Raw genomic sequence first — 57,671 nt, forward strand, 5'->3', positions numbered from 1 at the left:
TCCATCATCGGCATTATGTTTGGCATTGGGTTGTTTTCCATCATCGGCATTATGTTTGGCATTGGGTTGTTTTCCATCATCGGCATTATGTTTGGCATTGGGTTGTTTTCCATCATCGGCATTATGTTTGGCATTGGGTTGTTTTCCATCATCGGCATCGTAATATTCGGTGGCAAGACTTGTGGAATGATAAGATTTTCTTTTGTTACATTTGGTGCAACTATGTTGCCCACATTTTCCTTTTGTACTTGTGGCGCAACTACATTTCCTATATTTTCTTTTTGTACTTGCGGCGATACTATGTTGCTTACATTTTCTTTTTTCGTTTGTGGTGACACCATGTTACCTACATTTTCTTTTTGTACTTGTGGTGACACCATGTTGCTTATATTTTCTTTTTGTACTTGTGGCGACACTATATTGCTTACATTTTCTTTTTGTACTTGTGGCGACACTATATTGCTTACATTTTCTTTTTTCGTTTTCGGAGCAATTATGTTATTTGGCTTCATTTTATTAATTTGAGGAGCAATTAACTCGCTTCCCTTTTTTATTACATCTGAAATTTTATATTCTTTTGCAGGTTTAATAGGCGGCTGCGGTGGTTGCGGCAATATATTTACTGAAAACTTTGTACTTTCTTTTACTGCAGGCTTTTCTACCTTTTCAACAATTGGTGGTTTTTCAATCACAGCTGGCTTTTCAACAGCAGGTAGCTTCTCTACAGGTTTTTCTTTTTGAATTGGCACTTCCTTCTGAATCGGTTTTTCTTTTTGGATTGGTACTTCCTTTTGAATCGGTTTTTCTTTTTGGATTGGCATTTCCTTTTGAATTGGTACTTCTTTTTGCGGCTTCACCTGTACTTCTTTTTGAGTTTGCTGCATGGCTGGCTGCTGCGTAATTGGTGCGGATTGATACGTCATTTCTTCTTCCTCTTCTATCCCAAGTGGCTTAGGTGTGCCTGCAAATTCTTTTTGTTGTACTTCCTTCACATATTCTTTCGGAGGGGCTGAACCAGCACCCACATTTTTTTTCACATGAACACTGCCTGATGGTACTTTAATTTTCATGCCAGGCATAATAAGATCTGGATTACTGAGCTGTGTATTCGCCGTTTTCAGCGTTTCAAAATCCACTCCGTACTTTTTCGCAATTTTCCAAAGGGTATCCCCTTTTTGCACGATATGAATTTTCAAATTTTCCCCCTCCTGTATAACTTATCTATAAATAAAAACACTTTGAAGGAATACTTTCTTTAAAAACCAAACTTTATCAATACTGCTTTTACAAACAATTCACTTTTTAGCACTTCTTACATTTTCACTATTGTTCAAAGTGGAATAAGCATATAAAAATTACAATGATTTCCTCAACACAATGTATGCCTATTTCTTCCTAGTTATGATTATATGCAATAAAAAAGCAACGGGAACCCCGCTGCTTTTAAGCACGCTCTAACATACGATTTAATGCTAGAACTGCTTCTTTTGTGACTTGTTTGTCTACTTGAATGACATTGACTTGTTCTCCCCGCTCTATCGTTTCTAACGCCCAAAGCAGATGTGGTAAATCAATACGATTCATTGTTAAACAAGGACACATAAAAGGATTTAATGAAATAATTTCCTTATCGGGATGCTGATGAATAATCCGGTTCACTAAATTCATCTCGGTACCAATCGCCCATTTACTTCCAGATGGCGCCTGTTCAATCCTATCGATAATATATTTTGTTGATCCAGCATAATCAGAAGCTTCAACAACTTCATAGCAGCATTCTGGATGAACAATGATATTCATATCAGGATGATTTTTTCTTACGCTTTCAATATTTTTCACAGTAAAATTTTGGTGAACAGAACAATGTCCTTTCCACAAAATTACTTTTACATCCTCAATATCTCCGTCGTACTCTAATGAATCTGTATGCGGATCCCAAACCGCCATTTTATCGAGTGGAATCCCTAAATCATATGCTGTATTCCTTCCTAAATGTTGATCTGGTAAAAAGACTAGACGCTCTTTTTGCGTAAATGCCCAAGACACCATTTTTTTTGCATTTGAAGACGTTACTGTTGCGCCACCATTACGGCCACAAAATGCTTTAATAGCTGCAGTAGAGTTCACATATGTTAATGGAATCATCGTATTCCCAAATAACTTTGTAAGTTCTTCCCATGCCCTTTCTGTTTGTTCAATATCTGCCATATCCGCCATAGAACAACCTGCACGCATATCTGGTAAAATAACTACTTGCTCATCTGTCGTTAACATATCAGCTGTTTCTGCCATAAAATGCACACCACAAAACACAATATATTTGGCATCCTTATTACTCGCTGCCACTTGTGCAAGTTGCAATGAATCTCCAGCAGCATCTGAAAACTGAACAACTTCATCTTTTTGATAATGATGTCCCGGAATAAATAACTCTTTACCTAATTTTTCTTTAATTTCATGAACACGTTCTTCCATCTCTTGCACAGACATTGTCTGGTATCGCTCTGGTAACAGCATTTCAATTGGCTGAACTTTCTCTAAAATACTCATCAGTAATCTCCCCCTCTAATCCACTTTCTCCTTACGCTTCTATATTGAAACTGATATCTAAAGCTTTCACTGAATGTGTTAACAATCCAAGCGAAATATAATCTACCCCTGTTTTTCCGTATTTTGATAAATCTTCAATTGTTATACCACCTGATGCTTCCGTTACAATTGCACTAGGTACAATCATAGAAAATTCTCGAATTTCTTCTGGTGTACGGTTATCAAACATAATAACGTCCGCACCTGCCGATACAGCTTCTCGCACTTGTTCTTCTGTCTCTGTTTCCACTTCTACTTTCACCATATGTCCAAGCTTTTCTTTCACAGATGCGACTGCTTTTGTAATAGATCCTGCAAAAGCGATATGGTTATCTTTAATCATGACACCGTCGTATAATCCAAAGCGGTGATTAAATCCACCTCCGCATACAACCGCATATTTATCAAACATACGAAGTCCTGGCATTGTTTTTCTTGTATCACAAATACGCGTATGATTACTGTCTAATGTAAGAATAGCCCTGCGCGTCATCGTTGCTATACCACTCATGCGTTGAACTACATTTAATATTACGCGCTCTGCTGTTAATAAAGAGGCAATTGGTCCTTGCGCAGTTGCTAAAATTTCACCTTTCTCTACGAGATCTCCATTTTTTTTATGAAGTTCGACTTGAATTCTTTCATCTATTAGTCGAAATCCTTGTTCAATGACCGCTGTACCTGCAAATACACCTGTATCCTTCACAAGAAATGTTCCTTTTGCCTCTAAATTATCCGGAAAAATAAGTTGCGACGTTATATCTCTTTCCCCTATATCTTCTAGAAAAAATCGATTTAATGCTTCTCTAACTTTTAACGTGTTCATAAAACCCCTCTTTCCCCTCGTTACACAAGTTGTGATTTTCTTTTTGCAAGAATAATTTCTTCCATCACTTTATTTCTTTCTGGATAATCACTGCGATAATGACCACCTATACTCTCTTTTCTTCGCATTGCTGCCTCTGTCATCAACTCACAGACTGTTAGCATGTTTATAATGGTTATTTCTTTATTTGTAAGGCCATCGTATTGTAATTGCATGTGTTGCATACCATACTGATTAAGCCATTTCTTCGCATGCAATAAACTCTGCTTTGTCCGAACAATTCCAACGTACTTCATCATATGTTCTTGTATTTCTTTTTTCGTTGGTAACTGAGAGATTGCAGAACTTGTTTGTATCCCTTTACTATCACTTATGTTCCTTTGTGCTGGATGAGCTAAAATATGTTGCCCAATCCGTCTACCAAATACAAGTCCTTCTAGCAATGAATTACTCGCTAATCGGTTTGCACCATGGACACCGTTGCAAGCTACTTCACCCACGGCATATAAATGAGCAATTGATGTTTCTCCGTCACAATTCGTTTTCACACCGCCCATGTGAAAATGAGCACCTGGTACAACTGGAATCTTACTTTGATCTACATCTACACCATTCTTTTTACATAATGACGACACAGTAGGAAAACGCTGCTTAAAGTTTCGAATCGAAGAAATATCTAAGTACACACTTTCGCCAGCAAGAATCTGTTCATGAATAGCACGTGCTACTACATCGCGCGGTGCAAGATCACGCTGCGGATGTACATCCATCATAAAATGCTGTCCTTTTCTATTTATAAGGACAGCCCCTTCGCCGCGCACCGCTTCAGACACAAGCCCACAGCAACGCCCGTCTACATATAACATTGTTGGATGGAATTGTACGAACTCTAAATCGACAAGCTCTCCACCGGCCCGGTATACAATTGCGAGTCCATCACCTGTAATCGTTTCATCGTTAGAGGTAAAAGTGTATACACCGCCAATACCACCTGTAGCTAATACAGTATGGTCAGCATAATAACGCTGCAAGTTCCCTTCACAATCGCGAGTCAAAACACCTATACATGTATCATTTTCTATTATTAAATCGAGCACCATTTCTTGCTCCACGACTGTAACGTACGGAGCTACTTCTTGAATCAAATGCTCTAATAAATTTTTTCCTGTTGCATCTCCTCCCGCATGTAAAATGCGTCGTTTTCGATGTGCACCTTCCTTACCAAGATGAGGCCTCTTTTCACCTCCATCAAATTTCATACCATTTGCAATCAGTTTACGAATCTCTTTCGGACCTTCATCAACTAAATAACGAACTGCCTCTTTATTGTTATAATTACAACCTGCCACTAACGTATCCTCATAATGATTATCCGCATTGTCATATGTAGCTACAGCTGCTGCAATTCCTCCCTGAGCTAAATGCGTATTATTATTGTGCCGCGTTTTTTTTGTGATAATTATCACATTCTTTTCGTGACAAATCTCTTTCGCCACACTAAATGCTGCAACACCACTTCCAATGATTAAAACATCTGTACTTGGCATGATAATTGCCTCCTAATTTACACTTTCCAACTGTCTTGACACCTATATTTACATAGATTTAAAATAATGACAAGAGTTTTTTATTAAGTCATTCATTGCGAAACTTACAGAAACTCTCACACTACTAAATACTACTAAAAAATAAAAAATCCATGTAACTCTACTATAGAGAGGACTACACATTATGATATATCTGGACTATGCGGCAACAACACCAATGAGCAAAGACGCAATCGAAACATATACAAAGGCAGCAGAACAATATTTTGGTAATGAACAAAGTTTACATGATATAGGTGGATCAGCTGCATCTTTACTACAAGTTTGCAGAGAAATGTTTGCAGAGATGATTGGCGGGAAGGAACAGGGTGTCTTTTTTACAAGTGGTGGTTCAGAATCTAATTATCTAGCGATCCAATCACTCTTAAATGCTAGAAGCGGTAAACACATTATTACGACCCCTGTGGAGCATGCATCCATTCACAGCTACTTTCACTCTTTAGCGCAGCAAGGATATACAATTACTGAAATTCCCGTTGATACATACGGACTTATTAATCTAGATGCTTTAGAAGCAGCCATTACAGACGATACTGTTCTAGCAAGTATTCAACATGGAAATTCTGAAATTGGAACCGTTCAGCCCATCTCAGAAATTGGGGCACTCTTAAAAAAACACCATATTTTATTTCATACAGATTGTGTTCAAACATTTGGTAAACTTCCAATCGATGTGACAACGATGCAAATTGATAGTCTTTCTGTTTCAGCACATAAAATTTATGGACCAAAAGGTGTAGGAGCTTGCTATATCAATCCGCAAGTTCGCTGGGGACAAGTGTTCCCAGGAGCGTCTCATGAAAGAGGCTTTCGTCCTGGTACAGTCAACGTCCCGGGCATCGCTTCTTTTCTGACAGCAGCAGAGCATACATTAGATAATCGCGATAAGGAATACGCTCGTTTCAAACAATTACGCTCTTACTTTATTGATAGATTGCAATCACTTTCTTTAGAAATTCAAGTAGAAGGACATTCTACTGCTTGTTTACCACACATTATTGGGGTTACAATAAAAGGAATAGAAGGACAGTACACGATGTTAGAATGTAACCGTCACGGCATTGCCATTTCAACGGGAAGTGCTTGTCAGATTGGTAAACAAGAACCTTCAAAAACAATGCTTGCAGTTGGGAAAACGTATGAAGAGGCAAAACAGTATGTTCGTTTTTCATTTGGACATCACACAACAAAAGAACAAATTGATATGACCATTCATGCACTACAAACAATTAGAAATCCATTTTATAGAGGTGGTAAATCATAATGAAACAAAATGATCAAAAGAAGATTTTAGGTGAAGAAAGAAGGCAACTCATCCTGCAATGGCTCCTTGCGGCTAATGAGCCTTTATCCGGGGGGGAATTATCTAAGAAGACAAATGTCAGCAGACAAGTCATTGTACAAGATATCTCCTTACTAAAAGCGCGAAACGAGCCAATTATCGCAACTGCACAAGGGTACTTATATTTAAAGCCACAGACAAAACAGCAAGCTTTTGAACGCGTCATCGTCTGCCAACATAAGCCAGAAGAAGTCCGCCAAGAACTAATCATGCTTGTCGATCACGGAGTTACAATTAAAGACGTAAAAGTAGAGCATCCTGTATACGGTGACTTAACAGCCTCTATTATGGTAAGCAACCGCTTTGATGTTGAACAATATTTACAAAAGATTGAGGATACAAATGCTTCCTATCTCTCACAGTTAACAGGTGGTATTCACTTACATACAATTGAAGCAGATTCTAAAGAAAAATTAAATGCTGCTTGCGACGCGCTAGATCGAGCTGGATTTCTCGTTTATTAATATAAAGCACAGAGGTTTTCATCATTCTCTGTGCTTTTATTTATAAGGTGGTATAATATTGAAAACAATTGTAAAGGAGACTACATATGGGAATTGAACTCGTTCACTTTAGCATCGGTAAACCAAAACAAATGCAGTATAACGAAGATAAAGAAATGATAACAGGCATATGTAAAGAGCCTATAGAAGAAGCCTTCCTCTCTAAAGACGGATTCCTCGGTGATGATGTAGCTGACTTAAAGCATCACGGTGGCCCGGATCGTGCTGTTTGCGTCTATCCACATGAACATTACGCATTATGGGAACAAGAATTTCAAACAACGCTTCCTTCTTCTACATTTGGTGAAAACATTACTGTTACCGATATGTTAGAACGTGATGTTTTCATCGGTGATACATATCAATTAGGCGAAGCAATCATTCAAGTGACACAAGCTAGAATACCATGTAGTACCATTTCAAAACGCCTCGGTATCCCTGGCATCTTACCGCGCATTGTGGCAACTGGATATACCGGTTATTTATGCCGTGTTCTTCAAGAAGGTATTGTACGTAAAGACTCACAAATTAAACTGCTAGAGCGTCATCCAAATCAAGTTTCTGTTCTATTTTCTAACGAAATATATTTTCATAGACGAAAAGATATAGAGGCAATGGAAAAGATTCTTGCTGTTCCAGAACTAGCAGAAGTTTGGCATGAACAATTCACAGATCGTCTCGCAAAATTGAAATAATATAAAAGATCCCACCTTTTATCTGGCGGGATCTTTTTATAATTACAACCAATATGATGAATAACTCCCAAGCACTGTAACAGAAAAACCAAGCGCCTCAAGCTCCATCGTCACGCCTGGCAACAAAACGTCATCGTATGCCTTATCAACATCAATTAAGAAGAAGTAGTTGCCAAGTCCCGTTTTCATCGGACGGGATTCGATTTTTGATAAATTTAATTTTCTCCATGCAAAAGCTGATAATACTTGATAAAGCGCCCCTGCATAATCAGCAGGTAACGTTATCATAAGCGTTGTTTTCTCTCCACGATTCTCTCCATTTTTCTTGAGCAATGCTCTTTGTTTTTTATGTAACACAAGAAAACGCGTATGATTATTTTTATGCGTATGAATATCACGCTGCACAATTGTTAAGCCATACTTTTCCGCTGCCGTTTCATTTGCAATTGCAGCGATTTTTTCTTCCGGATGTTCTTTCACGAATTGTGCGGCTGCGCTTGTGGAAGTCATATCACGAACTGTTACACCCTTTAATTCTTCATTTAAAAACTTATGACATTGTGCAATTGCATGTGGATGAGAATGTACAGCATACACTTCTTTCCACGCTTTTTCATGATCTGGATACACAAGTAAATGTTGCTGAATCGGCACTGTAATTTCTCCTACGATGAAAAGCGGCTGCTCATGCACAAGATAATCAACCGTAATATTAACAGAACCTTCTATCGCATTTTCTAACGGTACAACTGCAAAATCTACATTTCCATTTGCTGCTGCATCCATACAATCTGGAATCGTTCGATACGGTACATGCTCTGCTTCCGGAAAAAAACGACTCACCGCCATATTTGTAAATGTTGCTTCTGGTCCTAAATATCCAACTCGAATCATCGTCTTTTCCCTCCTTTTTCATTTTCTTACTGTTATACCATGAATATTTATATTTTTCTACGTAATTTTCGAATATTTCAAAAAGACTAGCATTTGCTAGTCTATATGTTTCATATATTCTTTTTGGGCGAAGAAGAAATAAATAGCACATGCCAAAAGATAAAACATAATTACAACACATACTTTTTGAAATGAGCCTTCCATAAAAACTGTCCTATGGAACGTATATAACGCAACCGCACTATGCATACTCCCTACTACAATAGGCGAAAAGAATAACATGCTTAATTGCCAACGAGAAATTTTCCACACTTCTTGCTTCGTCATTCCAATTTTAGAGAGGGCTTGATATTGCTTACGGTCCGATGAAATATTATGAAACCATTTAAAATATACAATGCTACATGATGCGAGAAAGAATAATATGCTAATAAACGAACCAACAAATATAGTAAATTCTCCAACTTCCTTCATATTCACATACAATTCCATATTATTTCGGAATGCACCATCCTGATTGTGTTTCATATGTTTACGTAAATCTTCGTTTAAGTTCTTTGTATTTTCAATATTATTTAATGTGTAACCTCGATATATAATTTTTTCAGAATCAGGAATTGTGTTTGCTATACTATTAAAATCTTGGTCATTCATGACGAAAAATATTCCATTCATTTGAGTGATATGATTGTTAAATAGCATTCCTTCTTTTTGGCCGTTAAATGTATACTCTAACGTTTGTCCAAACACATTTAATTGAATCTTTTTCTTATTATATAAAACTGGTCCATTATACTTATTATAATAAACAAGGGTAACGGTTCCTCTTTGTGGATGATAACTCTTCTGTCCTTGCTCTTTTGCCTCTTTACTATAATCACTCGCTCTTATTATAGTTGCCTCTGTATTTTCCCTATTATTAGACTGAAATGTTGTTTGTAATCCTACAAAATTCGTATAGCGGAATTTATGAAACCTATGTTTATGTAATAAATTTTCAATGGTACCTTTATCAAAAATCTCATGAGATTTAACCCCTTTTTCTATATATGAAAACGATTGTGCTCCTCCTCCGCGCCACATCTCTTCCATACTTGAAAAATATAAGAACACCGTACCCGTTACTGTAACAACAACCGTCGTTGCCATAGATAAAAGAAAGAAGAACTGTCCATTTTCCTTCATTCGATGTGATAGTTGATTTACTATAAACAAATACGGATACGTATACATTATTTTTTTATTTCGTTTTATCATTTCTAATATTTGTGTAGCACCGTGTGTAAATGAAAAGTATGTTCCAACAGAGATTAATATAACAACTGGAATAAAGTATAATCCCATCGTTAACATTGTCGTTTGGAGAGCTAAACTATACCCAAGCACTAAACAGAAAAATCCAAATAAACAAAGCCATTTTGAACTTTTCGCTTCACTTTTATCCATTCGAAATTCTTTTAATAAACGAATCACTTTTATATTCCATATACGCAAAGCACTTAAGAATGATAAAACAAAAAAGACGCTTGTATATGTAATAAACGTTATAAAAATAGCTTTTATATCAAAAATAAGAGTTAATTCTTTTGGAAGTCTAAGTAGCATACTAAATACCATGAAAAAGAGCTTTAAAAATATCATGCCAATTCCAATACCGAAAACGTTAGCAAAAAACCCGATCAACATTTGTTCGGTCATTATCATGCCAATTAAATTAGACTTCGTCGCCCCCATTAACATATATAATCCTAATTCTTTTTTACGTGCCTCTATGAAAATAGAAGTGGAATACAAAATAAATACAATAAAGAAGCAAATAATAATGACATTACATATAGTGAGTCCCCATCGTACGTTTTGATACCACATCGTTTCTTGCATATAAGGATGTACAATTACTGACATATACGCATAAGAAGCAAATATAGCAAAGCAACTGCTCAAGAAAAATACTTTATAACTACGCCAATTTCCTCTTATATTTTGTATTGCTAATTGCCGAACATTCATCTGCATGCCCCCTTTGCACACGTAAAAAGCTAGAGGTTCCCCTAGCTTTTTACGTGTTTTAAATATCCTCTTTGTGCAATTGCAAAGTAAATTGCCGAAGCTAACATATATGCTCCAATCACAATCGCACCTGATTTCCATAAATCTATATAAAGCATTTTCCCTAATGTATGAAGAGCAAATCCGCTATGAATAGCACCAATCACAATTGGGATAAAGAATATAACTCCCATTTGACGAATTGCAATTTTACGAATTTCTTTATCTGTCATTCCAATTCGCTTTAATGATTTAAATTGAATACGATCTTGTTCTTTATCGTTAAACCATTTAAAGTATGTCAGGCTGCAAGCGAAGAAGAAAAACAGTACCGCTACGAAGAAACCGATGAACATTGTGATTGCACCTTGTTCCTTTATCGCCTTATACATAAGAACGGAATTATGGAAATTCTCTTGTTGTTCTGGTGCAATTTCCTTTTTCAAATCTAGCACAAGATTTTCTGTACTTTTCCAATCTTCAATATAATAACCATAATATTTCATCTTTTTTTCATCCGGTATGAGCTTTGCGTATTTCTCAAAATCTTGATCATTCACAATAAGATATTCGTCATCATTAAAAATAGAATATGAAGTTGGTTCATTTAACTGAACAGACTGTTTTTGTCCATTAATTGTAATTTCATAGGGTTTCGTACGATCTATCTTCACCATATCATTTGTCATATCACTCATGACCATCGTCGCACTACCTGATGTGTTATGAACTTCTCTAACTTCTTCCTTCTTTTGTTTGCGTACTTCCGCATTATATTCTTTTTCTGAAATAATCGTCGTTGGTACTTCATGTTCACTGTTAAAAAACGTTACTTTCTGCGTTGCAGGCAGTTTTACGTAGGCTACTTTTCGCGCATCTTCAAATCCATGCTTTTTTAATAATCCTTGTACTTTTTCTTCACTAATAATGTTATGCGTATTTACTCCCTTTTCCTCATATGAAATAGCATGTGGCATTTGAGCTACCGTTTTATAACTCATATCTTCAAAGAATACATATAGCGTACCAATTGCCGAAGAAACAATCGCTGTAATAATTGAAATAACAAAGAGAAAGCGAGCATTATCTTTCATTTTATAAATAAGATTGCTGAGTACAAACATATTTGGATATGTATAATATGATTTTTTTCGTTTCTGTAACGCCTTTAATATGACAGTGCTACCTTGTGTAAATAGTAAGTACGTTCCCCCAATTGTAAGTCCTACAATCGGTAAAAATAACATAAGGAAATTCATAATTGTAACTTGGAAACAAAGTACATATGCAGCAATGATACATCCTACACCAACTACACATAACCATGTAAATGCAAAAGGCTCTACTTTTTGTTTTCTTGCCTCTCTTAATAAATCAATAATTTGTAAACGTGCAATCGTCCAAAGACCAAATAATGATAGGATGAAAAAGAGAACGAAATATACACCAGCTGTAATGAAAACTGCTTTTCCATTCCATACGAGCGGAAGTGTTTTATCAATGCCAAGTAATACACTTAACGCTTGGAAGAAAAGTTTTGAGCCAAGCATACCAAGTGCAATCCCTATTATAATTGCGATTACCCCTAGGATCATTTGCTCTAAAACAATCATGCGGCCAATCTGAGCTTTCGTACCACCAATTAACGTCAATAAACCAAATTCTTTTTTTCGTGCTCGTAAAAATGTTGCATTAGCATATAAAATAAACAGTGCCGAAAAGATGACAATGATATAGTTCATTGATTCCAGCCCTTTTGTAACCATAGCCCTCATGCTAATATTTCCGCTCACTACATCTGGATGATAAATGAAGGAAGCATACATGAAAAATACGACAATCGATAAACAACTACTAATAAGAAAGGCTTTATAATTACGCCAATTTCCTTTTACATTATTAAGCGCGAGCTGGCGAAAGTTCATGATATTCTCCTCCTAGCATCGCAAGTACGTCCAAAATTTCTTGGAAAAAGGCTTGCTTTGTTTTTCCTTTATGAATTTCCGAGAAAATTTCTCCATCACGGATAAAGAGAATACGTTCACAGTAACTAGCCGCTACTGGATCATGTGTTACCATTGCAATCGTTACTTTCTTCTGCTCATGTAAATCTTGCAATGCGCCCATTAATGATTTTGCTGATTTAGAATCTAAGTTTCCTGTCGGCTCATCTGCTAAAATTAATGTAGGTTCATGAATAATGGCACGCGCAGCTGCGGCACGTTGTTGCTGCCCACCTGATACTTCATACACTTTTTTGTTTAAAATACCTTCGATGTTTAAAAACTTCGCAATTTCTAGTACTTTCGTATCAATTTCATTTACAGATTTCTTCGCCATAACGAGTGGTAAAATAATATTTTCTTTAATAGATAGCGTATCAAGTAAGTTAAAGTCTTGGAAAATGAATCCTAAATGCGTACGGCGAAATTCTGCTAGTTTGGCAGCACGCATTTGACTAATTTCTTCACCATTTACATACACATGTCCTGATGTTTGTTTATCAATTGTTGCTAATAAATTTAAAAGCGTTGTTTTCCCGCTTCCTGACGGACCCATAATTCCTACAAATTCGCCTTCGTCAATTTTAAAGTTTATATCGTTTAAAGCGGTCGTTGCCACTGAACCTTTTGATTGATACACCTTCGTTAACCCTTTTACTTCAAGAACACTCATTTCTAATCCCCCTATGCGTTTTCTTCTTACATTTACTATAAAAAAAATGAGAAAAAGAAACGAGTGATTTCCCTTACAAAACCATTTGTTATCTTACAATTTTGTCATTTTTCTCGTCAAAGCATGATATTCTTCGTCTTTTGCAAATTGGAATGTAAATGTTGTGCCTTCCCCTTCAGTCGATTGCACCTGAATTCCGTGATGAAGATTATCACAAATCTCCTTTGTAATATATAATCCCATTCCTGTCGCTTCCCTCGTTTTTCGGCCATTTATCCCGGTAAAGAACGGATCAAATACACGCTTTACATCTTGCTTCGGGATACCAATTCCATTATCACGAATATGTAATAAAATTTTCTGATTCTTCTCTTCTATTTGAAACTGAATTTCTTTTTTATCTGCTTGAGAGATTTTTGTATACTTTATTGCATTCACAACAATTTGACTAATTGCGATACTAATCCACTTTCTGTCAGATGCAACCATACAAGCATCTTCTTCAAACATTAATTTCGGATATACAGAAGATTGAATAAAAGACTTTCGATTTTGATTAATAATATCTCGAACGACATCTATGACATTTACTACTTCTACTTTATAATCTTTGGCAAACTGCTCTAACCTTGCCATATGTAATGCTAAATCTAAACCATTTAAAATACGGTTATTTTCTTCTCGTATACTTTCAACCGTTTCTCTTGCTTCACGGTGCGCTTTTCCAAATTTCTGCAACAATAATTCAATAACTGATACCGGTGTTTTCATTTGATGAATCCATTGGTTCATAAAGATCATTTGCTGCTGTTCTTTCGCATGCTGCTTATGAACTTCATTCATATATTGCTGTCTCAGCAAAGTGAATGCTTCTACAATCATTTCTTGTTCCGATGTATAAGAAGCATCAATGAGTAAAGAGTCATGTAACGTATGTCCGCCAGTGATATATTGTTCTATTCTCTTTAAAAACACGCTTCGTTTTCGATAATCATACACGAGGTATGAAATAAACACGACCGTCCCTAATAAAAGTCCATATAGCCACGTACTCCAATCAAGTGGACGCTTTTCTAAAAGACTTTGTAACTGTAATACGAGTCCAAATAAGCAAAGGCTTACAACATAAGAAAGGATTAAAGGAAAACGATCCACGAGGTAACTTTTAGGCTTCATGTCCTTCTCCCCACTCTGTAAGAAGGGCATAACCGTACCCACGTTTTGTAACGATTGCATTTTTAATTCCAAGTTCCTCTAGTTTCTTCCTCACGCGTTTTACGTTCACAGTTAATGTATTATCATCAACAAAAGCTACTTCATCCCATAACGCCTCTAAGAGTTCTTCACGTGTTACATATTGATTCGCCTGCTTCATTAAACACTCTAGTAAATAAAACTCATTTTTTGTAAGCTCTATTTGCTGCCCTTGCCACTCTACTGTATGCTGTGATGGGAATAGTAATAATCCACTCACGCCCAAGCAATCACTTTCTGTCGATGAAGCATATTCACCATATCCACGGCGCAGGGCACTTTTTACTTTTGCCATTACAATATCTAAATGGAATGGCTTTGTAATATAATCGTCCCCACCATTTTCAATTGCCATAACTTGATCCATTTCTCCTGTTCGTGCAGAGACGAAAATAATCGGTGCGTTAGATACTGTTCGAATTTGACGACACCAATAAAAACCATCAAAGTACGGTAAATTAATATCGAGTAAAACTAAATGCGGATTCACTTTCACAAACTCATCTTTTATATGGCGTAAATCCGTCGCTCGAAATGATTGATAGCCATACTTCCCTAAATGCTCTTCTAATATTTCTGCAATTTTTTCGTCATCTTCTACAATTAATATTTTATACATGCTCTCTTTCTCCCCTTGTATCTTACTGCGGAGTGACTATTTCTTTGATTCTTCTGACATCTAAAATCAATATACCCTTCTTACAAATTACACTCCTTTCTCCATTATAAAAAAGACTGCCGTATTTTGGCAGTCTTAATCGATAAATTCGAATTGATATTCAAGAATTTTTACAATGTCACCATCTTTTGCACCGCGTGCACGAAGAGCTTCATCAATACCCATTCCGCGCATTTGACGAGCGAAACGACGTACAGATTCATCACGTGAGAAGTCTGTCATCTTGAATGTTTTCTCAATATCATAACCAGAAATGACAAATGTACCGTCACTTTCGCGTGTAATTTCAAACTTAGATCCTTCAGATTCAAATTTGTACATTACATTTGCTTCAGATTCGTCTACAACATCATGTACTGGGAATTCTGGTGTTGTTTCCACTAAGTTTGCTACTTCAAATAATAGATCACGAACACCTTGTTTTGTTACGGCAGAGATTGGGAAGATTTGAACTTCGTCTCCTACTTTCTCTTTAAATGCTTGTAAGTTTTCCTCTGCATCTGGCATATCCATTTTGTTTGCAACAACAACTTGTGGACGCTCTGTTAAACGCAGATTGTACTCTTTTAATTCAGCATTGATTGTAACATAATCCTCATATGGATCACGGCCTTCTAAACCAGACATATCAATCACATGCACGATAACACGTGTACGTTCGATATGACGTAAGAATTGGTGTCCAAGTCCAACGCCCGCATGTGCTCCTTCGATTAATCCAGGAAGGTCAGCCATAACGAAGCTGCGGTTATCACCAGTTTCAACAACACCAAGGTTTGGAACGATTGTTGTAAAGTGATATTCTGCAATTTTCGGACGTGCTGATGATACAACGGATAATAATGTTGATTTACCTACGCTTGGGAATCCAACAAGTCCAACATCCGCTAATACTTTTAATTCTAAGATTACATCACGTTCTTGACCTGGTTCCCCGTTCTCAGCGATTTCTGGTGCTGGGTTCGTCGGTGTTGCAAAACGTGAGTTACCACGGCCACCACGACCACCTCTTGCAATAACAGCTGATTGCTCATGCGTTACTAAATCCGCAAGAATTTGACCAGTTTCTTCATCTTTTACAACTGTTCCTGGTGGAACCTTTACGATTAAATCGTCAGCTTTACGGCCATGTTGTCCTTTGCTCATTCCATGTTGACCGCGATCAGCTTTGAAATGACGTTGGTAGCGGAAGTCCATTAATGTACGTAAGCCTTCGTCAACAACGAAAACAACATCTGCACCTTTACCACCATCACCACCTGCTGGGCCACCCTTTGGAACATACTTCTCACGACGATACGCAACCATTCCGTTTCCACCGTCGCCGCCTTTTACATATATCTTGACCTGATCTACAAACATTATTTCACCACACTTTTTTCGATTGGTTGTAATATAACCGAGACTTCGTCGTCTCGCACTGTATAAGAAATGGAATACCATTCATTATTTTGGTTTGTAAGCCACGTTTGCAGTTCTTCTACATTCGTTAGCTTGCCACGAAAATCAAAAAAGAAACGAGCATTCTCCGCGTCACATTCAATTGTGATACAAACATAATTTTCAACATAAACGTCTAAACTATGCTGAAGCATTGAGAAAAATTCATTCGTCCACGTACACACTTCTTCATCGTAATGAGATAAGTTATGTAATTTCCCCAATACTTCGTACTCCAATAAGCACGGCTGCTGTTTCCAATTATATGTTAAAATCCATTCTGAAAATAAAGGCATCGATAGCCCCATCAGATTGGATTCTTGTCTCGCTTCTTGGACAAAACAATCGATGAGCCCATGAATCTCTTCCACTCTTCCGAGGGAGAGGTTTCCTTTAATCATCTGCATACGATTGAGCCAATCATGCCTAGAATGGCTCAACGCATCTATAATTGTCCATTTTTTATTCATCCAGATACCCCTTAATATAGAAAAACTCTAACCTGCACTCAGGTTAGAGTTTTCCGTGAGTTTCTTATGCTTCTTGAGCAACAGGATATACGCTCACTTGTTTGCGGTCACGGCCAAGACGCTCGAAGCGTACTACGCCGTCAACTTTCGCGTATAAAGTGTCATCGCCACCACGACCAACGTTAACACCTGGATAAATTTTTGTACCGCGTTGACGGTAAAGAATTGAACCACCTGAAACCGTTTGACCATCTGCGCGTTTAGCACCAAGACGTTTTGACTGAGAGTCACGACCGTTCTTTGTACTACCTACACCTTTCTTAGATGCGAAAAACTGAAGATCTAATCTTAACATACGTTACACCTCCTGCATTTTTTCTATTAAACGGATATACTTTCCGTAATCAAGTTCGATCGTCTTAAGCGAAACAACCAATCCTTCTAAAAGCGTTTGTGCTTTTTCCATCGTATGAGCGTCTAAATCATTAGGCAATTCATACGTTAAAAATCCGCCATCACTTCCGAGTTCAATAGTTGCCTGTACATTACAAAGTACTTCCACTGCATTTATAGATCCGAACACAACCGCTGTTGTTCCAGCACAGACAAGGTCTTGTCCATGCGGTGCATAATCGGCATGTCCAGTCATTTTAAATGATTGGATACTTCCTAATTTCGTGCGACTTATCGTAAATTTAATCATCTTAACCAGAATTAAGCGTTGATTGCTTCAATCACTAGCTTAGTGTAAGGTTGACGATGACCTTGTTTCTTACGATTGTTCTTTTTCGCTTTGTATTTGAAAACGATGATTTTCTTAGCGCGACCTTGTTTTTCAACTTTCGCAGTAACTGTTGCACCTTCTACAACTGGGCTACCAACTTTCACGTTTTCGCCACCAACGAAAAGAACTTTGTCAAAAGTAACAGTTTCACCAGCTTCAACATCTAATTTTTCAATGTAGATTTCTTGACCAGCTTCAACTTTGATTTGTTTTCCACCTGTTTCGATAATTGCGTACATACTTGCACCTCCTCATAATTACTAAGACTCGCCAACACGAGGTAGACATGAACTGTCTTTTGGGAACCTGTCTTGTGCGGTTGTAGCATATAGCCATTTAGGTGCTATAAACTATAACATAGAGATGTTACCATGAAACATAGACGATTGTCAATAAATGTTCTGCTAACTATTTTTTTCGATTCATCATTTCTTGCTTCGTTCCAAATCGAATAATCGCATACTTCTCAGCTTCTTCATCTGTAAAATAAATTTGAAACGGTATATTTTTTTGTAATTCTTTTTGTAAAAATGCTTTTTGTACTTCTTTCGGTGCTGCGATTAGTACCGCTTCATCTTCTACATGACTATATGTAATAAGCTCTCTTTCTAGCTCATATGCGATTGTTTCATTAGAAATGATATACCCTGTCGTTTTGCACTGTGAACAATCTTCTAGTAATACATCACGCAGCGAGTGTTTTTTGCGCTTACGTGTCATTTCTAAAATACCTAGTTCGGTAAATCCAAGTACTCTCGTATAGGTACGGTCCCCTTGTAAAGTCGTAATTAAGCTCTCTCTTATTTTCTCCTTATCCGCCTGTTTTTTCATATTAATGAAATCAATTAATATCATGCCCCCAATATCACGAAGCCTTAACTGGCGAGCAATTTCTTCGGCAGCCATTTCATTTGTTCGCACTACTGTATCCTGTAAGTTTTGTTTCCCGGTAAATTTCCCAGTGTTCACATCGATTATTGTCATCGTCTCCATTTGTTCGATGATTAAATATGAACCGTTCTGTAACCATACGATTTTTTGCAGTGCTTTTTCAATTTCTCGCTCTACACCAAAATGACTAAACATAGAAGACTTTTCACTGTAGAATGACACCTTTTCTTTTCCTACTTTATCTTCCAATTCCTTTACGATACTTCTTGTATCTACAATTACTTTTTCTACCGATTCAATAGGATTCTCTTGAAATACACGATCTAAAAAAGTTGCTGGGCGATGAAGTAGTATCGGTGCCTTTCCTTGCCCTTCTTTTCTTTTTAATTCTTCAAATAGCTCTTGAAAATGTTGCATTTCAGCTTGTATTTCATCAATTGTACCTTTTTCACATGCTGAACGAAAAATATATCCTCCCGTTCCTTCTACTTGAATTTCAAGTAATTGTTGTCTCCTCTTATGACTTTTTATTTTCCGGGAAACAGCACGCATTTCATCGTATGGCATATAAACGACATATTTCCCGGTAAATTCTACATTCGCTGTTAGCTTCGGTCCTTTTGTATCAATCGCTTCTTTTACCACTTGCACGAGCAATGCTTGTCCTTCATGTACTCGATATGACGCTGGCACATCATCATATGAAAGGTAAGCGTGTTTTTCTAAACCGATGTTTACAAATGCTGCATTCATCCCAGCAATCGTTCGCACAACACGTCCAACATAAATATGCCCAACAATTTCTTGCTCCTCATTCCGTTGCCATAAAAGCTCAACAATCTTTTGTTTTTCTTCTATAGCCACTCTCTTTTCCGAACCCGTATAATTGATGTATAACGTCTTCAAAATACCTTCCTCACTTTTCAGTTTCTTTTCTTCCTACAATATAAAAGGTTAGTGTCATCGTCAACACTAACCAATTAACTCTTCCACAGATGAGGTTGTTCGCTTTTCAGTAAAATATGCGTATAGCAATTCATTTTCATCTAATGTATAGTGCTCTTTATATTTACCATGAACAATAATGGAATGTTTATACCCCCTGCGGAACTTGGTGAAAATCGTATATAACCGATCATCTGTTTTTACCTCAATGGGAGCAATCTTTTCAATACCTCGCTTGTTTCCATAATAACGTTCTAGTAAAAAACGCATAAATGCATAACGCCGCTGCTTCCATTCTTGATATAACGAAATGGCTAAAAAAAGAAGAAGCACCCACATCATAATATTATTACTATTCCAAAGTAGCTGCCATCCCAATATCACACTAAAAAAAACACATGATATTTTCATCATTTTCTCATGTGCTTGTAAATAAGGAAATCGATGTGATAACACATTAAATAAAACTTTCCCGCCATCCAGTGGCCAAATCGGCAACAAATTAAACCCTAAAATGATGAAATTGTTCCACACAAAAAAATGATACAGGTCATCATTAACCCATCCTGCTCGATATAAAATATATGCCATTCCAATCATCCATACATGTTGAATCGGCCCTGCCATCACAACGACTAATTCTTCTTTTAACGGCTTATTCCCATGTTCCTCAAGCTCCGCCACACCACCAAATGGCAAGAGTTGTATTTGCTTGATGCGCCAGTTATAATGGGCCGCTGCGAATGCATGCCCAAGTTCATGAATCAATACAATGGAAAATAAAAGTAATAATTCTTTAAAACGTGCTGTAAAAATCCCAATGGTTATAATCCCCCAGAACAATGGATGTATCGTAATTTTTGACAGTACTTCGCTATATTTAGTCAAATGAAATCACCTGAATCGGGTCGATAAATTTTTCATTCTTTTTGATTGCAAAATAAAATTTACCATTCTTATGATCCGTATCACTACCGACCGTTCCAACTTTTTGCTTCTTTGAAACGTAATCATATAACTTCACTGATGTTTCATTTAAATTTCCATACCATGATTCCGTACCATCCGCATGTTGAATTTCAACTGTATTTCCAAGCCCATCTTTCTTGCCAGCAAAAATAACAACTCCCTCATTCACTGATTCAACAGTTGCATCCGCAGCTGTTTGTACAAATACGCCTTGCCCATTTTTCTGAAAGCCCTGCATGACTTTCCCAGAGGCTGGAACTGCATAATCTTTTTGTTCTACTCCTTGCTTCTTTTTACTCGTAGATAAAAATACAAGTGGCTTTCCAAATTGATCCTCATACCATTTTGACACTGCCGCAAACTGAAATTCTTCCTGCATCACTTTCGTTACAGCAGTTCGTGCTCCATTAAGAGGGGCGGGCGCATTTTTAAATAAAATGGCTACTGAAAGAACCAGTATGGCGGATAATAAAACCTTAAATAAAAAGACTTCCTTACGAAAAAGGGGATGAATCTCCTTTTCACCTTCTTCAATGAATATCGTTTCTCCATCAAAATTTTCTCCAGAGAAATATTGTTCTTCCTCTAGCTTCTCTTGTTCTTCTTTTCTCTTCGCAATCCGTTTTCGAATTTCCTCTACCCGTCTATTCTTCATCCTGTCCCCTTCCTTTTTCCACCTTTTATTCAATTAGCAAATCAAGTGAAACTTCAAAGTAGACACCGTTATCTATTTGCGTAACTTTATACAGTTTGTACATATGTATGAGCCCTAACAGGAAGATATTCATGAGAAGAAAAAAGAAAGCACTCCGCATATATGCGAAGTGCTTCTAACGAATTCCAAAGAAATTTTTCATCTTTGTAAATACGGATACTTTCTCTCGTTCAAACGCTTGTAATGGTACATTTTCACCTAACAAGCGTCTTGCAATATTTCGATAAGCTAACGCTGCTTTTCCAGTCGGCTGCAATGCTACAGGCTCCCCTGTGTTTGTAGCACGAATAACTTCATCATCATCTTCGACAATTCCAAGTAATTCAATCGAAAGTGTACGTACAATCTCATCTACATCAAGCATATCTTGCTCATGTAACATATGACTACGCACACGGTTAATGACAAGTTTTGGTGGTTCAATATCTTCTTTTTCTAAAAGCCCGATAATACGATCCGCATCGCGCATAGAAGATACTTCAGGTGTCGTTACAACAATAGCTTTATCCGCACCTGCTACTGCATTTTTAAATCCCTGCTCAATACCTGCAGGACAATCAATTAATATGTAATCATAATCTTGACGTAATAGTTGTATTAACTCATCCATTTGTTCAGGTGTTACCGCGGATTTATCACTCGTTTGTGCTGCAGGTAATAAATAAAGCTCATCAAAGCGCTTATCTTTAATGAGAGCCTGAGGTAAACGACAACGACCTTCGACGACATCAACAAGATCAAATACAATACGATTTTCTAGCCCCATTACTACGTCTAAATTTCTTAGACCAATATCCGTGTCAATTAAACATACCTTTTTCCCGGATAATGCCAAGGCTGTACCAATGTTTGCAGACGTTGTAGTTTTGCCTACCCCGCCTTTTCCAGATGTAATTACTATTGCCTCTCCCACAGCTATACAATTCCCCTTTCTAACTTTGTTAAATTAGGTCTAAGATGAGTGAGAAGTTGCAGGCGATCGACAACAATGTGATTGTTCTCATTAATATACGCACATTCTGCCGTCTCTGCTCCGTCTTCTTTCTCTTCCGGAGCCCGCATTGTCACATCACTAATTCGAAGTTGCATTGGATTCATAACAGATGCCGCAATTACAGCATCTGTATCTCCATAATATCCAGCATGTGCAATTCCTCGTAATGTTCCAATGACAAAAATATTCCCCCCAGCGATAACCGTTCCACCTGGATTAACATCTCCAATTAATAATAGATTCCCTTTTACATGCAAAACTTGACCCGAGCGAACAATTTTGGAAATAGGGACAATTTCTGTTTCTTCTTTCCAAGCTATAGCCTCAGCTTTTGTTATAACATCACTCTCAATAGAATCCACAACAAGATTTTTCTTATTGCGAATTAAGGTACGAATTTCTTCTTGTTGCACCTCTGTCAAATAGCGATTTCCTACTTTAACATACACTTCAATTAATGAGCGCTCATCACCATCGTAATAATGGGTTGAAAGTTTCTCATCCAGTTCTTGCAACAATTCAGTAAATAAACAGCAATCATCTAAATGAAGTGTTAGTCCATCTTTTGTCCCCTTTATTGTTACATTCTGTTGCTTTTTTTCTTCCACTAAAGTTCACCCCACCGATTCAATTCGACATAAAATCAGAAAATCCTTTTTTCTTTTTCTTCCATCGCTTTTGAAAGACGCACAAGATATCGTCTCAGTGGGAAACAAACTATCAATAAGAAAATTCCATTTAGCAATAAAGTAGCGAGGAGACGATCTGTGAAAAAGATATGCGCTGGTACGTGAATACGTCCTAATAACGTTAAGAATCCATATACATAATACTCTAATGCTGCAATACCCGTTAATACGATAAAAGAAACAATAAATAAGTTCAATTGCAAGACTCTCATCGCACTATAAACAAGATACGCTAAAATTGGATAAGCAAATATATATACACCAACAAGTTCTGTGTATACCGCATCAAATAGAAAACCGAACAATAGTCCATAGTAAATACCTTGAAGAGGACTGTAATACACGGCAATGAAACATAGGACAATGATAAAGAAATGCGGCGTTGCTATGCTGTTCTTCCAAAATAATTCTGTCGGAACTACAGTCGAAAACATATTTTCAAATAAAAAAACAAAAAGGAGCAGAAGAGGAAGAACCGCCCTTTTTAAAATAGTCGTCATTTCTTCTCCCCCTTATTGTTCTAGCGGTGCTGAAGGCTTATCTCGTTTTGCAACCATAATATGATTTACATCATTTAAATCCGCAGCAGGTTCTACGTAAGCTGTTTGTGTTAATCCGTATGCATCTGGTTGAACATCTACAATTTTCCCAATCACTAAACCTTTCGGGAAAATATCACCAAGTCCAGACGTTACAACCATCTGACCTTTTTCTACTTGTACATTAGATGAAATCTTTGTGAAAAGAAGTAATTGTTTTTCTTTATCATAGCCTTCAATTAATCCAAAGATGCTATCTTCTTTTCCTTGTACAACAGCAGAAATACGGTTTGTACGATTCATGGAGCTTAACAGCTCTACTGTTGATGTAAATTGAGATACACTTTTCACACGCCCAATTAAGCCTTTTGGAGTCATAACAGCCATATCTTTCTTAATACCTTGTTGTGCTCCCTTATCAATTCCAACTAAATCGTACCATTTATCTGGATTACGAGAGACAACAGTAGCTTGAATTGCTTGGTGATCATCAAGTGAATCTTTTATACCAACTATCCCTTGTAATTCCTTTTTCTCTTTTTTTAATGTGTTTACTTCTGCTGATAACGTCGCATAATTATCTAATTTTTCTTTTAACTGTTTATTTTCTTCATACGTGCGCTTTACATCTTCTACATTCTCAAAGAACCCGGCAACATAATCCGCTGGCTTTTGGAATACACGTTCTACAACACCGACAGTATCTTTTACAAACTGCTCTGGCCATGTTAGACTCTTCCGTTCTTTCAATGAGATTCCAATCAATGCCACGAGAAGAATAATACTAACTAACAAAACAATTAATCTTTTGTTTAAGAAAAACTGTGGCACGTTCACACCCTCTTAATTTCATTGTTTTTTATTTTGGAATATTAACGAGCAGTTTTGAAAAGGTCAATATTATCTAACGCTTTACCTGTTCCAATTGCTACGCAATCCAATGGATTTTCTGCAACAAGAACTGGCATTTTTGTTTCATCACTAATTACTTTGTCCAAGTTGCGAAGTAATGCACCGCCACCTGTTAATACAATACCACGGTCCATAATGTCTGCTGCTAACTCAGGTGGAGTTTTTTCTAATGTGTTTTTAACAGATTCTACGATTGCATCTACTGTATCTTTTAACGCATCTGCAATCTCTTCTGGTTTAATTAATACTGTTTTTGGTAAACCACTTACTAAATCACGGCCACGAATTTCCATTGGCTCAATACCTTCTGGCTCGCCTGCAGAACCGATTTCTAATTTTAATGCTTCTGCTGTTCTTTCACCGATCATCAAGTTGTAGTTTTTCTTAATGTATTGAATGATTGAATCATCCATATCATCACCAGCAACACGAACAGATTGACTTGTTACAATCCCACCTAATGAAATGATTGCAACTTCTGTTGTACCACCGCCAATATCAACAACCATACTACCAGTTGGCTCCCAAACCGGTAAGTTTGCACCAATTGCTGCTGCAAATGGCTCTTCAATTGGATATGCATCACGTGCGCCAGCTTGACGAGTTGCATCAATTACTGCACGTCTTTCTACAGCTGTAATACCAGATGGAACACATACCATTACATAAGGCTTACGAGAGAAAAATCCATTTGATTTTTGCGCCTGTTGAATATAATATTTCATCATTGTTGCTGTTGTTTCATAATCAGCGATTACACCGTCTTTCATAGGGCGAAGAGCCACTACGTTTCCTGGTGTACGACCAATCATTTGTTTCGCATCGCTACCAACTGCAACGATTTGTTTTGAATCAGTTTGCAGTGCTACAACTGAAGGTTCGCGTAAAACAACACCTTTTCCTTTCACATATACAAGCGTATTCGCTGTTCCTAAGTCTATTCCAAGATCACGAGTAAAACCACCAATTCCAAACATATCATCTATCTTCCTTTCTCATTTTCACGGACTCATTTTCTTACTTTATATTTATAATAAAACAGTACGTTTTTATATTTTTTTATCCTTTATTGTAGATGGTTGTCTACAAAAAACTCATAAATCACATTATAAAACAAAATAAGTAAAAAGAATAGTCTTAAATATGACCTTTTTCTTTCAAACTCACGAATTTATGGTCGCCTATAATGATATGATCAAGAACTTCAATTCCAATAATCTTACCGCATTCCACTAATCGTTTTGTTACTTCAATATCTTCGCGGCTTGGCGTAGGATCTCCTGAAGGGTGGTTGTGCAGACATATAATAGAGGCTGCTGCGCGGCGAAAGGCTTCCTTGAATACCTCGCGAGGATGTACAATTGAGGCATTTAAGCTTCCAATAAAAACTGTATGCCGATGCATCACTTGATTCTTCGTATTTAGATATAAACAAACGAAATGCTCCTGTTGCAAAAAGCGCATCTCTTCCATCATATACCTTGCACAATCTTCTGGACTTCGAATGCTATATCTATTTTGATACTCTAGGCGCACCATTCTTCGTCCTAATTCGAAAGCAGCAATAAGCTGAGATGCTTTTGCGATCCCCACACCATGGATACTTGTCATCTCCTCTATTGTAGCATCTTTTAACATTCGTAATCCGTCAAAATGGCACAAAATTTTCCCTGCTAATGTTAGAACTGATTCTTCCTTAGAACCAGTTCTCAGCAACACTGCAAGAAGTTCCCGATTCGATAAATTGCTTGCTCCTTCTAATAATAAACGCTCCCGTGGCTGTTCCTCTTTCAAAACATCACGAATACCGTTCATATCTTCACTCCTTTTTCAATTTGTCGCAAAGAAAACCCCATGCAATTTCACGCATGGGATGCATCGCTATCAAACTGTTTCAATTCACGAACAAGACGCGCAATTGGTAAACCCACTACACTGTAATAATCTCCTTGAATATGTTGAACAAAAATGGAACCTTTCCCTTGAATACCATAACTTCCAGCCTTATCAAGTGGTTCTTTCGTTGCAATATACGTATCAATCTCTTCTTCCGTTAACTCCCAAAACGTAACTTCTGTACGCTCATAAAATGTGACCGTTTTTTCTTTTGAAATGAGTGCAACACCTGTATATACTTCATGTGTTTTTCCTGATAAGAACTGCAACATTCTCTTCGCTTCCGCTTCATCGTTAGGCTTTCCAAGAATACGCGATTCATATGTAACGATTGTATCTGCCCCTAATACCACACTATCTTCGTGATTTTCTGCTACAGCAGACGCTTTTTGCAAAGCAAGTGACATCACAATATCAGAAGGTGACGAATATGCACCGATTGTTTCTTCTATTTCACTTACGACAATTTCAAACGGGACGTTTGCTAGTTCAAGTAGTTCCTTACGGCGTGGTGAGCCAGAAGCTAAAATAAGTTTTTTCATGTTTTCTCCTTTCTTTCTTACATGTAACAGAATCATATAACTTAATCGTATCAAATGAATATTTTCCCCACAAATTGTAAAAATATCATTTTCTTTTTAGGAAATGATATTTTTCGCTTTTATCCCGCTATTTGCAGTCAGTAATACTCCCACCTCAAAATTCGGCGAAAGCAAAGAAGTTAGACGTGAGATAAACGCCTGTAAAAGCCCGATTGGTGAGGGCTAATAATCAGTGGAGGCTGAAGCCCCCCACTGATTAAAGTTTCACTTTATACAACTATATTCTGTACATAAAGAAAGCACTTTGATCTAGTATAAAACCGAAAAGAAGGGAAAGAAGTTTACACACTTCGTCCCTCTTCATTTTATTATCCTATTATTTCGCTTTTTGTGAAACTATTTTTTCATATGAAAGTAAACTATCAATAACAACTTGATTTAATTTTGCTACTGCCTCCTTATCATCCTTCCCTTCTTTAATCGTTTGTACCGCTATGGACGCATACGTATATAATTTTTTCACGTCCTCACGCTTCGTTGCTTTTCCTTCTGTTTCAATTGTCTTCCATTCCTTTTCTATCGCATCTATTTCTTTTTGATCACCTTTTCCCCCTGCCTGTACACTGGATGCATATTTTACAAAATGAGTACATAAGGACTGTAACTTGTTTAAAAAGGAGCCAAATTCCTTATCATTTTTTAGCAATGCTTTATCTGTAATCTCCCAGCTCTTTTTCAAAACAGAGACGCCATCTTTCTTATACTGCTCCATTAATTTATCTACAGATTGTTCATCACTAGCAATAGCCACAACAAGTGAATACTTATCACCATTCGGTTTTAAAGCTGCTGCGCCACCATTCTCTTTCCACTCTTGAATGGCAGCCTGTCCTTTTTCTTCAGAGGAATATAGACCTCCTTGAACAAAAAATAGTGTGATTGGTGCTAAAGCTGCCGCATTTCCTGTCTTTGGCTTCTCTTTCTTCTTCTCCTCAGTTCCTGCTTCCTTCGTTTCTGTTCCACTCGGCTGCGGAGAAACTGTTACCGTCGCTTCTTCAGTTTTCCCTTGCCCCGTTAATAAATGAAGCATGCTCATTCCTAGCATCGTGCCAATAATAATCGCAGCTGCAACTGCAAAGATAAGGACATTGCTCCATTTTTTTTGATATTGTTTGATAGAGGATATCTTTGTTTTCTGAAACGGGACTACATTTTGCGGCGTTTCACTATCGACTACCATCCAATCAAACTCATCTTTTTCTTTCTTTTTTTCTTTATACTTCGCTTCTGTTCCGTTTACCTTAACCGAGATTGTTCGTGATTGCTTGTCCATACGCTCACACCTCACCTCTTATCGTTGTCCGCATCATATCATATTCATTTCATAAAAAACCGAGATATTTGTCAGAGGGATTCGTCAAATTCTCCCATATAGTTATCCTATATCTATGCATTCGTCTTCATTTGTAGAACAAAAAAACTAGGGCAGCTGTTGCTGTCCTAGTTTTTCTCAAGAATATATTTTCGAACTTCTGAAATGAAATAAAGAGAACCTGTTATGATGAAAACATCACTTTCTTGAAGATCATTTATCTTCGTATCAATGGCTTCTTTCCAATTCTCAAAAACTTGTTTTGTTTCCTTACTTGAATGGTTCGCAAGCTCTTCAGCAGAAATCGCTCGATCAAACGTAAATGTTGTAAAAATCATCTCATCTGCAATCGTTTCTAATTGTCCTACCATGTTGTTTAGCTGTTTATCACCGAGAGCAGTAAATAAAACAATAACGTTTTTATCGTTATAATGATCCTTCACTGTTTGCACAAGACTCGTAATTCCTTCTGGGTTATGAGCGCCATCTATAATGACATCAGGATTGCTTTGTAACCTTTCAAATCGTCCAATCCAATACGCTTCACTTAACCCTGTGCGAATATGCTCCTCTTCCAGTAAGAATGACAAATATGTTTTAAGATACATAACTGCCATTAATGCCAATGCTGCATTGCCTACCTGATGACTTCCTTTCATCGAGATCCGAACTTCCTCAAACGAAGCAAACGGACAAGAAAAATCAAAGTGCTCTCCATCTGCATCCGAACGCTGACGCATCGCTGTAAATTGTTTTCCAAGCTCATACAAGCTTGCACTCTTTTCTTTGGCAACCTTTTTGATAACCTCAAGTGCTTCTTCATCCTGTACACCGGTAATAACAGGAACGCCCGATTTAATAATCCCTGCTTTTTCGCACGCAATTTCCCCTAGCGTATTTCCTAGAATATGCATATGATCATGGCCGATATTTGTAATTATTGTTAGAACCGGATGAATGACATTTGTAGAATCAAAACGACCGCCGAGACCAGTTTCAAATAAGACAATGTCGCAGAAGTTTACTTTACCGAAATAACAAATTGCCATTACTGTAATAATTTCAAACTCCGTTGCTTCTCCTAAATCTGTTTCATCTAATTTTTCTACAACTGGTTTTACCATATCTACAAGCTTAGTAATTTCTTCATCTGCAATCGGTGTACCGTTAACGCTAATTCGTTCATTAAACGTTTCAATATATGGAGAGGTAAATGCCCCAACTTTATAGTTTTCAGCTTGCAGCATATAACGCATATACGTTAAAGTTGAACCTTTTCCATTTGTACCTGCAAGATGCACACATTTTATATGACGCTCGGGATTTCCAAGTTCCTCTAGCATCCACTGTATTCTTTCTAATCCTGGCTTAATACCAAACTTTAATCGGCTATGAATCCAGCCGATTGCTTCTTCGTATGTATGTACCACGCGTGCTATTCCCCTTTCAAAAAAACAACTTTCTTAACTCTATTATACGCAAAGAAAAGAGACTCACCAATATGGCAAGTCTCTTAAAAATAATTTTTATTTTTGAAGATCAGCTAGACGTTGACGAACTGCTTCACGTTTTTCTAGGTAATCTTGCTCTTTTGCGCGCTCTCCTTCAATAACTGCTGCTGGAGCTTTTGCTACGAATCCTTGGTTTGCAAGTTTCTTCTGTACACGTTCTACTTCTTTATCGAACTTCTCAAGTTCCTTTTCAAGGCGTGCTTTCTCTTCATCCAGATTGATTAGATCAGCTAACGGTAAGAATAACTCTGCACCTGATACGATTGCAGTCATCGCTTTTTCTGGTGCTTGTAAATCCGTCTTAATTGTTAATTCACTTGGATTACAGAAACGCTCAATGTAAGAGCTGTTTTTCGTAAGCTGCGTCAGTACCGCTTCATCTTTTGCTTTAATTTGCATTTGAACTTTTTTGCTCATTGGTGTATTTACTTCAGCACGAATGTTACGAACAGAGCGAATAATGTCAACTAGAAGGTGCATTTCTGCCGCTGCTTCTTTGTCCTGTAAATCTTCGCGAACTGTTGGCCACGCTGCTACTGTAATAGATTCACCTTCATGAGGTAAGTGCTGCCAAATTTTCTCTGTTACAAATGGCATGAATGGGTGTAATAAACGCATCGTTTGATCTAATACATATGCTAAAACAGAACGAGTTGTTTTCTTCGCTGCTTCATCTTCTCCATATAATGGAATCTTCGCCATTTCAATGTACCAGTCACAGAAATCATCCCAAATGAAGTTGTATAATGCACGACCAGCTTCACCGAATTCATATTTATCCATGTTACGCGTTACACTTTCAATTGTTTCATTTAAACGAGTTAAAATCCACTTATCTGCAACTGATTTTTCACCAGTTAAATCAATATCTTCGTATTGCATGTCTTCCATGTTCATTAATACGAAACGAGATGCATTCCAAATTTTATTAATGAAGTTCCAAGTAGATTCTACTTTCTCCATGCTAAAGCGTAAATCTTGACCTGGTGCACTTCCTGTTGATAAGAAGAAACGCATTGCATCTGCACCGTACTTCTCGATAACTTCCATTGGATCAATACCATTACCTAAAGACTTACTCATTTTACGTCCTTGCTCGTCACGAACAAGACCATGAATTAATACGTCTTTAAATGGACGCTCTCCTGTAAACTCTAGACCTTGGAAAATCATACGCGATACCCAGAAGAAAATAATGTCATAACCCGTTACAAGCGCATCTGTTGAATAGTAGCGTTTGAAGTCTTCATCATTTTCATTTGGCCAACCAAGTGTTGAAAATGGCCATAACGCTGAGCTAAACCATGTATCAAGTACGTCGTTATCTTGGTTCCAGTTTTCGATATCTGCTGGTGCTTCTGTACCTACGTATACTTCACCAGTTTCTTTATGATACCAAGCCGGGATACGATGTCCCCACCATAATTGACGAGAAATACACCAGTCATGAATGTTTTCCATCCAGCGTAAGTATGTGTTCTCGAAACGATCTGGTACGAACGTTACTTTTTCTTCTTCTTTTTGTTGCAGAGCAACAGCCTTTTCTGCAAGTGGTGCCATTTTTACGAACCATTGTGTTGATAAGTAAGGCTCAACAACTGCTCCGCTACGCTCACTATGACCTACCGCATGCATATGAGGCTCGATTTCTACTAATACGCCAGCTTCTTGCAAGTCTTTTACTAATTGCTTACGGCATTCGAAACGATCCATACCGTTATACTTACCAGCTTTTTCGTTCATTGTTCCATCTTCGTTCATTACTAAAATGCGTGGTAAGTCGTGACGGTTACCTACTTCAAAGTCATTCGGATCATGAGCTGGTGTAATTTTCACAACACCTGTTCCGAAATCTTTCTCTACATACTCATCAGCAATAATCGGAATTTCACGCTCTACGATTGGAAGTGTAACCGTTTTTCCAATTAAATGCTTGTAACGATCATCTTCTGGATGAACTGCTACTGCTGTATCACCAAGCATTGTTTCTGGACGAGTTGTTGCAAGGCGAATGTGACCAGAACCGTCTGTTAATGGGTAATTCATATGATAGAATGCACCTTGAACATCTTTATGAATTACTTCAATATCAGAAAGGGCAGTGCGTGTTGCAGGGTCCCAGTTAATGATATATTCACCGCGGTAAATTAAACCTTTTTCGTACAATTGAACGAATACTTTATTAACCGCATCAGATAAACCTTCGTCTAATGTAAAGCGCTCACGAGAGTAATCTAGTCCTAAGCCAACTTTTCCCCATTGCTGACGAATGTGAGAAGCATATTCTTCTTTCCATTCCCATGCTTTTTCAAGGAATTTCTCACGGCCAAGGTCGTAACGTGAAATACCTTCTTCACGAAGTTTCCCTTCTACTTTCGCTTGCGTTGCGATACCCGCATGGTCCATACCAGGAAGCCATAATACATCGTATCCTTGCATACGCTTTGTACGTGTTAAAATATCTTGAAGTGTTGTATCCCAAGCATGACCTAAATGCAGTTTACCTGTTACGTTTGGAGGCGGGATTACAATTGTATACGGCTGTTTTTCCGCATCTCCTTTTGCTTCAAAATATTTGCCTTCAAGCCACCATTTATAACGGCCTTCTTCAACGGACATATGATCATATTTAGTTGGTAAATTCTTTTCCGTGTTTGACATTATTTTCCCTCCTTCAGAATAAAAAATGTCCCTCATCCAAAAAAGGACGAGGGACATCGCGGTACCACCTTTATTTACAAACAAATTCAAAATTTGCTTATACTCTTAATTTGATAACGGACAAATCCGTCTTTTCCTAATGGGAATGACTCCGTTCAGAAAAGATGCTCCAGGGCTACCTTCTAACATGACTATCTAGAGAATCTCCCAGCTAATAATTCTCCTCTCTGAAGACGTTTAATGTTATACTCTTCCCCTTCAATGCATTTATATAATTGTTATTTATTATATACAATAGTGTAAAAAACGAAACCACATTCGTCAAGATAAAAATATTTTTCGACTTACCTATAGAATAATTACATTTTATTTTCAATCAGCTCAACCAAGTTTTTATACTATATATACATCAATTAAAAAAACGACATAAAACCCCTCTTTTTAGGTGGAAGAGAACATCTGGCCATGCATAGAAGCGGTCAGGGCTTTTTTTGCCACATGCGAAGTAAAAACAGAAAGAGCAAACGAGTATAGGTTACTTTGTATTCTGCATAGCAGAGATTTAAATGTCGAAAACTTAAAATGGATTTATATATATACAAGAAACTAAAAAATGCAACACAAGCACCTTGGGTACTTATCCTGCATACTGTAATATTACCTTCACCTTTCCTATATGAAAATAACGCAGTTACACTTCCTATACGGGGGAATCATTATGCGACGATATCGACGCACCTACAATTTTTCTGCCCCTTCATGGGTCAGAAATTTACAAACAATGTTTTCTGATTTTGCAATCCCACTTACTATTTTCCAAGGGATTCGCACTTTACTATTTCCAACCTTTTTAGATTTCATCATCCTAATTATTTTTGTTGTAGCCACAATCCGCTTACATGTTCAGCCGTAGCCTCAAAGAACCTTGAGACTACGGCTGTTATCCGTTTCCTTGCTGCGCAGCTTGTAATTGTGAAAGAAAATACTCTGTATTACTTACAAGCCAATGTGATTGCTGTAACATTTTCACACCATGCAGTTCTTTCTGCTTATTACGAACTTGTTGTGCGCTCGTATAAGAATGAATTTGTCGAATAAATGGGGAGGGATACGTTAAATAAGCGAACATCAAGAGCTGCTCTTCTTTTGTAAATGGAAAATTCTTTTGGTATGCTTGATACCATTCAAAGCGATCGCTTCTCGCAATTGGATATGTGTTCAAAGAGCGGGAATAAAAGCCAACAATATCTTGCACAGGTGTTGCGAACTGGGATCTTTCTAAACTAATAAAATAACCATTCCGTTCATAGTCAAATAAAAAATGATTGAGTGATACATTTCCATGCACAAAAGAAATGCGCGTTTTCTCTTTCTCTTTCATCGCTTCATACCACTCAGTCAGTTGTTTTGTTGCAAAATCACGTGCCCTCATGACATGATGAAAATACGTACAATATTGTAATTCAAACGGAGACATGTACCACTTCGCCTCAGATTCTACAAGAAATTGCTCTAACGTCTCTCCCTCTCTCTCCCAGCGCTCTGATATATTCGTATAATGGCCCTCCAAAGCTTCTTCTGTATATGTTTCTTCTTTTATCGTTTTTTGGTGGAGCATCGCTAATGTCTGAAACATTTTATGATATTGGTCATTGTCCTCCCCATGCCCTTCCGCTCGCTCAAGCCAAGGCATTAAATAATAACTATATGTCCCATCACTTAAAATATAATTTCCGTCCGTCGCATGATAAATAGGTACATAATTTGAAAATCCCTTTTCTTTTAAATATTGAATATGATGCATGAAATTATTCCGCTCTAATCTTTTATCTGGTAATTTCTTTAATGCATATGGACCTTGATTCGTATAAATTTTCATTACATTTCCGTGTTCTTCCATATGCTGGGTGTCCAATTGATATCGTTTGACGATTGGTTCATAGCGATTTCGTAATTCTATATCCATACGAATGATCCTTTCTCATTCAAAAAATACAAATCAAGTAAAACGTAAATCCCCCTTCACGAACAGTAAAATGAAAGAAAAGAGGTGAGTGAAGAAAATTCTTCACTCACTTTACCTTCGCTTTTGAAACAGGTATATATATAACCTGCCCTGCGGTTAAATAAATGTCATCCGTTTGATTGATGCGGTGTAAGTGCTGCACAGACGTTTCATAACGCTCTGCAACCGATTCAATTGTATCCCCTTCTTGCACGAAGTACATCCGTAACTTCGTGAACTCTTCCTGCGGCTCTTTTGTAAATAGTTTCGTTAAATATAGTGCATTTTCATCTCTTTGTGAGTACGATGGTTCTTCCTGTTCTTCTTTCACTTTCTCTACTTGCTCTTTCTTAAAACCCTTCCGGCCGAACAATTCAAATTGAGGTGTGACTTCTTGTTCTTTTTCACGCTCTTCTTGTTCTGCTTCCTCTTCTAACTCCTGTTCTTTCCGCTCCTCTAATTGAAACGGTTCAAATGCATAATCTTCCCAGCCATTTGATTCTGTGTGAAGTGTTACTTCTTCAGCCTCTACCGATGTTTTCTCCTCATCTATAGCTTTTATTTCCTGCTCTCTCTTAACTTCCGCATACTCAATTTCTACCTCTTCCATTTCATCTGGCACTCTCTCTTCATCACACAGACCAGAGATGGATATATCCGCTAATAGCTGTAAACAGCCATTTTCTTTTAGCTCATAATCAAATTCCTCAATCGAAACATACAATTCTTCAATTTGTTTTACTCGATTTCGCGGAATCGAAATTTCTAGTGGAAAAGAATGGACGAGTTCGTTTACCCCGTCTTCTCTTGTTTCTACATAATCAATTGCTTTTGCGGGAGATAACTCCCTAAACGAAAATTCAGAGTCATCTTGTCTAGCAACATATTCCCCCGTTAAATCTAACTGCCCTCTTACAATTACTTCATAATCAAGCTCTTCTATCTCAACGTCTGGATCTAACGAAATTGACAAAAGTTCTTCGACTTCCTGTCCTTTTTGGAACCAAACCGATTCTTTTAATGAAAAACGTAACGAGTGATCTGTTGTCACTTCTTTTCCCCCTCCCAAACTGTATGTCATTACAGGTTTATGTGTCTGGGAGTCTTTTTATGAGTAAAAAATCAAACTACACATAGACGCTTCCTATCCATTTTTCATATATCAGCGCGCTGGAAATATACGACATAACAAAAAAGGTTGTCAGGGCTATTCCGACAACCTTTTTATTATTTATGCTTTTAATTTTGACATTGCAATTTCTGCTGCCGTAATCGTTGCTTCAATATCCGCATCACTATGTGCTGTTGATAAGAATAAACCTTCAAATTGAGAAGGTGGTAAGAATACACCTTGCTCTACCATTTCACGATAGTAAGCTGCAAAGAATTCTAAGTTTGAAGTTTTTGCTGCATCGTAGTTAATAACCGGTTCATTCGTGAAGAAAATACCGATCATAGAACCTGCACGGTTTATATGATGCGGAATGCCGTGTTTTTCAGCAGCTTTACGCAGGCCATTTTCTAGCATTTCAGCTTTACGTTCAAATTCTTTATAACATTCTGGTGTTAATTGTACTAATGTTTCATAACCTGCAGTCATTGCTAGCGGGTTACCAGATAATGTACCTGCTTGGTAAATTGGTCCGCTTGGTGCAACTTGGCGCATAATTTCTGCTTTACCGCCATATGCTCCGACCGGCAGACCACCACCGATTACTTTTCCTAAACAAGTTAAGTCAGGTGTTACACCGTAATACCCTTGTCCACAGTTATAAGCAACGCGGAATCCCGTCATTACTTCATCAAAAATCAGCAACGCACCATTTTGCTCCGTCACTTCACGAAGTCCTTCTAAAAATCCTGGCTGCGGTGGAACTACCCCCATATTTCCTGCCACTGGCTCTACGATAACACAAGCAATATCGTCACCAAATTGTTCGAAAGCATATTTCACGCTCTCTAAATCGTTATACGCTACTGTAATCGTATTTTTCGCTACACCTTCTGGTACACCTGGGCTATCTGGTAAACCAAGCGTTGCAACACCAGAACCTGCTTTAATTAATAATGAATCGCCATGGCCGTGGTAACAACCAATAAATTTCAAAATTTTATTACGACCTGTGTAACCACGCGCTAAACGAAGTGCACTCATCGTTGCTTCCGTACCGGAGTTTACCATACGTACAATCTCAATTGATGGTACACGCTCAATAACAAGCTGCGCTAATTTATTTTCAATTTCTGTTGGCGCACCAAAGCTTGTCCCTTTTTCCGCTACAGCTTTTAATGATTCTACAACGCGCTCATTCGCATGCCCGTGAATCAGTGGTCCCCATGATAATACGTAGTCGATATATTCATTCCCATCGATATCGTACACTTTAGAACCTTTCCCGCGCTCCATAAACAGCGGATTCATACCAACAGATTTAAAGGCACGAACTGGACTATTTACACCGCCAGGCATTAAATCTTGCGCCGTTTCAAATGCTTCAATGGATTTATCAAACTTTTTCATTACTGTGCGCCTCCCTCTTGTAACCATCGTGCTGCGTCTTTCGCATGATACGTAATAATTAAGTCTGCTCCTGCACGTTTCATGCTTAATAATTTCTCAAGTACAATCTCTTTTTCATTAATCCAACCATTTTGCGCTGCCGCTTTAATCATAGAATATTCTCCGCTCACGTTATATGCAACGATTGGTAAATTGAAATTGTTCTTCACATCACGAACAATATCTAAGTAAGAAAGAGCTGGTTTTACAATTAAGAAATCTGCTCCTTCCATTACATCTGACTCAGCTTCACGTAATGCTTCCATTCGGTTTGCAGGATCCATTTGATACGTTTTACGGTCTCCAAACTGCGGTGCACCATGTGCTGCATCGCGGAATGGCCCATAAAATGCAGATGAGTATTTCACAGCGTATGACATAACCGGTACGTGTGTAAAACCATTTTCATCTAATGCATGGCGAATTGCTGTTACAAATCCATCCATCATGTTAGATGGGGCAATAATATCCGCTCCTGCTTTTGCCTGGCTTACTGCTGTTTTTGCAAGAACCTCAAGGGATTCATCATTTAAAATAACGCCATCTTCAATCACACCACAATGACCATGGCTTGTATATTGACATAAACACGTATCCGCAACTACTACTAACTCTGGAAACTGCTCTTTAATTTGTTTGATCGCACGTTGTACAATGCCGTGTTCACAATATGCGGAAGAGCCAACTTCATCTTTTTCAGCAGGTAAACCAAATACGATAACAGAACGAATACCTAAATCTACAACTTCTTGCATTTCAGCTTGCAAAAGGTCTAAGGAAATTTGATATACATCTGGCATAGAAGGAACTTCGTTACGAACATTCTCACCTTCAAGTACGAAAATAGGGTAAATAAAATCTTCTGTATGTAAAAATGTTTCACGTACAAGTGCACGCATATTTCCACTTTGTCTTAAGCGACGATGACGATTAAATTGTAAAGAATTCATAGATTTCTATCCCCATTCTTTTATTTGAATTATGCATTTAGATTCAATTTAGAAATGCATTGTATTAACGATTCCACTGTGTATTCTTCTGGAACGATGACATCAGCAAAATAACGCTTTGCCTCTTGTTCTGTTATCGGTCCTATACAAGCAATTGTACATTTTTTTATCCATTCTCTCCAGTTTGTACCCTTAAGTAACTCTACAAAGCTTACAACTGTAGAGGGACTCGTAAATGTCACAATATCTATCTTACCTGATTCTAAAGCTTCGATCAGTTCTAGACGCTTCACATAATTTGGTTTTGTTTCATATACGACCAGCTCTTCTAAAAGCACCCCAAGCTCCCGCAGTTTATTCGGAATAACATCTCTAGCTAAATTTCCTCTTGGAAACAACATACGTTCTTTCCCGGTTAATTTTTTTACAAACTCCTCTGCAAAAATTTCGGCAACAAACGCAGTCGGAACAAAATGAACTTGATAGCCTCTTTTTTCTAACTCCCGCCTTGTTTTTACACCTACTGCGGCAATCTGTACAGTCGAAGGCATGTTCTTGCCTAAACTATCCAGAAAGAAGCTTACCCCGTTTTTACTCGTAAAAATAATCCAGTCATATACATTCAACTGTTGAGATACACTTTGAAACGTTTGCTGAGATGCTCCTTCCATACGCAAAAGCGGAATTTCCACTGGAATCCCGCCCTCTTTTTTCACCGCTGCACTCATTTGTTTTGCTTGATGCTGGGCCCGTGTAACCAGTACTGTTTTGCCAGCGAGAGCGTCCATGATTAATGTTGCTCCTTATTTGCAGCGAGAATGAGCTCTTTTGCTCCTTGTTTCATTAAACGATCTGCAGCTTCTAATCCAACTTGCTCAGGGCTCACACCTACAACTGTTTCTTTTAACAAAACTGAACCATCCATAGAGCCAACAAGCGCTGTTAATTCAATTTCATTATTCTCCTGAAGCGTTGCATAGCCAGCAATCGGTACTTGGCAACCACCTTCAAGCTTGTAAAGGAATACTCGTTCGGCAGCCACTGTTCGTTCTGTTACTGCATCATTGATATGTGATAATAATTGCAATAAATCTTTATCATCTTCACGACATTCAATCGCTAAAGCACCTTGTCCTACAGCCGGTACACATAATGTTTCATCTAAGTGTTCTGTAATGACATCATCATCCCAGCCCATTCTTTGTAATCCAGCTGTTGCTAAAATGATTGCATCATAGTCTTCTTCTTTTAATTTACGTAATCTCGTATCGATATTCCCGCGAATCCACTTCACTTGTAAATCTGGTCTAGCGGCCAATAGCTGTGCACTGCGTCTTAAACTGCTTGTCCCAAGTATCGCACCTTCTGGTAAGTCTCCGAAAGATTCTCCGTTCTTCGAAATAAACGCATCACGCGGATCGACACGCTTTGGTATACATCCAATGGTTAATCCATCTGGAAGCACAGCTGGCATATCCTTCATACTATGTACAGCCATATCGATTTCTTTTGTAAGCAATGCATGTTCAATCTCTTTTACAAACAAACCTTTCCCGCCTACTTTTGAAAGTGTCACATCTAAAATGACATCGCCTTTTGTAACAATTTCTTTTACTTCAAATTCATATGGCAAGCCAAGTGCTTTTAATTGATCAATAAACCAATTTGTTTGCGTTAATGCTAACTTACTCTTTCTTGAACCTACAATAATTTTGCGCATAATTTTCTCTCCTCATTATAAATACCAAAAGTGGAAGTTCGATAAACTGCTTAATAGAAAAATATTGACTAGCATCACGAGAAAGGCTCCAATGTTCCAATGTATAATCTTCTTACCTTGCAATGTATCCGATCCTCGTAAATATAGACCCGCACAATAGACAAATAAAACAACAAAAGACCCGATTACTTTCGTGTCATACCAATGGAAATTATCTAATTTTGTATATCCCCATATGCATCCAAGCAAAATAGCTAGTAAGAAAAACGGAACCGAAAATAGATTCAATCCATATGACATAGACTCAAGCTTCGATAAATTCCCTAACCGTCTTAATCTTGCATTCCATTTTTTCTGTTTTAATAATCGATATTGAAGCAAGTACATAACGGAAAAAATAAATGACACTGTAAATGCCGCATATGAAGTAATCGCCATGCCTACATGGACGTATACAAGCTCTGAAACTAATTGATGCGCTAGTATCGGCGACATCTTTCCGATTGGAGTAAAAATAGAAAAAGCGCTTACGCCAAAAGCAACGACATTTGTAAAAAAAACTAAAAAGTCAATGCGCATAAATCGATTGATTACTAATGACATTGTAATCAATAGCCACACATAAAAATAAATTCCTGACAGTAAAGTTAAAATCGGATTTGTTTCTGATTCTGTAGCCCGTAGTAGCATAAAAACAGACTGAAGTACCCATACAATTGAAAGTAACCAAAAAGCAAGTCGATTCGCCTTTCGGTTACTTTGGAAATAATCTATAAAATATAAACTAATACTACAAGCATATAAAATAATTGCGATATGATAAATAATACTATTATTTAAAAAGCTCATCCGACCATCCTTCCATGTTATAAAGATGGAACGGATGTTGTCCACGCTCGTTTATGTTTCGGCTCTTCCGTATATTCTACGACTTCTTCTTCCACTTCTAAATCAAAGATTTTCGCGAATAAAGCGAGCTTTTCCGTAGCTCCCTCTTCTGTTGCTAACTCTTTTGCTACTAAAATTGGATCTTTCAGCAGTTGATTAATGATACTTTTCGTATGCTTACTAATTACTTTTTTCTCACGATCATTAAGCGTCGGAATTTTTCGTTCAATGCTTTGCATCGTCTCACTTTGAATAGCTAGTGCTTTATCACGAAGAGCTGAAATTAAAGGAATAACCCCAAGCGTATTTAACCAACTTTTAAATGTAACGATTTCTTCTTCAATCATAAGTTGAATTTTTTCCGCTTCTTTTAAACGTTCAGCACGGTTTGCCTCGACTACTCCTTGCAAATCATCAATATCATACAAGAAAGATCCTTCTAGCTCATCAATTTCCGGATCAATATCACGCGGCACTGCAATATCAACCATAAATAGCGGGCGACCACAGCGCAGCCGTTCTACTCTTGTCATCATTTCTTTCGTAATGACATAATCTGATGCACCAGTTGAACTAATTAAAATATCTGCTTCTAATAATACACATTGTAATTCACTTAACGGTTTTGCATGTCCCATATATTTCTCAGCCATTGTTTCCGCTTTCGTAAGCGTACGGTTCATAACCGTTACTTTGCGCGCTCCACTTCCGTATAGGTTTTGCAGCGCAAGTTCACCCATTTTTCCAGCGCCAAGAATTAAAACGTGACAATCTGTTAAATCTCCAAAAATTTTCTTTCCAAGTTCAACCGCAGCATAGCTAACAGACATCGCACTTTCACCGATTGTTGTTTCTGAATGAGCACGCTTCGCTAGCGTAATCACTTGTTTAAACAATTCATTAAAAATCGTCCCTGTTACTTTTATCTCTTGCGCTTCTAAGAAACTATCTCGAATTTGACCTAAAATTTGTGTTTCACCGACCACCATAGAATCTAATCCGCACGTTACACGGAATAAATGTTCAATAGCACCATCTTGTTCAAAAATAGACAAGTATGGCGAAACCTCTTCTATCTCAAGCTGAAACCATTCAGCTAAAAATTTCTTAATGTAATATCGTCCCGTGTGTAATTGATCGACGACAGCATAAATCTCAGTGCGATTGCACGTTGATACAATGACATTCTCTAACACGCTCTTTTGATTCTGTAATGTTGTCATTGCCTTTTCTAGTTCTGCTGCCTGAAATGTGAGTTTCTCACGAAATTCTACAGGGGCTGTTCGATAATTTACACCAACAACAAGAATATGCACGCAGCATGTCCCCCTTCACCCGTTTTATCACCTTATCTACTATCATAATACAACTTTCCTGTTATGAATCTGACAATCGTGTGAACAACAAAATTTTTTTTATTCGTTCTGCCTACTGCTTACAGGAGACAAACCAAATCTTCCAAAATAAATATTTTACTTTATAATCATTACAAGATAATAACTCTATTTGTACGTTACCAAAAAAAACTGTCAGAATCAAGTGATGGAAACTATTCCATAAGAATTGAAATACTCTCTTTCTCTATCTTCTTTCATCATGCAGAAAATTATGTATGATTATTCCATAATGTAACAAAAAAACGCGCGACGAATCGTCACGCGTTTTTTGTTTTTGTAAACTTATGAATGGCTTTCCATGCTTCTTCTTTTCCAAGTCCTGTTTCGGAAGAAAATAGAACCACTTCATCGCCAGCTTCCACATCAAGCGTTTCCTTTACAACTTTCAAATGCTTTTGCCATTTCCCTTTCGGAATTTTATCAGCTTTCGTTGCAATAATAATTGTTGGAATTTCATAATGCTTTAAGAAATTATACATCATGACATCATCATTTGTTGGTGGATGACGCAAATCAATTACTAATACAGCCGCATCTAATTGTTCACGCGTTGTAAAGTAAGTTTCAATCATTTTGCCCCATGCCGCTCGCTCTGATTTCGATACTTTCGCATATCCATAACCTGGAACATCGACAAAGTGCATCATTTCATTGATTAAGAAAAAGTTTAACGTTTGCGTTTTTCCTGGTTTAGAAGAAATACGCACTAACTTTTTACGATTTAAAATTTTATTAATAAAAGAAGACTTCCCAACATTAGAACGACCTGCTAATGCAATTTCTGGTAAATCACTATCTGGATATTGTTCTGGTCTAACAGCACTAATTACAATATCTGCTTTTGTTACTTTCATTGTTTCACTCCTACTAATGCGTGCTCCAATACTTCATCTAAATGAGACACAAGCACAAACGTAAGGTTTTCTTTTACGCTTTCTGGAATATCATCTAAATCTTTTTCATTTTCTGCTGGCAAAATAATTTTTGTTAAGCCTGCGCGGTGAGCACTTAATGTTTTTTCTTTCAAACCACCAATTGGTAGTACGCGACCACGAAGGGTGATTTCACCCGTCATACCAACTTCTTTACTTACAGGAACGCCTGTTAGCGCAGAAATAAGTGCCGTTGCCATTGTAATCCCAGCTGATGGACCATCTTTTGGAACTGCTCCTTCTGGAACATGAATATGAATATCGTTCTTTTCATGGAAATCTGGATTAATGTGAAGTTCTTCTGCACGAGAGCGAATATAACTAAATGCAGCTTGTGCGGATTCTTTCATAACATCCCCAAGTTTCCCTGTTAAAATTAATTTCCCTTTTCCTGGTGATACAGAAACTTCAATTGCAAGTGTATCGCCACCAGCAGCTGTATACGCTAAACCAGTCGCCATTCCGACTTGGTCTCTCTTTTCAGCTTGTCCATAACGGAATATATGCTTACCTAGAAGGTCAGTAATATTTTTATCCGTTACAACAACTCGCTTACGTTCTTCTGTAACGATGATTTTCGCTGCTTTACGACAAATCTTAGCAATTTGACGCTCTAACGTACGGACACCAGCTTCACGTGTATAATAACGAATGATTTCAAGAAGCGCCTCATCACGCACTTGTAGATTCCCTTTTCGTAAGCCGTGTTCTTTTAGTTGCTTTGGCAATAAATGTTCACGAGCAATATGTACCTTTTCAATCTCTGTATAACCAGCAATCGAAATAATTTCCATACGATCAAGAAGCGGACCTGGAATACTTGCAAGTGTGTTTGCAGTTGCAACGAACATAACTTTTGATAAATCATATGGCTCTTCAATATAATGATCACTAAAGTTATGATTTTGTTCTGGGTCTAATACTTCCAGTAACGCCGCAGACGGATCACCACGGAAATCATTGGACATCTTATCAATCTCATCTAATAAAAAGACTGGATTGATTGTCTTTGCCTTTTTCATCCCTTGAATAATACGACCTGGCATAGCTCCAACATATGTACGACGGTGACCTCGAATTTCAGATTCATCACGAACACCACCAAGGGAAACACGGACAAAATTACGATTTAACGATGTTGCAATCGAGCGTGCTAATGATGTTTTTCCGACCCCAGGAGGTCCTACTAGACAAAGAATCGGTCCTTTTAAAGAATTTGTTAACTTTTGTACAGCTAAATATTCCAGTACACGTTCTTTCACTTTTTCAAGACCATAATGATCTTTATTTAAAATCGTTTCAGAATGTGCAAGGTCAATCATATCCTCTGTTGCTTCTGTCCACGGAAGTGCTAATAACCAATCCATATAATTACGAATCACACCGCTCTCCGCAGAGCTTACTGGCAACTTCTCATAACGATCTAATTCTTTTAGGGCAGCCTTCTTTGTTTCTTCTGGCATTCCTGCCTCTTCGATTTTTTCACGAAGCTCTTCAACTTCGCCACCCTTACCTTCTTTATCACCAAGCTCTGTTTGGATCGCCTTCATTTGTTCACGCAAGAAGTATTCTTTTTGCGTACGCTCCATCGAACGTTTCACTTTTTGCCCAATTTTCTTTTCTAAATTAAGTAGTTCTTGTTCATCTTGAATAATGGAGATAAGTGTATGTAATCTTTCTTTCACTGATAGAATCTCTAAAATTTCTTGCTTTTGTTTCGTTTTAATCGGTAAATGAGAAGCGATTAAATCTGCTAAGCGGCCTGGCTCTTCTACATCAGCTACTGTTGCAAACGTTTCATTTGAAACCTTTTTTGAGACTTTAATATACTGCTCGAAATGTTCAAGTAACGTGCGCATAAGAGCTTTCTCTTCTAAATCGCCTTCTTCTTCCTCTGTTACCGTTTGAATAGAAACCTGTACTACATTTTCTTCTTCAATAAATTCTACTATTTCTGCTCTATGTAAACCTTCTACCAGGACACGAAGCGTACCATTCGGCAGTTTTAACATCTGCTTTACTTTCGCCACTGTACCTACACTATATATGTCATCTTCTTTTGGATCATCGATATTCATTTCTTTTTGCATTGCTAAAAAGATGATATTTTCATCCATTGCTGCCTGCTCTAGTGCTTGTATCGACTTATCACGTCCTACATCAAGATGCAGAACCATCGTTGGATATACGAGAACGCCTCTTAATGGTAGGAGGGGCACAATTCTTTCGTTCGTATTCATACTAGACATAGCACCTCCATAATAAATTAAACTCCTGTTCAACTATTTTATATTACAATACACCTTGATGCAATTGCAGAGATTCTTTACAATTGCAAATCTCCTACTTTTCTTTCTATAAAAGAAAAAAGGGACCCCGCTTAAGCATACAAACTTAAACGAAGTCTGGCAAATATTATCTGTTCTGTTTCGCATTTACCTAAAAGGAAAACACTTCTTAAAGCCCTATTGAATTTCATTTTACATCGATTGTACATCACCTTCATCTAACTTACGATGCACATCAATTTCACGATGCAATTTTTCCTGTACGAATGTTAACTCAAAAACTTCTTTTAGTTTTCGAACAGGAATAATCTCAATACCCTTTATCGTGTATAAAAATGGCTGCATATTTTCAGCAGGAATAATGACCTTTTTCGCCCCTGCTTTTTTCGCCGCTTTCACTTTTGCATATACGCCGCCTACTGGCTTGACTTCCCCATGAATGCTTATTTCTCCTGTCATCGCAATTTCATTATTCACATAAACGCGATGCAAGGCTGAGTATACTCCTGTTGCCATTGCAATTCCTGCTGAAGGTCCGTCAATTGGAATACCGCCTGGGAAGTTAATATGTATATCATATCCTTCTGGCAACAAATCTAAAGAGCGGAGCACGGTTAATACATTATCCACTGACCCCTTTGCCATACTTTTACGGCGAATTGATTTCGTTTGACTACCAATGCTCTCTTCTTCCACAATTCCTGTAACATTGACTGTCCCTTTATCCTGAGCAGGAATAGCTGTTACTTCAATTTCTAATAGCGCACCTGTATTGGGCCCATATACCGCCAGGCCATTTACTAGACCAATCCTTGGAATCGGATAAATTCGTTTCTCATACTTTGGAGTAAGCTGACTAGAGTGTACAACCCACTCAATATCCTCATCCTTAATAAAAGAACGATCTTCATTGATTGCCATTCCAGCAGAAATCTGCACAAGATTAATGGCTTCTCGCCCATTCCTTGCATACATTCCAATCATTTCAATCCCTTGTGCCCCAATTTCCATTTTTACCTTTTCTGCTGCGTTCTTCGCTACTTTTTGAATCTCTTCCGTATCAAGTTCACGGAAGAAAACCTCTAAACAGCGTGAACGAATAGCAGGAGGGATTTCATCCGGAGAACGAGTTGTCGCTCCAACTAAACGAAAATCGGCTGGTAAGCCTTTTTGAAAAATATCATGTATGTATGTTGGAATCATTGTATTTTCTTCACTGTAGTACGCACTTTCCAAAAATACTTTGCGATCTTCTAATACCTTTAACATTTTATTCATTTGAATCGGATGCAGCTCACCAATTTCATCAATGAACAAAATACCGCCATGCGCATCTGTTACGGCGCCTTTTTTCGGTTGTGGGATTCCTGCTTGTCCCATTGCACCTGCACCTTGATAAATCGGATCATGCACTGAACCGATTAAAGGATCAGCAATACCGCGTTCATCAAAGCGAGCTGTCGTTGCATCGAGTTCAATAAACGTTGCACTACTACGGAATGGTGACTTTGGATTTCTCTTTGCTTCTTCTAACACAAGACGTGCTGCCGCTGTTTTCCCTACTCCCGGAGGTCCATATATAATGACATGCTGCGGATTCGGACCACAAAGCGCTGCCTTTAATGATTTGATTCCGTCTTCTTGTCCTACAATGTCTAAAAAAGAATTCGGTCGTACCTTTTCAGCAAGCGGTTCTGTTAAAGCAATTTCACGCATTTTACGAAGTTGTTCTAATTCTTTTTTCGATTCTCGATCAATTGAAACTTTTTGTGTTCGCTGGTTTCGGAGCAAATGCCAGAAGTATAATCCAACAATGACACCAAAAACAAGTTGAACAAGTAAGAATATGTTTGTCCAGCTCATCATTCATTTCCTCCCGCTATGTTTTACCATTTAGTATTTCCGGGGAGGAATAGTGCTAAACATAATAAGAAACAGCAATTATAAAAATTGCTGTTTCTCACTTACATTATGCAGATGTTTTTGTATCCAGTACAGTACCGTCTTGTAATACCAATTTCGGTGGTGCGTTGTCCGTTACTGTTTCTTTTGTAAGAATACATTTCTCGATATCTTTACGAGATGGAAGTTCGAACATTACATCCAGCATTAAACCTTCAATAATAGAGCGAAGTCCACGAGCACCTGTTTTACGTTCAATTGCTTTTTTCGCAATTTCAATCAGTGCGCCTTCTTCAAATTCCAACTCAACATCGTCAAGCTCCAATAATTTTTGGAACTGCTTTACAAGTGCATTTTTCGGTTTTGTTAAAATATCAACAAGAGCACCTTCATCAAGCGGCTCTAAGTTCGCAATAACTGGAAGACGACCAATAAACTCTGGAATTAAACCAAATCGTAAAAGGTCCTCTGGTAATACGTGAGATAAAACATGCTTTTCATTTACATCCGCATTTTTCTTCTCTGAACCAAATCCAATTACTTTTTCACCAAGACGACGTTTAATAATTGGCTCAATGCCATCAAACGCACCGCCACAAATGAATAGAATGTTCGTTGTATCAATTTGAATAAACTCTTGATGTGGATGCTTACGACCACCTTGAGGTGGAACGCTTGCTACAGTACCTTCTAAAATTTTCAGAAGGGCCTGCTGCACACCCTCACCAGATACATCACGTGTAATTGATGGATTTTCTGACTTACGAGCCACTTTATCAATCTCATCAATATAAATGATTCCTTTTTCCGCTTTCTCTACATCGTAATCAGCAGCTTGAATTAGTTTTAGTAAGATGTTTTCTACATCTTCCCCTACATATCCAGCTTCTGTTAAAGATGTTGCATCCGCGATTGCAAATGGAACATTTAAAATACGCGCTAATGTTTGTGCCAATAGTGTTTTACCACTACCTGTTGGCCCGATAAGTGCGATATTACTCTTCGCCAATTCTACATCATCAATTTTGCTGTTAGAATTGATGCGTTTGTAATGGTTGTATACCGCTACCGCTAGTGCTTTCTTTGCATTATCTTGTCCGATGACATACTCATCTAAGATTTCACGAATCTCTACCGGTTTTGGTACATCTTTGAATTCTACTTCTTCGTCCTTCGCAAGCTCCTCTTGCACAATCTCTGTACAAAGCTCGATACACTCATCACAAATGTAAACACCTGGACCAGCAACAAGCTTTCGAACTTGCGTTTGTGTTTTACCACAGAAAGAACATTTCAATTGCCCTTTTTCATCGTTAAATTTAAACATATTTTCACACCCCTTACAAAGTGCTAATATCTTGCCTTCGTATGTACACGATAAATGTATCGTATGTAAATACATATTATGTCACTACGTGGCGAGAAATACAAATAATATGACTAGTTATGTACAAATAAAAAATTTTTAAAACTTTTGAAATATGTATATTCGACTTTTAAAGGAACTTTTCCTTCTTCATCGAAAAGTTTTATAAATATATTTATATCTATATTTATAAAACAAGGCACGATCAAAATCGTGCCTTGTTATTTTATTATGCAGCTTTGCTGTTGTCTACTAAGAAGTCTACAGCCTTACGAACTTTAAGATCTTCAGATAGAGCATCTGCGCTTCCAAGAGCTTGCTTGATAGCGTCAACTGGCATATTGTACATTGCAGCCATTTTTTCAACTTCTGCAGTTACTTCTTCGTCAGTTACTTCGATTTTTTCAGCTTCAATGATAGCTTCAAGAACAAGGTTGATTCTTACACGTTTTTGTGCATCTTCTTTCATTTGTTCTTTTAACTTGTCAGCATCAGTACCTGTGAATTGGTAGTAAAGCTCAAGGTTCATACCTTGTTGGCTTAAGCGTTGTTCGAATTCACGAACCATACGATCTAACTCAGTTTCGATCATAGCTTCTGGAATTTCGATTTCAGCGTTAGCAGCAGCTTTTTCTACTACTTCGTCACGAACTTTATGCTCAGCTTCATGCTTTTTGCCTTCTTCTAAGTTTGTACGAAGTTTTGCTTTTAACTCATCAAGAGTTGCAACTTCTTCGTCTACATCTTTAGCGAACTCGTCATCTAAAGCAGGAAGTTCTTTTGCTTTAATTTCATGAACTGTTGCTTTGAATGTTGCTGGTTTGCCAGCAAGTTCAGCAGCATGGTACTCTTCTGGGAATGATACTTCAACGTCTTTAGATTCGCCAGCTTTTAGACCAATTAATTGCTCTTCAAAGCCTGGGATAAATGTACCAGAACCGATTGCTAGAGAGTAGTTTTCGCCTTTTCCGCCTTCAAATGCTTCGCCATCAACGAAACCTTCGAAGTCGATTACAGCTGTATCACCGTTTTCAACAGTTCCTTCTTCTTTAACAACTAACTCAGCTTGACGCTCTTGTAAAGCTTTTAATTCGTTCTCTACATCTTCGTCAGTTACAGTTGTTTCAACTTTTTCTACTGCTAAGCCTTTGTATTCACCTAATTTTACTTCAGGTTTTACTGTAACTTTTGCAGTGAAGATTAAGTTTGCATTTTTTTCGAATTTCTCGATGTCAATCTCAGGATGAGCAACTGGGAAGATACCAGTTTCGTCGATTGCTTCACCATATGCTTTTGGTAAGATGATATCTAAAGCATCTTGGTATAAAGATTCAACACCAAAGCGTTGTTCGAATAACGGACGAGGCATTTTACCTTTACGGAAACCTGGTACGTTAATTGTTGTTACTACTTTTTTGAACGCAGCGTCGATAGAGTTGTTTACTTCTTTAGCATCAACTTCGATTGTTAAAACGCCAACGTTACCTTCTAATTTTTCCCATTTTGCAGCCATTTATTCTTTCCCTCCAACTATAATAATGTATGCACATACCTCTATAGATTAAGATTCCCATTATTCCTTTCTTAGAAACAACGAAAGTGTGAAAGCCACTATATTCAGGCTTTCTTTTCCTCTAGCAAATGCTTTCAGATACACAGTTCCAATCTATAAATTGTCTAAAAAACAACCAAGGTATATTTTGTTCGAGAATAATATGAAACATATTAAGTAAGAGAATTATACTTCTCTCCTCTTACAAACAGGCAGAAATCAGCCTTTTGCAACCCTTACATTATAACATAGAATATTCTCGTTTCAATAACTGAACGATTCTTTTTCATAATTATACGGGTAAATACCCTTCCCTCTCAACACGTAAAAACCATTGATAAGCAATATGAAATTCTTCTAACTTAATATTATATGCTGTCATAAGTTCCTCTTCATCGATTATCAATCCGAAACGTTTTCTCCCTATTCTCTCTAAAACAGCTGCCCAAACTTCGGCTTTATCCATTAATAGCGGAAACGGGAAAATACTAGTTTGCATTTCTCTCCAATATGTAATGATTGTCTCAAATATATCTGGATGATCATGTTCCAATCGATTCGATAATATATGTATGATTTTATTGGATTGCTCCTCATTATGACCTATATTTGCCGGAATAACAGTAATTGTATCTCCAAACTTCTCTACTTCTACCTTCTCTTCCATTCGATTTTCTACCATTTTATATAAAATAGAAGTTTTCAAGTAGGGGTGTTGCTCTTCCTCCAGTAGAAATTTCTGTAACGCAGGCAACGCCTTATCAAGATTTTTTAATGAAAGACTATTAATAACCCGTAGCTTGTGCCCAAAATTTTCTACAAACAGTTCGTTAGTAAATTCATCCAAATCAAAATTAGAATCTACCTGAGGTCCTTCCTCCCCATGTAGCATCCCTTGCGCAAATAAGGCAAGCTGTGCTAATTTTTCCCTTTGCTCAGGAGCCAATTCCTTCGTTTGTAAAACTTCCTCAATTGTTTCAATGACACCTTCATAATCATTTGTTTGAACTAAAATTGTCACATATGTTTCAAGAATATCTCCAAATAAGACTGTTCCTGTCTCAAGTAACTTCTCACATTGTTCTTTTGATTCTTCTATTCTTTTTAATTCCAACAAACAAATAACTGAAGCTAATTCTGTTTGTTCTGTCTCTGCATTATACTGACGTAATATTTCAAAGCAGCGTAATGCATCTTCGAATTTTCGTTCCTTCAGCGCCAAAAAACCTTGATCAATATAGCGCTCTGATAACTGTGGAAACAATACGACCGTATTTTCTTTTTTATCCATACGTCCGCCTCTTTTTTTAGATTTTAAATATCTTCAAAGTAAATATATCAAATGAGTAATAAGAACACAACATTCCAAATTCACTTGTTTGGAATATAAAAATATTTAATTTTTATAATTAAATCAACAAATTCACACTAGAAATATACATTTATCCCGCATTAACAGGCAGTAATTCTCCCACCTCAAAATTCAGCGAAAGCAAAGAAGTTAGGCGGGAGATAAACTGTCTGTAAAAGCCCGATTGGTTCAACTAATAAAAACCCTCAGCAACCAGAGCGGAGGATTTTTCATTAGCAGAAAGCACTTATAATTGTAGGATATACAAAAAGAGTAATCATTTGGAGAACAATAATTGTAATAACAATCACGCTAAAAAAGAAGATTGGCTTACTTCGCTTCATTAGAAGCATAATAATAAGCATAATGCAGGCAAGCGAACACATAAAAAATAAACTTGTAGTCGAACTTAATATAACACTTGGAACAAATAATACTAATACGACACTACAGACACCTATAATTCCAAATAGCCATTCCATTCATTTCCTCATTCCCTTTCCCTTCTCGCGTCAAAATATCTTTCTATGCTATTAGATGCTTCACAATATCAATTACATCCGTTAACTTCTCATATGCTACAAACCCAAAAGCTATTGTTAAACCCGTTACAACTAATCCTTTCATTTTTTCTTCCTCCTCGTCTCATCTTTGTTACCTTAATTATAAATGACTGACAATTGGTTACCATCGAACTTCCTTACACTTACCTTACAGAATTGTAAGATTTCAAGACGAAAGAAAAACTACCTAACAGAACTGAAGGTAGTTTTACGGAGTTCTCAATATTTTTCAGTTTGAGTGACACATACATCTAGTACAAATTATAATGATTTTTTGAAAGCGTATTAATTTACAAGAAAAAGTAAGTTACAATAGAAAAAGAAAATAATCTACTATAAAACGAGACGAAACGGAATTTATAGTCATGAACTTAAAAAACTATAGGGGTATAAGAAAATGAATAATAAACTTCATGAACTCAATAAACAAAAAAAACCACTATTCGTCACTGTGTATGACCAATTATATAAATTAATCATGGATGGAACATTTCCTCTAGGCAGCCAACTTCCAACAGAACCTGAATTGGCCAAAATATTTGGTGTGAGCAGAATGACATTAAGACATGCTTTGGCACTGTTACAGGAAGATGGATTGGTTAAAAATATCCATGGAAAAGGAAATTTCATTACAAAATTTCATCATAATGAAAGTAGCGATGGCTTGGAGAAGTTGGGGAATCCCTTATATAAATGCTATACAGAAAAAACAGATGACATCGAGCTTAATTTCCGAATTGACCTAGTAACGGACTATGCAATGCAAGTATTAAATCAAGAAATGACCGCAGTGGTTGCGTTGGAACGCTGGTATAAAAATCACGATAAGATAGTAGCGTTTGCTTTTACCATGATGCCAATAGAAGCCGTTTCTAGATTAAACCTTGACTTACATAACGAGAAGCAAGTATTGGAAATGCTAGAGGAGAAAATATATGAACTGGCTAATTCCTCCACCATTGAAATTAAACGTTCTAATTCCGCCAATACTCCATCATTAAAATACCAAATTTTCCATGGGGAGGAATTTGATTTAATTTTAGAAAGTATATATATCAGCGATAAATACCCTGTGGTTTATAACAAATACTATATACCAATAGAATTTAGTCAAATTAGGATTAAAACATCTAAATAGCTGAATGACCAATCCCTCATCTCTTAGAAACTCCCATTTGTGGGGGGCTATAAACGATAAAGTTCTATATACATCAATTAAAAGACCGACATAACCCCCCTCTCTTTAGGTGGGGGAGAGCATCTGGCCATGCATAGAAGCGGTCAGGGCCTTTTTCTGCCACATGCGAAGTAAAAACAGAAAGAGCAAACGAGTGTAGGTTGCTTTTCATTCTGCATAGCAGGGATTTAGATGTCGAAAAATTAAAATGAATTTATATATATTTAATTTAGAAGCGATGTATTTCATACGAAACACATCGCTTTTTTTGTAACAAAAAAGACAAATCCCAAAAGAAAAATGGGTTGTGAGCAATGAAAAGGTATGGTATTCTTTTCATTGTTCAGATGCATACAAGTTTTTAGACAACCATACAATATTGTATATTTCAAAGAGTTATCATGCACGATCATGAAAGCGTAATCAAAAAGGAAGATATTTTTGGTTGTTCATAAAAATGCTTCCTTGTAAACATCATAAGAAGGAAAGGTATGGTATCCTTTTCATTATTCAGGTGCATACAAGTTTTTAGATAAACAGACAATATTATATAGTTCAAAGAATTATTATGCATCACCATGAAAGCGCAATCAAAAAGCAAGATATTTTTAGTTGTTTATGAAAACGTTTCCTTTTAAGCACGATAAGAAGGAACGAACAAAAATGGGTACAACTGTGCACAAGGAATCCCCAGCATATGAAACAAATGGTGTAGAAATTACTGAAACCATCCTTTTACAAAAGGATCAATTGGTAGTTAAAGGCCAGACAATCATGACTCAGGAAGACAATTCCCTGAATAACAAGAGGAGAGGAATATAGCTATGTCTACAATAAATGCAGATGTAAGCATGAAGAAAACCCAAGAATATAGTGCCAAGAAAGCAGTACCTGTTACCTTACTGTTATTTCTATTATGTTTAGTAATTGACAATTCGTTTAAGATTATTTCTGTTGATATGGCAAAAGATTTTAACATTTCAGCGACAACAGTTAGCTGGCAAGCAACATTAGCTGGTCTTGTAATTGGAATTGGAGCAGTCGTTTATGCAGCTTTAGCGGATTCCATTAGTTTTAGAAAACTTTTTAGCGCTGGGATTATTTTAATCTGCGCTGGTTCCATCATGGGATATATTTTTCAACATTCGTTTTTACTAGTTGTTATTTCACGTATTGTCCAAACTGCTGGTTTAGCATCAGCTGAAACGTTATATGTAATATTTGTTACAAAGCATTTACCTGCAGATGAACAAAAGAAATTTTTAGGATTAAGTACAAGTAGTTTTGCTCTTTCACAGCTTATCGGTGCATTAACTGGTGGTTATGTTTCAACATATTTCCATTGGACAACTCTATTTTTAATTTCTTTAGTAACACTTTTAACTCTTCCTTTTATTTTAAAATATCTTCCTAAGGAAGAAGCGCAAAACGGTCATGTAGATGTATTAGGATTATTCTTAGTTGGAGCCATTTCAGCGTCTCTACTACTATACATTACAGATTTCAATTGGATGTACCTGATCTTGTTTATTGTTGCAATTGCCTTGTTCCTTACTTATATCAGCAAGAACTCAAAGGCTTTTATCGGTATATCCTTCTTTCAAAATAAACAGTTTATCTCATTGCTTGGAGTTGCTTTTGTAATCTACTCTGTACAGTTAGCATATATTTTCCTATTTCCATTCTTGCTTGAAAAGATTTATGGTTTGAAGCTAGATACCATTTCACTATTATTGATTCCAGGCTATATAGCAGCTACTATAGTCGGGGCTCTTTCTGGAAAAGTTGCGAAGGTTATGGGAAGCAAGCAATGTATTACAATCGCTATGTCTAGTATTATAATCAGCTTACTATTAGGCGGATTCTTTATAAAAACTTCTGTTGTTGTATTCGTAATATCTATGGTTCTATTCTCTAGTTCATTTGCATTCATGTATGCACCATTACTTGATTCTTGCATTTGTACAATTGATAAAGAAAAAACAGGAACAGCAATCGGATTTTATAATTTAACACTTAATGTCGCTATGTCAATCGGAATTGCCTATACAGCTGCAATGATGGACCATTCCGCAATGAAGAAAAATTTCCTAGGAATTATAAACAATGCGGATGCCTCCATGTTTAGTAATATTCTATTCATTCTCGTACTCATTACCCTTTTCAGTTTATCTCTATACTGGGTATTAGTGGGACGAAAAGCAACAAAGTAGGTTTATAAAAACTTTAAAATGATTATTTTATATTAGAACCCTAAGACCAAAAGTTTAGGGTTCTTTTTTATTAAATGAAACATCAAACACTCCTGTTTTTTAGTCACAAAAAAACTCCTAAATTATATTTAGGAAGTTGATTTTTGTTGATGATTTTTTAAGTGATTTCTTCAAAGGTAGAATCTTTTTAGTATTACCTAAAAACGAAAAAACCGTTAAGTTCATTACGAACTTAACGGTTTTAAAGGACGTCCCAGGAGAGATTCGAACTCCCGACCGACGGCTTAGAAGGCCGTTGCTCTATCCTGCTGAGCTACTGGGACATGGAGCGGGTGAAGAGAATCGAACTCTCGACCAGAGCTTGGAAGGCTCTTGTTTTACCACTAAACTACACCCGCATATTTAATTTTTTCTGATGTCTTATCGACAATGTTTATTATATTTGTATGCGCAGATAAAGTCAATACTTTTTTAAAAAGAGGATAAATTTTCTTATCCTCTTTTTAAAATTGCTTGTTCAACAACCTGTCCATCCAATGTTTCAAAACAAACTTCCATTTCATTTTCATTCATTTCTAACAAGGCAAATGTTTTTTCTGTACGGGCACGTGGCAATAAAATGCTTCCGGGATTAATAAATAAAATCCCCTCATACATTTCCGCTCCCAGTATATGTGAATGCCCAAAGCATACAACATTCGCTCCTACCTCTTCTGCACGATACGCCAATGTCTGCAATGTCATTTTCACATTATGACGGTGCCCATGCACAATCAAAAAGCGTACGCCCTTTACATCAGTAACAATCTCATCCTTAAAGCTATTGCAGAAATCACAATTTCCCTTTACGATATGAAACCCTTGCACATCCGGATGATCTAATGCTAACTCTGAGTCACCGCAATGAATCATGACATCAACTTTGCCCTCATACATTTCTTTTAATTGCTGTAACTCCTTCACCGAGCTGTGACTATCACTTACGATCAAAGCCTTCATCAGTCTCTCTCCCTTACTCTCCTAAAAACCATTCTGGGATTTTTTCTTCTAACTTACGAAGTGCACGCCCGCGGTGACTAATTTCATTTTTCTCATCTGAAGTTAACTCAGCCATTGCTCTTTTATATTCTTCTACATAAAAGATTGGATCGTATCCAAAACCATTTTCACCACGTGGCTGTTCTAAAATCTTCCCTTCACACGTGCCGCTTACAATAACTGGTTCTTTATTATCTTCCGGAAAAGCAACCGCTAACGCGCAATAAAAACGTGCTGTACGTTTTTCCATTGAAGTGCCCTCTAATTCTGTTAAAACCTTATCAATGTTCGCCTGGTCATCTTTTTGTTCGCCAGCATAACGAGCAGAGCGCACACCAGGATTTCCATTTAAAGCATCAATAATAAGACCAGAATCATCCGCAATAACAATCGCATTCAGCTGTTTACATAAACTGTCTGCTTTTAAAATTGCATTTTCTTCAAACGTTTCACCAGTTTCTTCTGCTTCTTCAATATGCGGGAAGTCATAAAGAGATTTCACCTCTAAATCAAATTTCTCAAATAGTTCCGCAAACTCACGAACTTTCCCCATGTTTTTTGTTGCAATAACAACTTCCTTCATATTTCCACCTCTACTCCATATGAGATACGATGTCACCTAATGCTTCTTTTTGTTTTTCAACAAGTTGTAAAATTCCTTGTTCTGCAGCATCAAGTAATTCATTTAATTCAGCACGGCTAAATGTCGCTTCTTCTCCAGTTCCTTGCACTTCAACAAACTGTCCTTTTCCGGTCATAATAACGTTCATATCAACATCAGCTTTAGAATCTTCTGCATAGTTTAAATCTAAAACAACACCTTGTTCTTCAACAATCCCAACTGATGTTGCAGCTAAATAATCTTTCACTGGAATCTTAGATACCTTTTCTGCTTGTAATAGCTTATCAAACGCTAATACCATTGCCACATAAGCACCTGTAATAGACGCTGTTCGCGTTCCGCCATCTGCTTGAATCACATCACAGTCAATCCAAACCGTTCTTTCACCAAGCGCTTCTAAATCCACAACCGCACGGAGTGCTCGTCCAATTAGACGTTGAATTTCCATCGTACGTCCCGTTACCTTTCCTTTACTAGACTCACGAATTGTACGTTGCTCAGTCGCACGTGGAATCATTGCATATTCTGCTGTTACCCAGCCTTTTCCTTCACCACGCATAAACGGTGGTACACGCTCTTCAATCGTTGCTGAACAAATTACCTTTGTATCTCCAACTTCAATGAGTACAGACCCTTCCGGATGTTTTAAATAATTTGTATGAATATGTACATGGCGTAATTCTGCTGCTCCTCTACCATCTAC

The 57,671-nt window shown here is 37.3% G+C and carries 52 protein-coding genes, 2 tRNA genes and 2 other annotated features (1 of these 56 cut by a window edge); of the genes, 6 read left to right on the top strand and 48 right to left on the bottom strand.

The window, feature by feature from the left end:
* The 4 genes from safA to nadB all read right to left on the bottom strand — a co-directional run.
* The coding region (safA, locus tag ACIQ7L_RS17610; RefSeq protein ID WP_400570765.1) for a SafA/ExsA family spore coat assembly protein at nt 1-1,196 on the bottom strand (1,196 nt) is incomplete at its 3' end.
* 247 nt (nt 1,197-1,443) lie between these two features.
* Nucleotides 1,444-2,550 carry a quinolinate synthase NadA gene (nadA, locus tag ACIQ7L_RS17615; protein ID WP_400570766.1) on the bottom strand — a complete coding sequence of 369 codons (1,107 nt, stop codon included), beginning with the start codon at nt 2,548-2,550 and terminating at the stop codon, nt 1,444-1,446.
* 31 nt (nt 2,551-2,581) lie between these two features.
* On the bottom strand, nt 2,582-3,415 hold the full coding sequence (nadC, locus tag ACIQ7L_RS17620) for a carboxylating nicotinate-nucleotide diphosphorylase (protein ID WP_400570767.1): 834 nt from the start codon (nt 3,413-3,415) through the stop codon (nt 2,582-2,584).
* Between the two features lie 20 nt (nt 3,416-3,435).
* Nucleotides 3,436-4,962 (bottom strand): L-aspartate oxidase, encoded by a 1,527-nt coding sequence (nadB, locus tag ACIQ7L_RS17625; protein ID WP_400570768.1) that lies wholly within the window; start codon nt 4,960-4,962, stop codon nt 3,436-3,438.
* 181 nt (nt 4,963-5,143) lie between these two features.
* On the opposite strand from nadB, the gene ACIQ7L_RS17630 reads away from it, so the two are divergent.
* From ACIQ7L_RS17630 to ACIQ7L_RS17640, 3 genes are all read left to right on the top strand, one after another.
* Entirely contained in the window at nt 5,144-6,286 is a 1,143-nt protein-coding gene (locus ACIQ7L_RS17630) for an IscS subfamily cysteine desulfurase (RefSeq protein ID WP_400570892.1), read from the top strand.
* The gene (locus ACIQ7L_RS17635) at nt 6,286-6,828 is read left to right on the top strand and encodes a transcription repressor NadR (RefSeq protein ID WP_400570769.1); all 543 of its coding nucleotides are present in this window, start codon (nt 6,286-6,288) and stop codon (nt 6,826-6,828) included. The genes ACIQ7L_RS17630 and ACIQ7L_RS17635 overlap by 1 nt, the downstream gene beginning before the upstream one ends.
* Nucleotides 6,829-6,914: 86 nt before the next feature.
* A complete protein-coding gene (locus ACIQ7L_RS17640) occupies nt 6,915-7,562 on the top strand; it encodes an MOSC domain-containing protein (RefSeq protein WP_400570770.1) in 648 nt (215 codons plus the stop codon).
* A 42-nt stretch (nt 7,563-7,604) separates the two neighbouring features.
* On the opposite strand, the gene pheA is transcribed toward ACIQ7L_RS17640, so the two are convergent.
* The 24 genes from pheA to ACIQ7L_RS17760 all read right to left on the bottom strand — a co-directional run bounded on the left by pheA (nt 7,605) and on the right by ACIQ7L_RS17760 (nt 32,444).
* Nucleotides 7,605-8,456 carry a prephenate dehydratase gene (gene pheA / locus ACIQ7L_RS17645; protein ID WP_400570771.1) on the bottom strand — a complete coding sequence of 284 codons (852 nt, stop codon included), beginning with the start codon at nt 8,454-8,456 and terminating at the stop codon, nt 7,605-7,607.
* 96 nt (nt 8,457-8,552) lie between these two features.
* A complete protein-coding gene (locus tag ACIQ7L_RS17650) occupies nt 8,553-10,466 on the bottom strand; it encodes an FtsX-like permease family protein (RefSeq protein WP_400570772.1) in 1,914 nt (637 codons plus the stop codon).
* A 41-nt stretch (nt 10,467-10,507) separates the two neighbouring features.
* Nucleotides 10,508-12,430: an FtsX-like permease family protein gene (locus ACIQ7L_RS17655; protein ID WP_400570773.1), complete on the bottom strand. Its 1,923-nt coding sequence runs from the start codon at nt 12,428-12,430 to the stop codon at nt 10,508-10,510.
* Complete coding sequence (locus tag ACIQ7L_RS17660) at nt 12,405-13,181, bottom strand: ABC transporter ATP-binding protein (protein ID WP_400570774.1); 777 nt, start codon at nt 13,179-13,181, stop codon at nt 12,405-12,407. The genes ACIQ7L_RS17655 and ACIQ7L_RS17660 overlap by 26 nt, the downstream gene beginning before the upstream one ends.
* Before the next feature lie 93 nt (nt 13,182-13,274).
* Nucleotides 13,275-14,357 (bottom strand): HAMP domain-containing histidine kinase, encoded by a 1,083-nt coding sequence (locus tag ACIQ7L_RS17665; RefSeq protein ID WP_400570775.1) that lies wholly within the window; start codon nt 14,355-14,357, stop codon nt 13,275-13,277.
* Nucleotides 14,347-15,054: a response regulator transcription factor gene (locus tag ACIQ7L_RS17670; RefSeq protein WP_400570776.1), complete on the bottom strand. Its 708-nt coding sequence runs from the start codon at nt 15,052-15,054 to the stop codon at nt 14,347-14,349. Before ACIQ7L_RS17670 ends, ACIQ7L_RS17665 begins: the two co-directional genes overlap by 11 nt.
* Nucleotides 15,055-15,189: 135 nt before the next feature.
* A complete protein-coding gene (gene obgE, locus ACIQ7L_RS17675; RefSeq protein ID WP_400570777.1) occupies nt 15,190-16,476 on the bottom strand; it encodes a GTPase ObgE in 1,287 nt (428 codons plus the stop codon).
* Complete coding sequence (locus ACIQ7L_RS17680) at nt 16,476-17,024, bottom strand: Spo0B C-terminal domain-containing protein (RefSeq protein WP_400570778.1); 549 nt, start codon at nt 17,022-17,024, stop codon at nt 16,476-16,478. The genes obgE and ACIQ7L_RS17680 overlap by 1 nt, the downstream gene beginning before the upstream one ends.
* Before the next feature lie 64 nt (nt 17,025-17,088).
* Nucleotides 17,089-17,379 (bottom strand): 50S ribosomal protein L27, encoded by a 291-nt coding sequence (rpmA, locus tag ACIQ7L_RS17685; RefSeq protein WP_000944957.1) that lies wholly within the window; start codon nt 17,377-17,379, stop codon nt 17,089-17,091.
* A 3-nt stretch (nt 17,380-17,382) separates the two neighbouring features.
* Nucleotides 17,383-17,727, bottom strand: coding sequence for a ribosomal-processing cysteine protease Prp (locus ACIQ7L_RS17690; protein ID WP_400570779.1), 345 nt, complete (start codon nt 17,725-17,727; stop codon nt 17,383-17,385).
* Nucleotides 17,728-17,738: 11 nt separating this feature from the next.
* On the bottom strand, nt 17,739-18,047 hold the full coding sequence (rplU, locus tag ACIQ7L_RS17695; protein ID WP_000270909.1) for a 50S ribosomal protein L21: 309 nt from the start codon (nt 18,045-18,047) through the stop codon (nt 17,739-17,741).
* Nucleotides 18,048-18,061: 14 nt separating this feature from the next.
* Nucleotides 18,062-18,139, bottom strand: a sequence feature (ribosomal protein L21 leader region).
* 77 nt (nt 18,140-18,216) lie between these two features.
* A complete protein-coding gene (locus ACIQ7L_RS17700; RefSeq protein WP_400570780.1) occupies nt 18,217-19,605 on the bottom strand; it encodes an Rne/Rng family ribonuclease in 1,389 nt (462 codons plus the stop codon).
* 66 nt (nt 19,606-19,671) lie between these two features.
* Nucleotides 19,672-20,532, bottom strand: coding sequence for a M50 family metallopeptidase (locus ACIQ7L_RS17705; protein WP_400570781.1), 861 nt, complete (start codon nt 20,530-20,532; stop codon nt 19,672-19,674).
* Nucleotides 20,525-21,268, bottom strand: coding sequence for a peptidoglycan DD-metalloendopeptidase family protein (locus ACIQ7L_RS17710; RefSeq protein WP_400570782.1), 744 nt, complete (start codon nt 21,266-21,268; stop codon nt 20,525-20,527). The genes ACIQ7L_RS17705 and ACIQ7L_RS17710 overlap by 8 nt, the downstream gene beginning before the upstream one ends.
* A 175-nt stretch (nt 21,269-21,443) precedes the next feature.
* The gene (gene minD, locus ACIQ7L_RS17715) at nt 21,444-22,241 is read right to left on the bottom strand and encodes a septum site-determining protein MinD (RefSeq protein ID WP_097898102.1); all 798 of its coding nucleotides are present in this window, start codon (nt 22,239-22,241) and stop codon (nt 21,444-21,446) included.
* 2 nt (nt 22,242-22,243) lie between these two features.
* Nucleotides 22,244-22,930, bottom strand: a complete 687-nt coding sequence (minC, locus tag ACIQ7L_RS17720) for a septum site-determining protein MinC (RefSeq protein ID WP_097898103.1) — start codon at nt 22,928-22,930, stop codon at nt 22,244-22,246.
* A gap of 35 nt (nt 22,931-22,965) precedes the next feature.
* Nucleotides 22,966-23,511 (bottom strand): rod shape-determining protein MreD, encoded by a 546-nt coding sequence (gene mreD, locus ACIQ7L_RS17725; RefSeq protein ID WP_400570783.1) that lies wholly within the window; start codon nt 23,509-23,511, stop codon nt 22,966-22,968.
* A 12-nt stretch (nt 23,512-23,523) separates the two neighbouring features.
* Entirely contained in the window at nt 23,524-24,381 is an 858-nt protein-coding gene (mreC, locus tag ACIQ7L_RS17730; RefSeq protein WP_400570784.1) for a rod shape-determining protein MreC, read from the bottom strand.
* A gap of 41 nt (nt 24,382-24,422) precedes the next feature.
* Nucleotides 24,423-25,439 (bottom strand): cell shape-determining protein MreB, encoded by a 1,017-nt coding sequence (gene mreB, locus ACIQ7L_RS17735; RefSeq protein WP_400570785.1) that lies wholly within the window; start codon nt 25,437-25,439, stop codon nt 24,423-24,425.
* A 160-nt stretch (nt 25,440-25,599) separates the two neighbouring features.
* Nucleotides 25,600-26,277 carry a RadC family protein gene (gene radC, locus ACIQ7L_RS17740; RefSeq protein ID WP_097898107.1) on the bottom strand — a complete coding sequence of 226 codons (678 nt, stop codon included), beginning with the start codon at nt 26,275-26,277 and terminating at the stop codon, nt 25,600-25,602.
* 47 nt (nt 26,278-26,324) lie between these two features.
* Nucleotides 26,325-26,900: a Maf family protein gene (locus ACIQ7L_RS17745; protein ID WP_400570787.1), complete on the bottom strand. Its 576-nt coding sequence runs from the start codon at nt 26,898-26,900 to the stop codon at nt 26,325-26,327.
* A gap of 376 nt (nt 26,901-27,276) precedes the next feature.
* Nucleotides 27,277-28,233: a stage II sporulation protein B gene (locus ACIQ7L_RS17750; protein ID WP_400570788.1), complete on the bottom strand. Its 957-nt coding sequence runs from the start codon at nt 28,231-28,233 to the stop codon at nt 27,277-27,279.
* A gap of 167 nt (nt 28,234-28,400) precedes the next feature.
* Nucleotides 28,401-29,702, bottom strand: a complete 1,302-nt coding sequence (locus ACIQ7L_RS17755; protein WP_400570789.1) for a bifunctional folylpolyglutamate synthase/dihydrofolate synthase — start codon at nt 29,700-29,702, stop codon at nt 28,401-28,403.
* A 96-nt stretch (nt 29,703-29,798) separates the two neighbouring features.
* Nucleotides 29,799-32,444 carry a valine--tRNA ligase gene (locus ACIQ7L_RS17760; RefSeq protein ID WP_400570790.1) on the bottom strand — a complete coding sequence of 882 codons (2,646 nt, stop codon included), beginning with the start codon at nt 32,442-32,444 and terminating at the stop codon, nt 29,799-29,801.
* A 39-nt stretch (nt 32,445-32,483) separates the two neighbouring features.
* Nucleotides 32,484-32,715, bottom strand: a binding site (T-box leader).
* Nucleotides 32,716-33,162: 447 nt separating this feature from the next.
* Here ACIQ7L_RS17760 and ACIQ7L_RS17765 point away from each other — a divergent pair.
* Nucleotides 33,163-33,357 (top strand): hypothetical protein, encoded by a 195-nt coding sequence (locus ACIQ7L_RS17765; protein WP_400570791.1) that lies wholly within the window; start codon nt 33,163-33,165, stop codon nt 33,355-33,357.
* Between the two features lie 27 nt (nt 33,358-33,384).
* Here ACIQ7L_RS17765 and ysxE read toward each other — a convergent pair whose 3' ends face one another.
* From ysxE to ACIQ7L_RS17840, 15 genes are all read right to left on the bottom strand, one after another.
* A complete protein-coding gene (gene ysxE, locus ACIQ7L_RS17770; protein WP_400570792.1) occupies nt 33,385-34,410 on the bottom strand; it encodes a spore coat protein YsxE in 1,026 nt (341 codons plus the stop codon).
* 106 nt (nt 34,411-34,516) lie between these two features.
* Complete coding sequence (gene spoVID, locus ACIQ7L_RS17775; RefSeq protein WP_400570793.1) at nt 34,517-35,530, bottom strand: stage VI sporulation protein D; 1,014 nt, start codon at nt 35,528-35,530, stop codon at nt 34,517-34,519.
* A gap of 150 nt (nt 35,531-35,680) precedes the next feature.
* Nucleotides 35,681-36,970, bottom strand: a complete 1,290-nt coding sequence (gene hemL, locus ACIQ7L_RS17780; RefSeq protein WP_400570794.1) for a glutamate-1-semialdehyde 2,1-aminomutase — start codon at nt 36,968-36,970, stop codon at nt 35,681-35,683.
* Nucleotides 36,970-37,959, bottom strand: coding sequence for a porphobilinogen synthase (hemB, locus tag ACIQ7L_RS17785; RefSeq protein WP_400570795.1), 990 nt, complete (start codon nt 37,957-37,959; stop codon nt 36,970-36,972). Before hemB ends, hemL begins: the two co-directional genes overlap by 1 nt.
* A gap of 29 nt (nt 37,960-37,988) precedes the next feature.
* Complete coding sequence (gene hemD, locus ACIQ7L_RS17790) at nt 37,989-38,747, bottom strand: uroporphyrinogen-III synthase (protein ID WP_400570796.1); 759 nt, start codon at nt 38,745-38,747, stop codon at nt 37,989-37,991.
* Nucleotides 38,748-38,749: 2 nt separating this feature from the next.
* Nucleotides 38,750-39,679, bottom strand: coding sequence for a hydroxymethylbilane synthase (gene hemC / locus ACIQ7L_RS17795; protein ID WP_400570797.1), 930 nt, complete (start codon nt 39,677-39,679; stop codon nt 38,750-38,752).
* A 15-nt stretch (nt 39,680-39,694) separates the two neighbouring features.
* Nucleotides 39,695-40,528 (bottom strand): cytochrome c biogenesis protein, encoded by an 834-nt coding sequence (locus ACIQ7L_RS17800; protein ID WP_400570798.1) that lies wholly within the window; start codon nt 40,526-40,528, stop codon nt 39,695-39,697.
* 17 nt (nt 40,529-40,545) lie between these two features.
* Complete coding sequence (gene hemA, locus ACIQ7L_RS17805; RefSeq protein ID WP_400570799.1) at nt 40,546-41,883, bottom strand: glutamyl-tRNA reductase; 1,338 nt, start codon at nt 41,881-41,883, stop codon at nt 40,546-40,548.
* 338 nt (nt 41,884-42,221) lie between these two features.
* Nucleotides 42,222-42,818, bottom strand: a complete 597-nt coding sequence (gene ysxC / locus ACIQ7L_RS17810; RefSeq protein ID WP_400570800.1) for a ribosome biogenesis GTP-binding protein YsxC — start codon at nt 42,816-42,818, stop codon at nt 42,222-42,224.
* Nucleotides 42,815-45,145 carry an endopeptidase La gene (gene lon, locus ACIQ7L_RS17815; RefSeq protein WP_335358849.1) on the bottom strand — a complete coding sequence of 777 codons (2,331 nt, stop codon included), beginning with the start codon at nt 45,143-45,145 and terminating at the stop codon, nt 42,815-42,817. The genes ysxC and lon overlap by 4 nt, the downstream gene beginning before the upstream one ends.
* Nucleotides 45,146-45,376: 231 nt before the next feature.
* Nucleotides 45,377-47,047 (bottom strand): ATP-dependent protease LonB, encoded by a 1,671-nt coding sequence (gene lonB, locus ACIQ7L_RS17820; protein ID WP_141523118.1) that lies wholly within the window; start codon nt 47,045-47,047, stop codon nt 45,377-45,379.
* Nucleotides 47,048-47,153: 106 nt separating this feature from the next.
* On the bottom strand, nt 47,154-48,413 hold the full coding sequence (gene clpX, locus ACIQ7L_RS17825; RefSeq protein WP_097898124.1) for an ATP-dependent protease ATP-binding subunit ClpX: 1,260 nt from the start codon (nt 48,411-48,413) through the stop codon (nt 47,154-47,156).
* A 268-nt stretch (nt 48,414-48,681) separates the two neighbouring features.
* A complete protein-coding gene (tig, locus tag ACIQ7L_RS17830; RefSeq protein ID WP_400570801.1) occupies nt 48,682-49,965 on the bottom strand; it encodes a trigger factor in 1,284 nt (427 codons plus the stop codon).
* A gap of 331 nt (nt 49,966-50,296) precedes the next feature.
* Nucleotides 50,297-51,295, bottom strand: a complete 999-nt coding sequence (locus ACIQ7L_RS17835) for a tetratricopeptide repeat protein (RefSeq protein WP_400570802.1) — start codon at nt 51,293-51,295, stop codon at nt 50,297-50,299.
* 293 nt (nt 51,296-51,588) lie between these two features.
* Complete coding sequence (locus ACIQ7L_RS17840) at nt 51,589-51,837, bottom strand: hypothetical protein (protein ID WP_400570803.1); 249 nt, start codon at nt 51,835-51,837, stop codon at nt 51,589-51,591.
* A 478-nt stretch (nt 51,838-52,315) separates the two neighbouring features.
* Between ACIQ7L_RS17840 and ACIQ7L_RS17845 the strand changes: the two genes are divergently transcribed.
* Entirely contained in the window at nt 52,316-53,056 is a 741-nt protein-coding gene (locus tag ACIQ7L_RS17845) for a GntR family transcriptional regulator (protein WP_400570804.1), read from the top strand.
* An 863-nt stretch (nt 53,057-53,919) separates the two neighbouring features.
* Nucleotides 53,920-55,308, top strand: a complete 1,389-nt coding sequence (locus ACIQ7L_RS17850; RefSeq protein ID WP_400570805.1) for an MFS transporter — start codon at nt 53,920-53,922, stop codon at nt 55,306-55,308.
* A gap of 249 nt (nt 55,309-55,557) precedes the next feature.
* On the opposite strand, the gene ACIQ7L_RS17855 is transcribed toward ACIQ7L_RS17850, so the two are convergent.
* The 5 genes from ACIQ7L_RS17855 to rph form a co-directional block, all read right to left on the bottom strand.
* Nucleotides 55,558-55,631: transfer RNA gene (locus ACIQ7L_RS17855), tRNA-Arg, on the bottom strand.
* A 1-nt stretch (nt 55,632) separates the two neighbouring features.
* Nucleotides 55,633-55,706: transfer RNA gene (locus ACIQ7L_RS17860), tRNA-Gly, on the bottom strand.
* Nucleotides 55,707-55,800: 94 nt separating this feature from the next.
* The gene (locus ACIQ7L_RS17865) at nt 55,801-56,307 is read right to left on the bottom strand and encodes a metallophosphoesterase family protein (protein WP_400570806.1); all 507 of its coding nucleotides are present in this window, start codon (nt 56,305-56,307) and stop codon (nt 55,801-55,803) included.
* A gap of 13 nt (nt 56,308-56,320) precedes the next feature.
* Nucleotides 56,321-56,929, bottom strand: coding sequence for an XTP/dITP diphosphatase (locus ACIQ7L_RS17870; protein ID WP_400570807.1), 609 nt, complete (start codon nt 56,927-56,929; stop codon nt 56,321-56,323).
* A 10-nt stretch (nt 56,930-56,939) separates the two neighbouring features.
* On the bottom strand, nt 56,940-57,671 hold the 3' portion of the coding sequence (gene rph, locus ACIQ7L_RS17875; RefSeq protein ID WP_097898136.1) for a ribonuclease PH. 6 nt of this gene lie beyond the right edge of the window; the window shows 732 of its 738 coding nt (coding positions 7-738); the start codon falls outside the window, past its right edge; it ends in the stop codon at nt 56,940-56,942.

Source organism: Bacillus sp. NPDC094106, assembly GCF_044764345.1.
Classification (GTDB): Bacteria; Bacillota; Bacilli; order Bacillales; family Bacillaceae_G; genus Bacillus_A.

Coding starts and splice junctions, on each gene's coding strand:
- mreD (WP_400570783.1), bottom strand. CDS start 23,511: ATGACGACTATTTTAAAAAGGGCGGTTCTTCCTCTTCTGCTCCTTTTT.
- ACIQ7L_RS17870 (WP_400570807.1), bottom strand. CDS start 56,929: ATGAAGGAAGTTGTTATTGCAACAAAAAACATGGGGAAAGTTCGTGAG.
- ysxE (WP_400570792.1), bottom strand. CDS start 34,410: ATGGATATAGAATTACGAAATCGCTATGAACCAATCGTCAAACGATAT.
- ACIQ7L_RS17800 (WP_400570798.1), bottom strand. CDS start 40,528: ATGAGCTTTTTAAATAATAGTATTATTTATCATATCGCAATTATTTTA.
- lonB (WP_141523118.1), bottom strand. CDS start 47,047: ATGAGCTGGACAAACATATTCTTACTTGTTCAACTTGTTTTTGGTGTC.
- ACIQ7L_RS17655 (WP_400570773.1), bottom strand. CDS start 12,430: ATGAACTTTCGCCAGCTCGCGCTTAATAATGTAAAAGGAAATTGGCGT.
- ACIQ7L_RS17765 (WP_400570791.1), top strand. CDS start 33,163: ATGCGACGATATCGACGCACCTACAATTTTTCTGCCCCTTCATGGGTC.
- ACIQ7L_RS17650 (WP_400570772.1), bottom strand. CDS start 10,466: ATGAATGTTCGGCAATTAGCAATACAAAATATAAGAGGAAATTGGCGT.
- rplU (WP_000270909.1), bottom strand. CDS start 18,047: ATGTACGCAATTATCGAAACAGGTGGAAAACAAATCAAAGTTGAAGCT.
- ACIQ7L_RS17845 (WP_400570804.1), top strand. CDS start 52,316: ATGAATAATAAACTTCATGAACTCAATAAACAAAAAAAACCACTATTC.
- nadA (WP_400570766.1), bottom strand. CDS start 2,550: ATGAGTATTTTAGAGAAAGTTCAGCCAATTGAAATGCTGTTACCAGAG.
- hemC (WP_400570797.1), bottom strand. CDS start 39,679: ATGCGCAAAATTATTGTAGGTTCAAGAAAGAGTAAGTTAGCATTAACG.
- ACIQ7L_RS17750 (WP_400570788.1), bottom strand. CDS start 28,233: ATGGACAAGCAATCACGAACAATCTCGGTTAAGGTAAACGGAACAGAA.
- ACIQ7L_RS17835 (WP_400570802.1), bottom strand. CDS start 51,295: ATGGATAAAAAAGAAAATACGGTCGTATTGTTTCCACAGTTATCAGAG.
- spoVID (WP_400570793.1), bottom strand. CDS start 35,530: ATGACATACAGTTTGGGAGGGGGAAAAGAAGTGACAACAGATCACTCG.
- lon (WP_335358849.1), bottom strand. CDS start 45,145: ATGTCTAGTATGAATACGAACGAAAGAATTGTGCCCCTCCTACCATTA.
- ACIQ7L_RS17850 (WP_400570805.1), top strand. CDS start 53,920: ATGTCTACAATAAATGCAGATGTAAGCATGAAGAAAACCCAAGAATAT.
- rpmA (WP_000944957.1), bottom strand. CDS start 17,379: ATGTTAAGATTAGATCTTCAGTTTTTCGCATCTAAGAAAGGTGTAGGT.
- ACIQ7L_RS17670 (WP_400570776.1), bottom strand. CDS start 15,054: ATGTATAAAATATTAATTGTAGAAGATGACGAAAAAATTGCAGAAATA.
- hemL (WP_400570794.1), bottom strand. CDS start 36,970: ATGAAAAAGTTTGATAAATCCATTGAAGCATTTGAAACGGCGCAAGAT.
- ACIQ7L_RS17640 (WP_400570770.1), top strand. CDS start 6,915: ATGGGAATTGAACTCGTTCACTTTAGCATCGGTAAACCAAAACAAATG.
- ACIQ7L_RS17660 (WP_400570774.1), bottom strand. CDS start 13,181: ATGAGTGTTCTTGAAGTAAAAGGGTTAACGAAGGTGTATCAATCAAAA.
- ysxC (WP_400570800.1), bottom strand. CDS start 42,818: ATGAAAGTAACAAAAGCAGATATTGTAATTAGTGCTGTTAGACCAGAA.
- nadB (WP_400570768.1), bottom strand. CDS start 4,962: ATGCCAAGTACAGATGTTTTAATCATTGGAAGTGGTGTTGCAGCATTT.
- nadC (WP_400570767.1), bottom strand. CDS start 3,415: ATGAACACGTTAAAAGTTAGAGAAGCATTAAATCGATTTTTTCTAGAA.
- tig (WP_400570801.1), bottom strand. CDS start 49,965: ATGGCTGCAAAATGGGAAAAATTAGAAGGTAACGTTGGCGTTTTAACA.
- clpX (WP_097898124.1), bottom strand. CDS start 48,413: ATGTTTAAATTTAACGATGAAAAAGGGCAATTGAAATGTTCTTTCTGT.
- pheA (WP_400570771.1), bottom strand. CDS start 8,456: ATGATTCGAGTTGGATATTTAGGACCAGAAGCAACATTTACAAATATG.
- radC (WP_097898107.1), bottom strand. CDS start 26,277: ATGAACGGTATTCGTGATGTTTTGAAAGAGGAACAGCCACGGGAGCGT.
- hemB (WP_400570795.1), bottom strand. CDS start 37,959: ATGAATTCTTTACAATTTAATCGTCATCGTCGCTTAAGACAAAGTGGA.
- ACIQ7L_RS17745 (WP_400570787.1), bottom strand. CDS start 26,900: ATGAAAAAACTTATTTTAGCTTCTGGCTCACCACGCCGTAAGGAACTA.
- ACIQ7L_RS17865 (WP_400570806.1), bottom strand. CDS start 56,307: ATGAAGGCTTTGATCGTAAGTGATAGTCACAGCTCGGTGAAGGAGTTA.
- mreB (WP_400570785.1), bottom strand. CDS start 25,439: ATGTTTGGAATTGGTGGTTTTACTCGTGATCTTGGAATAGACTTAGGA.
- ACIQ7L_RS17690 (WP_400570779.1), bottom strand. CDS start 17,727: ATGATTAAATTTACGATAAGTCGCACGAAATTAGGAAGTATCCAATCA.
- ACIQ7L_RS17680 (WP_400570778.1), bottom strand. CDS start 17,024: ATGAATAAAAAATGGACAATTATAGATGCGTTGAGCCATTCTAGGCAT.
- ACIQ7L_RS17760 (WP_400570790.1), bottom strand. CDS start 32,444: ATGTCAAACACGGAAAAGAATTTACCAACTAAATATGATCATATGTCC.
- ACIQ7L_RS17665 (WP_400570775.1), bottom strand. CDS start 14,357: ATGAAGCCTAAAAGTTACCTCGTGGATCGTTTTCCTTTAATCCTTTCT.
- ACIQ7L_RS17635 (WP_400570769.1), top strand. CDS start 6,286: ATGAAACAAAATGATCAAAAGAAGATTTTAGGTGAAGAAAGAAGGCAA.
- ACIQ7L_RS17710 (WP_400570782.1), bottom strand. CDS start 21,268: ATGAAGAATAGACGGGTAGAGGAAATTCGAAAACGGATTGCGAAGAGA.
- ACIQ7L_RS17840 (WP_400570803.1), bottom strand. CDS start 51,837: ATGGAATGGCTATTTGGAATTATAGGTGTCTGTAGTGTCGTATTAGTA.
- hemD (WP_400570796.1), bottom strand. CDS start 38,747: ATGGACGCTCTCGCTGGCAAAACAGTACTGGTTACACGGGCCCAGCAT.
- obgE (WP_400570777.1), bottom strand. CDS start 16,476: ATGTTTGTAGATCAGGTCAAGATATATGTAAAAGGCGGCGACGGTGGA.